A 57671-nucleotide genomic window follows, 5' to 3' on the forward strand; every position below is an offset into this window, starting at 1 on the left:
CAAAAAATTTGGTATCAACAAACTAGACACACTATTGAGTTGACAAACAACACACCACAACGACCTGGCTTGTTCTCGATAAGCTGTTTTCGCTTGGTTGCGATCCGCAAGCTTACCGTTCAGCTTTGCCGTTCGCAACTCCGGGTGAACACCCGGTGAAGCTCTGCAGCACAACCGCCATCCGCTGGCTTGCGGGGACCTACCGTAGCACACGTTTTCGCTGCTGTGCAGCGCGGGTGCTCTGGGTGGATCCCCCGGATCTTGCGGCCCTTCGTCCCGCTCTCGCGGTCGCCGGGGCAACTCGGAAGACATTACACGCGCCCCGGGGAAACGACAAACCCGCGGAGGCTCAGGGCCGTTCGCGGGTTCGTCGTCTGTTGTCTCCCACTCCAGCGGGAGACAATTGCGGTCGTCATTCCTCTCGAGCCTGGCGGCCGCCCTCGAGCGCGGCGTGGCTGACCGGCTTGAGGAAGAGCACGGCCAAAGGGGGAACGGTGAGCTCTGCCGAGGCCGGGGCACCGTTGAAAGCGCCCTCGTTGGCGGTCACCTTCCCCAGGTTTCCGACGCCCGAACCGCCGAAGACCTCGGCATCCGTGTTCAGCACCTCCTCCCACTCGCCGGCCCAGGGCAGACCGAGGCGGAAGTTCTCGTGGGTGTTCCCGGCGAAGTTCGCCACGCTCACGAGCGGGTTGCCCTGATCGTCCCACCGGGTGAACGAGAGTGTGTTGCGCATGGCGTCGTTCGCGTCGATCCACTCGAACCCCGATGGGTCGTTGTCACGCGAGTAGAGCGCGGGGGTGCTGCGGTAGACCTCGTTCAGGCTCTTCACCAGTTCCTGGACGCCGTGGTGCGGCGGAGTCTCGGAGAGCCACCAGTCCAGACCGTGCTCCTGGGACCACTCGGATTCCTGGGCGTACTCGGTCCCCATGAAGATCAGCTGCTTGCCGGGGTGTGCCCACATGTACGCGAGGTAGGCGCGCACACTGGCCAGCTGCTGCCAGCGGTCGCCCGGCATCTTGCGCAGCAGCGATCCCTTCCCGTAGACGACCTCGTCGTGCGAGATCGGCAGGATGAAGTTCTCCGAGAACGCATATACCAGTGAGAAGGTGGCCTTGTTGTGGTGGTAGTGGCGGTTGATCGGATCCTCGGCCATGTACTCGAGGCTGTCGTGCATCCATCCCATGTTCCACTTGATGCCAAAGCCCAGACCGCCCGCGCTGGTCGGCTTGGTGACACCTGGGAAGGATGTGGACTCCTCCGCAATCATCACGACGCCGGGGTTGCGGCGGTACGCCGTTGCGTTGGCCTCCTGCAGGAAGCCGATCGCCTCCAGGTTCTCGCGGCCGCCGTACTGGTTGGGCTCCCACTCGCCGTCGTTGCGGGAGTAGTCGAGGTAGAGCATGGAGGCCACAGCGTCCACGCGCAGCCCGTCCACGTGAAACTCCTCGAGCCAGTAGTTCGCGTTGGCCACGAGGAAGTTGCGCACTTCGCGACGACCGTAGTCGAAGATCAGCGTGCCCCAGTCCTTGTGCTCGCCGCGACGGGGGTCCGGGTGCTCGTAGACGGGCTGGCCGTCGAACTTGGCGAGCGCCCACTCGTCTTTGGGGAAGTGCCCCGGGACCCAGTCCACGAGCACGCCGATGCCCGCCTTGTGCAGCTGGTCCACGAGGTAACGGAACTCGTCCGGGGAGCCGAAGCGCGAGGACGGCGCGTAGTAACCGGTGACCTGGTAGCCCCAGGACCCGCCGAACGGGTGCTCGGCCACGGGCATGAACTCCACGTGCGTGAACCCCTGCCACGTGAGGTACTCCACGAGCTCCCGCGCGAGGTCGACGTAGCCGAGTCCCATGCGCCACGAGCCGATGTGCATCTCGTACACGCTCATGGGCGCGTTGTGGGGGTCCGTACTCGCGCGCCGAGCCATCCACTCGGCGTCCTGGAACTCGTACTCGGAGTCGAAGACCCGCGACGCGGTGGACGGCGGGATCTCGGTGCCGAATGCCATGGGGTCCGCCTTGTCGCGCCACGCCCCGTCCACCCCGCAGATGCGGAACTTGTAGGTGTCCCCGGACTTCATGCCGGGCACGAACAGCTCCCACACGCCGCTGGAGCCCAGCGAGCGCATCGCCTGCTCGGAGCCGTCCCAGCCGTTGAAGTCGCCGATCACGCGCACAGCCTGGGCGTTGGGCGCCCACACCGCGAAGCTGACACCCGAGACGTCGCCCAGGGGCGAGGGGTAGTGCTGCACGTGCGCGCCCAGAACCGTCCACAGCGTCTCGTGGCGGCCCTCTCCGATGAGGTGCAGGTCCAACTCGCCGAGCGTGGGGGCGAAGCGGTACGGGTCGTCGACCTCTTCCTGGTCCTTGCCCGCGTACGTCACGTCCACGCGGTAGTCGGGGATCTGGCCCTCGTCGTGCGCCGGGACCACACCGGTGAAGATGCCACCCCACTCGTGCTCGAGAGGGAACGTGCCGTTCGGCGTGCGCACCGAGACCTGCGTCGCGAAGCGCCGCAGTGTGCGGATGGTCACGGAGCCGTCCGGGTTGGGGTGCGCTCCGAGCACGGAGTGGGGATCGTGGTAACGGCCCTCGGCGACCGCCGCGAGGACGTCCTGGGCGACAGGCACCGGCCCGCCGGCGGGGCCGGAGGCCGCCGGCGCGGCATCTCCACCGGAGGGACGCGTGGCGTGACGGGCCCCGCGCGCGGGGCTGGAGGCGTCGGAGTCGGAACGGGCGGTCGTCCCCTCCGTGGCCCGGGGGTCAGCGGACGGTGAGGGCTCTGAGGACGCGGCAGGCTCGGAGGAGGGTGCGGGGCCGGTGTTCTGGGGGTGCTCGGTGGTCACGAAATCCTCGGTTCTCGACGGCGTTGACTGGCTCTCGTGGGCTTCGTGACTCACGTTACGGGAGCGTGCACGTTCAAGCGAGCGCACCACGGCCGCCGCAGGGACCTGCACCCAGTCGGGTCGGTTGCGCTGCTCGTAGACGACCTCGTAGAGGGCCTTGTCCAGCCACAGCGCCCGGTAGAGCACGGAGTCCGTGTCCAGAACGTCCCCGCGCGTGGTGCCGTAGCCCGCCAGGAACGCGTCGGAGACCGCGCGCGTCCACTCCTCGGTGTCCTGTTCCGTCTCCTTGGCGGCCATGGCTCCGGCGTAGTCGAAGGAGCGCAGCATTCCCACGACGTCGCGCAGCGCCACGTCCGGGCGCACCCGCTCCTTGATAGGACGCAGCGGCTCGCCTTCGAAGTCGAGGATGCGGAAGCCCTGGTAGTCGCTGTGCAGCACCTGCCCCAGGTGGTAGTCGCCGTGGATGCGCTGCAGGGCCGGGATGCTCCGGGTCTCGGAGAGCTCCTCGAGCAGTGCGTCGACCTGCGGCGTGAGGGACTCGAAGCGTTCCCCGCAGGACTCCCAGGCCCAGCGGATGCGCGAGGCAAGGTCCTCCAGGAAACGACGCCGGGCGGCGTCGTCGACCGTGACGGGCTCGAAGGCACCCAGGAGGTCGGCGTGCACGCGCGCCGTCGTGGCCCCGAGGTCCCACGCGAGGTCCGTGAAGTCGCTGCCCTGCGTGGCGGCGGAGACAGCCATGGCCCACGCGTCCTCGGAGTGGTCCAGGAACTGCGCGGCCACGGCGAGCTGCCCGGACGTCGTGACCAGGCCCTGGCGCCACTGAGCGTCGAGCCAGCCTGCGGTGGCCGGTACCGCGGTGGAGCCGTGCGAGGTGAGCTTCACGCCGACCTCGACGTCCGGGTTGCGGCCCTCCCCCACCACGCGGAAGAACTTGACGATCACGGCGTCCCCGCCCAGGGCGTCCGTCCGGTCCGCGGTCTGCGCGGGACGCAGGATCACGGAGGTGTTGGACTGCTCCGAGGAGATCACGTGCACCTGCTCCGGGGAGGAGATCCGGTAGTCCGTGTTCAGCGCGCCCGTGTAGCGCCCGTGCAGACCCATGCCGTGGCGCAGCACCCCTCCCTCGGTGAGCTGCGCGTCCATCATCCGCAGCACGCGGTCCAGGAAACCGGGCTCGCCCACGGCATCGTAGAGGTGCAGCGTGGCGCCGTCGTCCGCGGCCTCCGTACCACTCACACGGTCGGCAGCCTCAGTGCCCGGCCTTGCGGAACCCGACGACGCGGCGTCGTCCGCCGCCCTGCGAGCCCCACCCTGGGTCCCGTGACGCGAGCCGCGACGTCGCTCCAGCAGCGAACCGGCCTGCGAGATCGCGCGGCGCAGGAAGGACGCCGAGGCCTCTGCTCCCGCGATCAGCTGCTCGGGCAGCGGGCGGTCCGGACCGCCCACGCAGTAGGAGCCGATCGCGAACCGCTCCAGCTCCGGAATCTCCCGGATGCTGCCCACCACCGGGACGCTGAGCAGCTCCGTACGCTCGCCCACGGTGACCTGCACCAGGTAGATGGTGCGCTGCGTGCCGAGCTCGGACTCCCAGCGGTCGTCCCCGCCGACGTCCGTGCGGCCCACCACGTTCAGCCTCAGCTGGTCCGGGGTGGCCGTGAACGGGAACCACCGCTGGAGCGGCAGCCACTCACGCAGCCGGTCGAGAAGTTGCTGATCCGTCATGTGGGCTCCCCGCTTTCGTCTGGAACTGTCTGTCGCGCGCGCACGGGCGGACCCGCGCGGTCTCACTCGCTGCGTGCGGGCCTGATGATGGGCATCGCCACGGTCTCCGGATGGCTGCCGTCCGTGGCCGGGGCAGTGCGCAGCCGCAGCCAGAAGAAGTCCTGCGAACCGAGCGTGATCCGGTAGTCGCCCTCGTCGGAGAACGACCCGAAGGGCTCGCCGCCGAAGAGTTCCCGGGTGCCACGGCCCGCGTATTCGCCCAGGTGCACCGAGCAGCTCGCGGGCACGTGAGAGAGATTGAAGATGCACAGCAGGGTCTCCCCCACGCCGTCCTCCGAGTCCTCGGGGTCCAGGCGACGCAGAAATGCGAGCACGGACTCGTGGTCCGTGGCCACATTGACGTACTCGCCCATGCCGAAGGCCGGGTGGGCCTTGCGCACCATGAGCATTTGACGGATCCAGTGCAGCAGCGAGGACGAGGACGCCAGCTGGGTCTCCACGTTCGTCTGCGCGTAGTTGTAGACCAGCGACTGCACCACGGGCAGGTACAGCTTGCCCGGGTCCGCGGTGGAGAACCCCGCGTTGCGGTCCGGGGTCCACTGCATGGGCGTGCGTGAGGCGTCACGGTCGTCGAGCCAGATGTTGTCCCCCATGCCGATCTCGTCCCCGTAGTACAGGAACGGGGAGCCCGGCAGGGAGAGCAGCAGCGCGTGTGCCAGCTCCAGCTCGGCTCGCGAGTTGTCGAGCAGCGGCGCCAGACGGCGTCGGATGCCGATGTTCGCCCGCATCCGGGAGTCCGGTGCGTACCAGCCCAGCATGGCCTGGCGCTCCTCGCTCGTGACCATCTCGAGCGTGAGCTCGTCGTGGTTGCGCAGGAAGGTGCCCCACTGGGTGCCCTTGGGGATCTGCGGTGTGTTCTCCATGGTGGAGATGATCGGCTCGGCCTTCTGATCACGCAGGGAGTAGTAGATCCGCGGCATGATCGGGAAGTGGAAGCACATGTGGCACTCCGGCGCCTCCTCGGTGCCGAAGTACTCCACGACCTCGTGGGGCATCTGGTTCGCCTCCGCGACGATCACCCGCCCGGGGTACTCCCGGTCCACCATCTCGCGCAGCCGCACCAGGAAGTCGTGCGTTCCGGGGAGGTTCTCGCAGTTGGTGCCCTCCTCTTCGATGAGGTACGGAATTGCGTCCGCGCGAAAGCCGTCGATACCCATGTCCAGCCAGAACTTCACCACGTCGAAGACCGCCTCGACGACCTTCGGGTTCTCGAAGTTCAGGTCCGGCTGGTGCGAGAAGAAGCGGTGCCAGAGGAACTGCCGGCGCACCGGGTCGAAGGTCCAGTTCGAGATCTCCGTGTCCACGAAGATGATGCGCGCGTCCTCGTACTTCTCGTCCGTGTCCGACCACACGTAGAAGTCCCCGTAGGGGCCCTCCGGGTCTTCGCGGGAGGCCTGGAACCACGGGTGCTGGTCCGAGGTGTGGTTCAGCGGCAGGTCCGTGATGACGCGCAGGCCACGGGCGTGGGCCTCCGCGACGAGACGCTTGAAGTCGCTGACCGTGCCGAACTCGTCCAGCACGGAGTAGTAGTCGGAGATGTCGTATCCACCGTCGCGCAGCGGGGACTCGTAGAACGGCGGCAGCCACAGGCAGTCGATGCCGAGCCACTGCAGGTAGTCGAGCTTGTCGATCAGGCCGGTGAAGTCACCGGAGCCGTCGCCGTTGGCGTCGGAGAAGGCGCGCACGAGGACCTCGTAGAAGACGGCCTTACGGTACCACTCGGGGTCGTGGGCGATCCCGGGAGCGTTGAGGTGGAAAGGAGTGGTGCTCATGGTGTGCGGGACTGCCCTCTCGCAGAGACAAGTGTGACGAACGTGAAAGGTACGGGACTCGACGGGCCGCCGCCATGACCGCGGAGTGCCGCGGCGCGCGGCGGCCGGCGGGTCACTTGACGTCCCGGCGGATGCTCAGCACGTGTGCGGGCTCCACGTAGGGGTCCAGACGAACGTAGTTGTGACTGCCCCACTTCCAGCTCGCGCCGGAGATGAGGTCGTCCACCCAGAACGAGCCGTCCTCGTTGAAGTCCTCGTCCCGCAGGTCCAGTGAGTCGAGGTCCAGCCAGACCGTTGCCTCGCGCGTGGCGTGGGGATCGGTGTTGACGACCACGATGACCGTGTCCCGCACCTCCACGCCCCCGTGCTCGACCGTCTTGGTCTTGCTGTAGGCCACGACGGCGTCGTCCGAGGTCGCCTGCACGGTGAGGTTCTGCAGGTCCCCCAGCGCAGGGTGGTCTCTGCGGATCTGGTTCAGGCGGGTGACGTACGGCGCGAGGGACTCGCCGCGTTCCAGGGCACCATCGAAGTCGCGCGGGCGCAGCTGGAACTTCTCGTTGTCGATGTACTCCTCGGCCCCCGGGCGGGCCACATGCTCGAAGAGCTCGAAGCCTGCGTAGAGGCCCCACAGCGGGGAAGCCGTGGCCGCGAGCACGGCTCGCACCTTGAATGCCGCGGGACCGCCGAACTGGAGGTACTCGGTGAGGATGTCCGGGGTATTCACGAAGAAGTTGGGGCGGTAGAAGCCCGAGGTCTCGTGGGAGATCTCCTCGAAGTATTCCTCGATTTCCTCCTTGGTGTTGCGCCAGGTGAAGTACGAGTAGGACTGCTCGAAACCGGCCTTCGCAAGCCCGCGCATCATGGCCGGCCGGGTGAAGGCCTCCGCGAGGAAGACGGTGTCCGGGTGCTTCTCGCGCACGCGGGCGATCAGCCACTCCCAGAACCACAGGGGCTTGGTGTGGGGGTTGTCCACCCGGAAGATGTCCACCCCGTGGCCAATCCACAGCTCCACGATCCGCAGCACCTCGGCCGCGAGGCCCTGGGGGTCGTTGTCAAAGTTCAGGGGGTAGATGTCCTGGTACTTCTTGGGCGGGTTCTCGGCGTAGGCGATGCTGCCGTCCGCGCGCGTGGTGAACCACTGGGGGTGCTCCTGGACCCACGGGTGGTCCGGGGACGCCTGCAGCGCGAGGTCCAGGGCGACCTCGAGACCGAGCCCTTGGGCGTGGGCCACGAAGGCGTCGAAGTCCTCGAACGTGCCCAGGTCCGGGTGGATGGCGTCGTGACCGCCCTCCGGGCCGCCGATGGCCCACGGGGAGCCGGGGTCCTGGGGCCCCGCGGTCAGGGTGTTGTCCGGGCCCTTGCGGTGGTTGCGCCCGATGGGGTGGATCGGAGGCAGGTAGGCGACGTCGAAGCCCATGCGGGCGGCACGGTCCAGCGCCGGCGTGGCCGTGCGGAAGTTCCCGGAGGTCCAGGTTCCCGACTCGGGGTCGTACGTCGCGCCCTCCGAGCGGGGGAAGAACTCGTACCACGCGCCCCGCCCGGCGGCCTCGCGCTCGACCTCGACCGGATAGCGCGCGGACGTGGTCACGAGGTCGCGCAGCGGCCGGTCCTCGACGTAGCGCAGGATCTGCTCGGAGGTGGCGATCTGCCAACGCTCCTCGGGTGTGCGGGAGGTGTCCGTCATGGCTTCGGACGCGTCCTCGAACGCACGGACCTCCTCGGACGAGCGCTCCGACTCCTTCGACGCCGCGTCGAAGAGCAGCGCGGCCTCCTGAAACATCAGCTCCACGTCCTGGCCCACCCCGAGCTTGATCTCGGCGGCGTGGTGCCACGTGTCGTAGAGGTCGGACCAGCCCTCCACGGCAAAGCTCCAGCGGCCCTCGGACTCCGGACGCACCACGGCCTCGTAGCGGTCCGTTCCGGTGGCCACGAGCCGCATCCGACGCCGCTGGGTCTCCCGCCCCCGGGGGTCGTAGAGCACCGCGGTCACACCCAGGGAGTCGTGGCCCTCGCGGAACACGGTGGCACCCACCCGAATGTCCTCGCCGGGGATCGCGGTGGCCGGGAAGCGCCCGCCCTCGATCACTGGGCTGACGTCGGTCACGGGGATGCGTCCGTAGACCAGATCCGCGGACGGAAAGTCCATGGGGTCATCCTCGGGGTCCTGCGGCTCGGTGCCCTGGATTTCGGTGCGCCGCGGCTCCGGGGTGACCCCTGGCTCCGGGACGGTGCGCCCGTTGCCGGTCCCGTGGGACTCGCGCGCGACGACGTGGCTGTCGTCCGCCGCGGTCACGGCACTAGCGTGAGGGGCGACGTCCGCGCTCGAGACGGACGGAGCGACGTCCGGCACTCCCGTGGCGGGCACCGGCGGGGTCAGGCGCGAGCCGACGTCCGGGTGCGCGTCACCCGCGTGGGCGTCCGGTGCGGGATCGTGGGACGGGCGACGACCATGGGGCTGTGAGTTCTGCTGCGACACGTGACCAACGTTACCGACTATCCCCGGGATTCTTAAGGCCCCGGGATCCTGGCATGCGGAGGTGTGTCACACGGCGGGGCGTGCGGCACGGGCGGCGTGCCCAGCCGCTAGGCTCGCACTGTGAAGGCCATCCGCAGGTTCACCGTCCGCACCGTCCTCCCCGAGTCGATCGCCCCGCTGGGGCGCCTGGCCAGGAACCTCCGCTGGTCCTGGCACAAACCCACCGAAGACCTCTTCGCCGCGCTCAACCCGCATGCCTGGGAGGCTGTGCACGGGGACCCGGTGAAGCTCCTGGGCTCGCTCACCCGCGAGGAGATCCAGCAGATCTCCCAGGACCCGGAGTTCGTGGCGCGCGTGCGCGCTCTGGACGCGGACCTCGAGACCTATCTCACCGAGCCGCACTGGTACCAGCGCACCCAGGGCCCGGAGGCACCGCGCGCCATTGCCTACTTCTCCGCCGAGTACGGGATCACCCCCGCGCTGCCGCAGTACTCGGGCGGGCTCGGAATCCTCGCCGGGGACCACCTCAAGACCGCCTCTGACATGGGCGTCCCCGTGGTCGGCGTGGGCCTGCTCTACCAGGCGGGGTACTTCAAGCAGTCCCTGTCCCGCGACGGCTGGCAGCAGGAAACCTACCCGGTCCTGGACCCGGACGAGCTGCCACTGACCCTGCTGCGCGAAGCGGACGGCACGCCCGCTCTGATCACGTTGCCCCTGCCGGACGGGCGCAGCCTCTCCGCACAGATCTGGCGCGCGGACGTGGGCCGGGTTCCCCTGCTGCTGCTGGACTCCAACATCCGGCAGAACGACGACGCCGCCCGCAACATCACCGACCGCCTGTACGGCGGCGGCAGCGACCACCGTTTGCAGCAGGAGCTGCTGCTGGGCCTGGGCGGGATCCGCGCGCTGCGCGTTCACAGCCGCCTCACCGGCGCCGCCGCGCCGGAGGTCTACCACTGCAACGAGGGCCACGCCGGGTTCCTGGGCATCGAGCGCATCCAGGAGCTGATGAGCCCCGAGGACGGCTCGGAGCCCATGACCTGGGAGGAAGCGCTCGCGGAGGTCCGCGCCGCCACCGTGTTCACCACCCACACCCCCGTGCCCGCGGGCATCGACCGGTTCGAGCGCGACCAGGTGGGCCACTTCTTCTCCGCCGGGCTCACCCCGGCCGTGCCGCTCAAGCGGATTCTGGACCTCGGCGCCGAGACCTACCCGGACGGGAATCCTGGCAAGTTCAACATGGCCGTGATGGGCCTGCGCCTCGCACAGCGCGCCAACGGCGTGGCCAAGCTGCACGGTGCGGTCTCCCGCTCCATGTTCCACGGCCTGTGGCAGGGCTTCGACGTGGACGAGGTTCCGATCACCTCGATCACCAACGGGGTGCACGTGCCCTCGTGGATCGACCCGCTGGTGTGGGACCTCGCCGTGGAGCCGCAGGAGAACGACCTGCACCCGGCCGCGCGCTGGCGGAAGGTCTACGACGTGCCGGACGCCGAGCTGTGGGCCGTGCGCCGCGTGCTGCGCGAGCGCCTCGTGCGCGACGTCCGCGAGCGCCTGCGCGCCTCCTGGAAGAAGCGCGGTGCCGCAGACGCCGAGCTGGGCTGGACCGAGTCCGTGCTGGACCCGGACGTGCTCACGATCGGCTTCGCCCGGCGCGTGCCCACCTACAAGCGTCTGACGCTCATGCTGCGGGATCCGGCGCGGCTGAAGCGGATCCTGCTGGACCCGCAGCGCCCCGTGCAGCTGGTGGTCGCGGGCAAGTCCCACCCGGCGGACGAGATGGGCAAGCGCATGATCCAGGATCTCGTGCGGTTCACGGACGATCCCGAGGTCCGTCACCGCATCGTCTTCCTGCCGAACTACGACATCGCGATGGCACGCGTGCTCTTCCCGGGCTGCGACGTGTGGCTCAACAACCCCCTGCGCCCGCTGGAGGCGTGCGGAACATCCGGCATGAAGGCCGCGATCAACGGTGGTCTGAACCTCTCCGTCCTGGACGGCTGGTGGGACGAGATGTACGACGGCCAGAACGGGTGGGCCATCCCCACCGCGGACAACAAGGCCAGCACGGACGAGCGGGACGACGTCGAGGCGGCCGCACTCTACGAGCTCATCGAGTCCCACGTGGCGCCCCGCTTCTACGGCGACGGCACAGAGGCCGGTGCCCTCGCGCCGCGGCACGAGACGGCCCCCGCCCCGGACGCGGTCCCTCACCAGTGGCTCGCGATGGTGCGCCACACCCTCGCGACGCTCGGGCCCCGCGTCTCGGCGCGGCGCATGCTCACGGACTACGTGCAGCAGCTCTACGTCCCGGCGTGCGTCTCCGGCCGTGCCGCGGCGGCGGACGACGGCGCAGCAGCCCGGGCCACCGCGCACTGGATCGAGCGCGTGCGGGAGGCCTGGCCGCAGGTGCGGGTGGAGCACGTGGACGCCCAGGGCGTCCACCAGGAGCCGCAGATCGGCGACGAGCTGACCGTCAGCGCGTACGTGGACCTGGGCTCCCTCACCCCCGAGGACGTCACGGTGGAGGTCGGCTACGGGCGGGTGTCCGAGACCGACCACATCCACGAGCGCTCCTACGCCGTGCTGGAGCCGGACGAGCCCCTCGACGGCGGCCGCCAGCTCTTCTCCGGTCCCATCACGATCGACCGCTCGGGGCCTTTCGGGTACACGGTGCGGGTTCTGCCCCGCCACGCGGGTCTCGCCTCCCCCGCTGAGCTCTCCCTGGTGAGCAACGCGGCGGACTGAGACCCCGCACGCAGAGAAAAGAGGCCCCGGACCACTGGTCCGGGGCCTCTTGCGTGCTCAGGTGATCGCGAACATCGCCACGCCCTGCGGCGGGAGCGTGACCTCGTCTCCGGTGCGCCAGCGGTTGCCGGTCAGCTCGTCCAGGTGCGAGTCCGTGGCGAGCACCAGCCGGTAGGTGCTCGCCGCCGTTGCGTCACCCGCTCCCGCCGCGTGGGACGTGCCACGGGCGCCTGGGACACGGGCGTCGCGGTCCCCGGGGACCCGCTCGGTGCGCGCCGGGTGCTCAAAGGCCGGCAGCACCGCGGCCACCGGGGACTCCGTGCCGTTGAGGACGAAGAGTCCGGCCACTCGCCCGCCGCGGGCGGCGAGTACGACCTGCAGGGCGCGCTCCCCGTCCGTCTGCCACAGTTCCGCCGTCATGGGCTCCCCTGAGTTCGCGTACCAGTTCAGCACCACGTCCTGCGGCCGCGTGGGGAACTCGTGGGGCTGTCCCGCGAGGAACGCGCGGCGGATCCGGACGAGGCGCTGCGTGATGTGCAGCATCGAGCGGTCGAACGGGGTGAGGGCCCAGTCCACCCACGACAGCCGGTTGTCCTGGCAGTACGCGTTGTTGTTGCCGCCCTGCGAGCGCAGCAGCTCGTCCCCCGCAGTGATCATGGGCACGCCCTGGGAGAACAGCAGGGTGGCCATCATGTTCCGCGCCGTGGCCGCCCTCGCGGAGCGGACGCGGACGTCAGGGGAGAAGCCCTCGTGGTCGTGGTTCCAGGAGTGGTTGTCGTTCGTGCCGTCGGCGTTGCTCTCACGGTTGGCCTCGTTGTGCTTGCTGTCGTAGGCCGTGAGGTCGTAGAGCGTGAAGCCGTCGTGCGCAGTGATGAAGTTGACCGAGGCCAGCGTGGTGCGCCCGTTCGGTGCGAAGAGGTCCGCGGAGCCGGACATGGCCCCCGCGAGCCGCGCGGCGGTGCCGCCCCCTCCCCCGCGGCGCATCGTGCGCTGGCCGGAGAGCCAGAAGTCGCGGACCGTGTCCCGGTACTGGTCGTTCCAGTCCGCCCACCCCGCGGGGAAGCGGCCGGTCTGCCAGCCGCCGACCCCCACGTCCCACGGCTCGGAGATCATCCGGACTCCCTGCAGCACCGGATCCGCGGCCACGGCCACGAAGAACGGGTGGTTGCGGGTGAAGTGGTGGTGCTCGTCCCGGCCGAGCTCCGGCGCGAGGTCGAAGCGGAAGCCGTCCACGTGGCACTCCTCCACCCAATACCGCAGTGAGTCCAGGGTCATCCGCACCACCTGTGCGTCTGCGAAGTTCACGGAGTTCCCGCAGCCGGTGACGTCCACGTAGTTGCCGTGCTCGTCGTGCCGGTAGTACTCGCCCTCACCCAGCCCCCGCCAGCAGTAGGCCCGCTGGTCCGGACCGCCCTCGGCCGTGTGGTTGTACACGACGTCCAGGTAGACCTGCAGCCCGGCGCGGTGCAGGGCGTCCACCATGTCCTTGAACTCGTCCAGCACCGCGGTGGGCCCCGCCTGCTGGGCCGCGCGCGTGGCGTAGCAGGCGTGCGGGGCGAAGAAGCCCAGGGTGTTGTAGCCCCAGTAGTTCGTGAGTCCGTTGGCCGTGAGGTGCGCCTCGTCCAGGTGCGCGTGCACCGGCAGCAGCTCCACGGCGGTGACCCCCAGCCCACGCAGGTGCTCGAGCACCGCCGGGTGCCCGAGCCCGGCGTACGTGCCGCGCAGCTCGTGGGGGATCTCCGGGTGGAGCATGGTGAGGCCCTTGACGTGCGCCTCGTAGATCACGGTGTCCCGCCAGGGGTGGGCGGGGCGGGGTTCGTCGTGCCACTCGTGGTCCTGCGCCACGACCTCGCTGACGTACATCCCGCCGTAGGCGTCCGGACCGGGGTCCACAACGTCGCCCGGCGGGGCCACGCGGGTCAGTCCCCTTCCATAGGGGTCCAGCAGGATCGGTTCCAGCGCCGGGTCCGGGACGGGGGTGCCGTGCGCCCGGGCCGGGACGAACCCGTAGCGGGTGCCCGCCGGCATGGCAGGGGACACGTCGCGCGCGAGCTCCTGAGCGCTCATGCTCAGCGAGGCCACGCCCCGGGGCCGGGGCACTGTGGCGTAGTGGATTCCGTGGTTCATGCCGTCCAGGCGCAGCCGCTGCCAGGCCTCGCCCGGCCGGGCGAAGACCAGGTCCACCTCGTCCAGCCCGGGGGCGTAGACCGCCACGTTGGCGGTGCCGTCACCGGACGGCGAGGGGTGGACCCCCAGCGGGTGGCTACGCGCTTGCACGGCGACGCGCGATCTCGTACAGCGTGATCCCCACGGCCATGGACGCGTTGAGCGACTCCATGGCGGACTCGATGGGAATGGAGACGATTGCGTCGCAGTGCTCGGTGACGAGCCGGGAGAGGCCCTTGCCCTCGGAGCCGACGACCACCACGAGGGGCTCTGTCGCCAGTTCGAGCTGCGGCAGGGACATGTCCCCGCCGCCGTCCAGGCCCACCACGAAGTAACCCTGCTTCTTGCAGTTCTCGAGAGTGCGGGTGAGGTTCGTGGCTTTGGCCACGGGAACGCGTGCGGCGGCACCGGAGCTGGTCTTCCAGGCCGTGGCCGTGACGCCCGCCGAGCGGCGCTCGGGAAGGATCACGCCGTCTCCTGCGAACGCGGAGACGCTGCGGATGATCGCGCCGAGGTTGCGCGGGTCCGTGATGCCGTCCGCCGCCACCAGCAGAGGGGGGTGGCTCTCGTCGCGGCGTGCCATCAAGGAGCTCGCGAGCTCGTCCGCGTCCGGGTACTCGTACGGGGGAACCTGCAGCACCACGCCCTGGTGGATGGCATCCGCGGAGAGACGGTCCAGCTCCGAGCGGGAGGCCTCCAGCGTGGGCACCTGGCGTTCGGCACACAGCTGCAGGATGTCCTTGACGCGGTCGTCCACCTCGATCTTGGTCGCCACGAACAGCGTCTTCGCGGGAACGCCCGCGCGCAGGGCCTCGAGCACCGAGTTGCGCCCGGTCACGAGGTCCTCCTTGATGGGCCCGCCACCCGAGCGCTGGGACCTGCCGTGGGAGCTCTGCTGCCTGCGGGCTGCAGCCTGCTTGGCCTTGTACGCCTTGTGGTAGACGCGGTCCTCGGCCTTGGGCGTGGGGCCCTTGCCCTCGAGGCCCTTGCGGCGCTGACCGCCGCTGCCGACGACCGCGCCCTTCTTCTTCTTGCGGACGGCTCCGGCTCGGTTGTTCTGGGCCATGGGTCAGCACTCCGTGTCTGTCACGGGTCACGGCACGGGGCCGCCCCGGGGTGGTCGGCGATTTCGCTCCAGTTTAGGTCAGCGTCAGGAGCACACGGACCACTCCGCGCCCTGGGGGCCGTCCTGCACGACGACGCCTGCGCCCGCCAGCCGGTCCCGGATCGTGTCCGCCAGGGCCCAGTCCTTCGCCTCCCGCGCGGCCGCGCGCTGGACCAGGAGGTCCTGCACGAGCGAGTCGAGCGCGCGGTGCTCCGCGCCGTCGGCGTCCTGTGGGCCGTCCAGGTCCATCAGCTGCAGCAGGCCCATGACGTCGCTCATCCCCGCGACGGCCGCGACCGCGGACCGCGCCGACGCCGGCTCCGGACCGGCGAGTGCCGAGTTGGCGGCGCGCACCGACTCGTGCAGCGCGGCGAGCGCCCGGGGGACGTTGAGGTCGTCGTCCATGGCCTCCGAGAACGCCTCGGGCACGTCCTGCGGGGTCCAGTCCAGCGCGAGTCCGGCGCGGAGCGCGGCGACCAGGACCGCCTCGACGCGCTCGACGGCGGCGGTGGCCTCCTGCAGGGACGTGGGCCGGTAGTCCAGCACCGACCGGTAGTGCGCCTGTCCCAGGTAGTAGCGCACGGCGAGCGGGCGCGCCTGCTCGAGCATGGCCTCCGGCGAGACGGTGTTGCCGATGGACTTGGACATCTTCTCGCCCTGGTACGTCACGAGCCCGTTATGCAGCCAGAAGTTCGCGAACTCCCGCCCGGCCGCCGTGGACTGGGCCAGCTCGTTCTCGTGGTGCGGGAAGCGCAGGTCCAGCCCGCCGCCGTGGATGTCGAAGTGCGCGCCCAGGTACTTGTGGGCCATCGCCGAGCACTCCAGGTGCCAGCCCGGACGGCCCCTGCCCCAGGGGGAGTCCCACGACGCCGTGAGGGGTTCGCCCTCCTTGCGCCCCTTCCACAGGGCGAAGTCACGGGGATCCCGCTTGCCCCGGGGATCAGCGTCCGGGGCGTCCTGCATGTCCTCCACCCGCTGCCGGGTGAGCTCCCCGTAGCGGGGCCAGGAGCGGACGTCGAAGTAGACGTCCCCGGAATCGTCGAGGGCTGGGTACGCGTGCCCGGCGTCGACCAGCTCCTGGATCAGGGCGTGCATCTCCGGGACGTGCCCCGTGGCCCGCGGCTCGTAGGTGGGCCGGTCGATCCCCAGCGCGGCGTAGGCCCGTCCGAAGACCCCCTCGAACCGGTAGGCCAGCGCCCACCACTGCTCCAGCGGGTGCTCTCCGGTGAAGCCCTCCTGATAGGAGGCCGCCGAGTTGGCGAGGATCTTGTCGTCGATGTCCGTGACGTTGCGCACCGTGGTCACGCGGTAGCCGCGGAAGCGCAGCCACCGGGCCAGGACATCGAAGACGAGAGCGGAGCGCACGTGTCCGATGTGCGGCGCCCCCTGCACCGTGGCACCGCAGTAGTACAGCCCGGCCTCGCCGGGGTGCACGGGGACGAAGTCCCTGGTGGTCGCGGACGCAGTGTCGTAGAAGCGCAGAGTCACCGGACCAGTCTAACGGGGACGCCCGTGTGGCCCGTGACGCCGGACGCCCAGGACGTCCGGACAGGCGGACCAGCGGTACGTCCAGATGGCGGGGACGTTCAGGCGGTCGGGGCGTGCGGACCGACGGCACGTCCAGGTGCTCGGCACGTTTGGACGGGCCCGACGTTCAGGCCGGCAGCACGAGGGCCGTGGCGATCGCCGCGATACCCTCCCCGCGGCCCGTGAGGCCGAGGGCGTCCGTGGTGGTGGCGCTCAGGTGCACAGGAGCACCGGCCGCCTCCGTGAGCACGGCGGCGGCCTCCTCGCGCCGGGGTGCGAACCTGGGCCGGTTGCCGATCAGCTGCACGGACACGTTGCCCACCCGGAAACCGGCCGTGGTCACGGTGCGCACGGCCTCGGAGAGGATCGCGACGCCGGAGGCCCCCGCCATCTCCGGACGGTCCGTGCCGAAGTGGGCGCCGAGGTCCCCCACCCCGGCCGCAGAGAACAGAGCGTCCGCGGCCGCGTGCGCCACGACGTCCCCGTCCGAGTGCCCGCTCAGACCGCGCTCGCCGGGCCACAGGAGCCCTGCGATCCACAGGGGGGTCCCCTCCGGGCCGAACGCGTGGACGTCCACGCCGATGCCGGTCAGGGGAAGGAGGTACGGAAGGGGGCTCAAGGTGCTCATGCGCTCATTCTCTCCGTTCCACGCCGGAGCGGGCCGCCACCACTGCCCGTGCGAGCAGCAGGTCCAGGGGACGGGTGACCTTGAAGGACTCCTCGTGGCCTTCGACGAAGTACACCGTGTGCTCGGGGGCGTGGCGCTCCACGAGACTGGCGTCGTCCGTGATGCCCTCGGGACCCGGGGTCGAGGCCGCGTCCGCCTCGCACTCCACCGGAAGCAGGCCGGCAGCCGCGTTGACCCTCACGAGCAGGGCGCGGTCGAAGCCCTGGGGGGTCTGCACGGACCGCAGGCCCGCGCGGTCCACGGTCCCGGTGCTCGCACCGGCCTCGTCCACGCCGCGCACCGTGTCCGTGACGGGCGTGACGGGCACAACCGCCGAGGCCTCGTTGTGAAGGGCGGCGACCACGCGCGCGAAGACGACGGGCGGGGTGAGACAGCGGGCGGCGTCGTGCACCAGGACGTGCTCCGTGTTCTCCGGCAGCTGCGCGAGAGCGCGGGCCACGGACTGCGCACGGGTGGCGCCGCCCGTCACCGCTCGCGCTCCCACGGCACGGGCGAGCGAGCTTAGCTCGGTGTCCCCCTCCGGCACGGTGACGACGACGGCCGCGGCGGGCAGTGCCTCACGCACGGTGCGCAGGGCGTGGGCGAGCAGGGGTCTGCCTGCCACGGGGACGAGCGCCTTGGGCATCCCGTACCCCAGCCGCGTGCCGGAGCCGGCGGCCACCACGACGACGGCGAGCCCGTCCGCAGTGGACGGGCTCGCAACATCAGGGTGTCTCATCAGGAGAGGAGAGGGTGGCTCAGGCGGCCGACAGGATGTCGTCCAGGCGCTTCTCCGCCTCTTCCTCGTCGATCTTCTTGGCCAGGGCCAGTTCGGAGGTGAGGATCTGCCGGGCCTTGGTCAGCATGCGCTTCTCGCCAGCGGAGAGTCCCTTGCCGCGGTCGCGACGCCAGAGGTCGCGCACGACCTCCGCGACCTTCAGGACGTCCCCGGAGGCAAGCTTCTCGAGGTTGGCCTTGTAACGGCGGGACCAGTTGGAGGCCTCCTCGGCGTCCTGGGCCTGCAGCACCGCGATGACCTCTTTGAGGCCGTCCTCGTCCACGACATCCCGGACGCCCACGAGGTCCACGTTCTCCGCGGGAACCTCGATCATCAGGTCTCCCTGGGTGACCTTGAGCCGGAGGTACATCTTCTCTTCGCCCTTGATGGTGCGAGTCTTGATCTCCTCGATGGTTGCAGCACCGTGGTGCGGATAGACAACCGTTTCGCCAACCTCAAATACCATGCACAAACCCCTTTCAGCCCACCAAGTCTACCACGGTGTATGATTCGCCACCCTGTGCTGGGACGCCCCTCGAACGTCGGGCCTGCGGCCCCGCACAGCCGCCGAGCCGCGCCACGGACGAGCCCGGGATGCAGACGATCCGTGGCCAAACCGATAGACTGACCTCAAATTGCCACACGCTGTCAGAGAGCCCGAGGAGTTCGTGCCGTGAAGAACGCCGCCCACAAGAAGTTGCAGCACCTCGGACTGGGTGCGGCAGCGCTTGCCGTCCTGACCAGCGTAAGCGGCTGCGCGTACATCAGCCCGCAGGCCACCACGGACAGCTTCGCCCCGGCGGACGGCATCCAGATGGACCTCGGGGACCTCAAGCTGCGCAACGTCCTGGTGGTCGCCAAGGATGCGAACTCCGAGGGCCGCGTGCTCGGCACGGTCATCAACAACGACGATGCCGCGCAGACCCTCACCATGGACGCGAGCGGCTCCACGGTGAAGATCGACGTTCCCGCCAACAAGGAGGTCGTCCTGGAGAAGTCGGAGCCCGTGATACTCGAGCGTGCCGGCGCCAACCCGGGTCTGATGGTGGACACCACCTTCCGCGCCGGCAGCGACGACGAGACCGTCTCGGTGCCCGTTCTGGACTACACCTACCCCCGCTACGCGAGCTTCATGCCCGGCGGCGTGCCCTCCACTCCGGCGAACCCCTCCAACACACCGAACGCGGAGAAGGCCGAGGGCGGTCACTGACCGCTCCCGGCCCTCTCGCCTGACGAGAAGAGGACCGTGACCCCAAAGGTCACGGTCCTCTTCTCGTGCCCGCACCGGTTCACGGCTCGAACTTGTACCCGAGACCCCGCACGGTGACGATGTGCCGCGGTGAGGACGGATCCGGTTCCACCTTGGAGCGCAGCCGCTTGACGTGGACGTCCAAGGTCTTGGTGTCCCCCACGTAGTCGGAGCCCCACACCCGGTCAATCAGCTGCCCGCGGGTGAGCACGCGGCCGGCGTTGCGCAGCAGCATCTCGAGCAGCTCGAACTCCTTCAGCGGCATGGCCACGGTCTCGGAGCCCACGTGCACCACGTGGCGCTCCACGTCCATGCGCACGGGCCCGGCCGAGACCGTGGCGGTGAGCAGCTCCTCGGGCTCGGCCCTGCGGCGCAGCACCGCCCTGATCCTGGCCACGAGCTCCCGGGAGGAGTAGGGCTTGGTCACGTAGTCGTCCGCCCCGAGCTCCAGGCCCACAACCTTGTCGATCTCCGCGTCCTTGGCGGTGAGCATGATGATCGGAACGCTCGAGCGCTGCCGGATCTGCTTGCACACCTCGGTGCCGGACTGCCCCGGCAGCATGAGGTCCAGCAGCACGAGATCCGCGCCGGCCCTGTCGAACTCGGCGACGGCGCTGATCCCGTCCGCAACAACGCTCACGTCGAAGCCCTCCCGGCCCAGCAGGTAGGCCAGCGGATCACTCAGGGACTCCTCGTCCTCCACCATGAGAATCTGGGTCACGCGCGTTCCTCCACTCGATCGTCGCGTTGCCCGCCGCTCGCGGGCTCCGCCTGGTCCTCGGGGTCGTCCATGGGCGGCAGCAGCAGTGTGAACGTGGAGCCACGCCCCGGCTGCGACCACACGGACACCTCGCCGCCGTGCTGCGCCATGACGTGCTTGACGATGCTCAGCCCCAGCCCCGTGCCGCCGGTCTGGCGGGAGCGCGCACTGTCCACCCGATAGAAGCGCTCGAAGATCCGGTCCTGCTCCGCATCGGAGATCCCCGGGCCCTGGTCCGTGACCGTGACCTGCACCATTCCCCCGCGCTCCCGCAGCCCCACACCCACGCGGGTGTCCTCCGGCGAGTATCGCACGGCGTTGTCGATCAGGTTGCGCACCGCCGTCACCAGCATGTCCGGGTCCCCGAACACAGGGATCTGCACGTGGCCCCCCACCTTCAGGGAGATGTTCCTGCTCTCCGCGGCGAGCCTGCTGCGCTCCACGGCCTCCTGCACGGTGCGGTTGACGTCCACCGCCGTGCCCTTGGCGACAACGTCCGTGCCCTGCAGTCTGGAGAGCTCGATGATGTCCTGCACCATCGCGCTCAGCCGGGCGGACTCCCGCTGCAGGCTCGCGGCGAAGTGCCGCACGGCGTCCTGGTCCTCGGCGGCGTCCTCGATGGCTTCGGAGAGCAGGCTGACGGCGCCCACGGGGGTCTTCAGCTCGTGGGAGACGTTGGCCACGAAGTCGTTGCGGATGGACTGGGCCCGCACGATCTCGGTCTGGTCGTCCGCGAGCAGCAGGATGTACTCGTCCGCGATGGTCACCACGCGCATGTCCAGCACGATGGAGCCCCGCTGCAGCTGGCCCCGCGAGAGCTCGAGGCGCCTCTCCTCGACCACTCCGTTGCGCCGGGTGCTGCGCACCATCTCCAGCAGCTCGTCGTGAACCACGGTGTGCCCGCGCACGAGACCGTAGGCGTACGCGGCGGGAGAGGCCTTCACGACTCCGTCCACGCCGTCGACCACCACGTACGCCAGGCCCAGAGCCGCGAGGATCTCCGCGGTGCCCTCGGGCAGTGTGGGCTCCTGGACGTCCGCGAGGAAGTGGCGACGGCGCTGGCTTGCCCGCACGGCGATCAGCCCGCTGATGCCGAGCAGGAAACCGATGAACCCGGCCAGCAGGGCAATCGTCGTCTCGCTCACGGGGCCAGCTTAGACGCCCGGATCCGCGGCGGGGCCCGGGATCCCTGCCCGCAGCGCGGTGGTTCAGCCAACGTTCACCTGGGCATGGTGGCGCGTTCACTCCCGCCTGTGAACCTGGGCGGAGGTGTGCGAATCCGTCGTGCCGTCTCCCCCGGTGGCAGCCGTGCCCTCCTGGACGCGTAAGCTCTGGGACCAAGAATTGCCCTGAACGAAAGGACGCCCTGTGCGCAAGGTTTTCCAGGCTGAACTCCACCAGGTCGGCGAAGAGCTGATCCAGATCGCCACGCTCGTGCAGCAGGCCCTCGGCAGCGCCCGCACGGCCTTCCTCGACGCAGACATCCAGGTGGCGGAGGAGGTCATCTCCAACGACGCCCGGATCGACTTCCTGCAGAACGACCTGGATGAGCGCTCGATCGACATCCTCGCCCTGCAGTCCCCCGTGGCCTCGGACCTGCGCATGATCGTGGGTGCGCTGCGCATGAGCGCCTCGCTGGAGCGCATGGGCGACCTCGCCCGGCACCTCGCGCAGCTTGCCCGCCTGCGCTTCCCGGAGCCCGTGCTCCCGGAGTCCATGCGGGGTCACTTCGAGCAGATGTTCGACATCGACCTCAAGCTCATCGCCCGCGTGATCACGGCGCTGGAGGACCGCGACATCAGTGAGACGGACGAGATCTTCGCCCTGAAGTCCGAGCTCAACGTCAAGCACCAGCAGGTCTTCGAGATGCTCGCGGACCCCAGCTGGAACTCCTCGGTCCCCACCGCCGTGGACGTCACCCTCGCCTCGCGCTACCTCGAGCGGATCGGTGACCACGGCGTCTCCGTGGCCCGCAAGGTCTCCTACCTGGTCACCGGCGACTGGGCCCCCGCCACCGACTCCCGCCCCACCGGCCACGGCCACATCGGCACCGACGCCGGCGAGTGACGCGGCGGGCGACGGCGCGGCGTCCGGTGACGCGGCGACGTCGCCCCCTCCCGGCGCCCGGCACGCCCACCGGACCGCGAGCGCGGTCCGCGACGCCACCCCATCCCGGCCCATCCCGGCCACGACGACGGAATCCCCGTCACCCCACGTGGGGTGACGGGGATTCCGCGTTGTCGGGCGAAGGACTACTTCTTGCCCTGGTTCGCCACGGCCTTGATGGACTCGGCCGCGGCGTCCGGGTCCAGGTAGCGGCCACCGGCGGTCACGGGCCGGAAGTTCTCGTCGAGCTCGTAGTACAGCGGGATGCCCGTGGGGATGTTCAGCCCGGCGATGTCGTCGTCCGAGATGCCGTCCAGGTGCTTCACGAGCGCACGCAGGGAGTTGCCGTGCGCGGCCACCAGAACGGTCTTCCCGGCCTGCAGGTCCGGGACGATCTGCTCGTCCCAGTAGGGCAGGAAGCGCTCGAGGACGTCCTTGAGGCACTCGGTACGGGGCAGGTCCACGACGTCCGCGTACCGGGGGTCCCCGGCCTGGGACCACTCGGAGGAGTCGTCGATGGCGGGCGGCGGGGTGTCGTAGGAGCGGCGCCAGGTCATGAACTGCTCCTCGCCGTACTCCTCGCGGATCTCCGCCTTGTTCTTGCCCTGCAGGGCGCCGTAGTGGCGCTCGTTGAGACGCCAGGAGCGCTTGACGGGGATCCAGAGCCGGTCCGCGGCGTCGAGCGCGAGGTTGGCGGTGTTCATGGCGCGGCGCAGCAGGGACGTGTGGACCACGTCCGGCAGCAGGTCGTTCTCCGCGATCAGTTCACCGCCCCGCGTGGCCTCGGCGCGGCCCTTGTCGGTGAGCGGCACGTCCACCCAGCCGGTGAAGAGGTTCTTCTCGTTCCACTCGGACTGGCCGTGGCGCAGGAGGATGAGCTTGTGGGTCACTGAATCGTTAGCCATGCCCCCATTGTCCCACCCAGCGCGCGCAGGGGGAACGGGTGTCGCCCGGCAGCGGACCCGGTGCCAGTACAGTGTGCGTGTGCCAGCCCAGTCCCGCCCCGTGGGGTCCATCACCCGCGGCACCACCAACCCCAACCGGTTGCGCCGCGCGGACCGCTACCTCACCGGAGTGCTCGCACCGCTGCTGCGCCGCGCGCAGGATCCGCTGCTTGTGGACCTCGGCTTCGGCGCGGCCCCCGTGACCACCGTGGAGCTGCTGCAGCGCGCCCGCACGGCGCGCCCGGACGTGACGCTCGTGGGGGTGGAGATCGACCCGCAACGGGTCGACGCCGCCCGGGTCCACACCCGCCCGGGTCTCGAGTTCCGGCGCGGAGGCTTCGAGATCCCCACCGGTCCGCGCCGGCCCGTGTTCGTGCGGGCCTTCAACGTGCTGCGGCAGTACCCCGTGGAGGAGGTGCCCTGTGCCTGGGAGCTCGCGTGCTCACGGCTCGCGCCGGGCGGAGTGCTGATGGACGGGACGTGCGACGAGATCGGGCGGCTGGCCACCTGGATCTGCGTCACCGGGGAGGGGCCGCAGACGTTCACCGTGAGCATGCGCCCGGGCAGCTACGCCCTGCCGTCGGACGTGGCGGCGCGGCTGCCCAAGATCCTGATCCACCGCAACGTGCCCGGCGAGCGCGTGCACGACTTCCTGGCCGCCGCCGACGCCGCGTGGTCCGTCAACGCCGCGCTGTCCCCGTTCGGTCCGCGCCGACGCTGGATCGCCACGTGCCAGGACCTGAAGGCCGGCGGGTGGCCCGTCATGCACGGGCCGCGGCGGTGGCGGCTCGGGGAGCTCACGGTGTCCTGGGACGCCGTCGCCCCCTCCTGAGGTTCGACGCTCCGGGCCCTACCAGCGGCCGGGGTTGCGGGACTCCCCCGCCACGGCGGGTCGCACGTCCGCGAAGTACACGCCCGCGATCGTGGCGGCCACGAGCATGAGGATCAGCGAGCCCGAGCGAGGAACACCGAAGCTCACGAGCTGCAGCGTGGAGAAGACCGCGCTGAACACCGAGACCACGGCGGCACCGCCGGTGAGGGCCAGCCAGAACGTCTTGGTGCGCTTCCAGGCGCGTTCGAACTGCACCGCGGAACGGCGCACGCAGTCCAGCGCGGCAAGCAGCGCGAGCACCGCCACCACCAGGGTGATGGCGTAGTCCAGGTAGTTCGCCAGTACGAGGGCCCAGGGGTAGGAAGTCACGGGAGCAGTCTACCGATCCGCGAGCGCGTCGAGCCCGGGCAGCAGGTCCTCCCAGAGGTCCTCCACGTTCTCGATCCCCACGGACAGCCGCAGCAGGGACTCCGGGACGCTGGCGGGCTCCTCCGGATGGCGCCGCCGCCGCTCCACGAGGGACTCCACACCGCCCAGCGAGGTGGCCGGGGTCCACACGCGCAGCCCGGCGACGAGGCGCTCGGCCGCGGCGGCGTCGTCGTCGAGGACCACCGAGACCACCGACCCGAAGCCGCCGGCCATCTGGGCAGCGGCCCGCTCGTGGCCGGGATCCTGTGGAAGGCCCGGGTAGCGGACCTCCGCCACGGCCGGGTGCTCCGAGAGCCTGCGGGCGAGTTCCGCGGCGCTGGCCATGGAGCGCTCCACGCGCAGCGCCAGGGTGCGCACACCGCGCAGGGCGAGCCACGCCTCGAACGGGCCGGGAACGGCGCCCTCGAGGGTGCGCTGGGCGTGCAGCCGCTCGCGCAGCTCCGGCGTGGCGCACAGCACCGCGCCCATCAGCACGTCCGAGTGCCCCGCGATGTACTTGGTGGCCGAGTGCACCACGAGGTCCGCGCCGAGGGTCAGGGGCCGCTGCAGCAGGGGCGTGGCGAAGGTGTTGTCCACGCACGTGAGCACGCCCCGCTGCCGCGCACCGCTCAGCAGAGCGGGCAGGTCCGCGACCTCCAGCATGGGGTTGGTGGGGCTCTCGATCCACAGCATGTCGGCGCCGTCGAGGGCGTCCAGGGTGGCGCCGGTGTCCGCGACGTCCACGGTGCGCACGGAGAAGATCCCGCGCTGCTCCCACGCCCGGGCGAGCTGCATGCTTCCCTGGTAGCTGTGCCGCGGCAGCACGAGCGTGCCGCCCACGGGTACGAGCGTGAGCGCGGCGGTGATGGCCGCGAGCCCGGACGCGTAGGACAGCGCGGGGCACGGGGACTCCTCGAGCGCGGAGAGCACCTCCTCGAAGGCCTCCCACGTGGGGTTGGTCTGCCGGGCGTAGGAACGGTCCGTGTCCGCGACCTCACCCACCCCCCGGTAGGTGGAGGTCAGCACCACGGGAGGGTTCACGGGGGCGTCGTGCTCGTGTGCGGGGCGCCCGCCGGCAACCACCACGGTGTCTTTTCGCATCCCTCCACCCTAGTCCGGCCCCCGTCCGGCCCGGCGGCGGCCCACCGTGCGGTGCGCCCTGCCCACCCCGCACCGTCCGCTGTGGGTGTCCGGACCGGTGGCTACAGTGGTGCGCGTGAAGCAAACAACGCGCGGGGCGCTCATCGTGTTCGAAGGCGGTGACGGCGCCGGCAAGTCCACCCAGGTCGCGGCGCTCACCAGGGCCCTGCGCGAGTCCGGCGCCACCGTCACGTGCACGCGCGAACCCGGTGGCACCCCCCTGGCGGAGTCGGTACGCTCCCTCGTGCTCGATCCCGCCCACGCCCCCGTGGACGCGGAGACCGAGGCGCTGCTCTTCGCCTCGGCGCGCGCGGACCACGTGGCGCGTCTGATCCGCCCGGCCCTGCAGCGCGGGGAGGTGGTGGTCTGCGACCGGTTCGTGGACTCCTCCGTGGCGTACCAGGGAGCGGGCCGCGGGCTCGGCGTGGAGCGCGTGCTCCAGCTCAACGAGTGGGCGCTGCGCGGGCTCGTACCGGACCTCACCGTGGTGCTGGACGTGGACCAGGACACCGCAGAGGCCCGGCGCGGCCTGCGGGGACTGGCCGCGGACCGCATGGAGTCCGAGGCCAGGGCCTTCCACGACGCCGTGAACGCCACCTTCCGTCGGCTCGCCGAGCGGGCGCCGGAGCGCTACCTCGTGCTCGACGCCGCCCAGCCCCCGGAGCGGATCGCGGAGCTGGTGCTCGACCGCGTGCGCGGTGTGGTTCCCGTGCGTGACGAGGTGGCCGGATGAGCGTGTGGGACGAGGTGGTGGGCCAGCCGCGCGTCGTCGAGCAGCTACAACGCGCCGCGCAGGACAAGGACCCCACCCACGCCTGGCTGTTCACGGGACCTCCCGGCTCGGGCCGTTCGACCGCGGCCCGCGCCCTCGCCGCCGCCCTGCTGTGCGAGCACGGCACCGGCTGCGGCCAGTGCCACGCGTGCCGCACCGCCTTCGCCGGCACGCACGCGGACGTCACGAACTTCGTCACGGAGAACCCGCAGATCAGCATCGAGGAAGCCCGCGAACTCGTGGTCAAGGCGCAGGACCGGCCCTCGGTGGGCTCGTGGCGCATCATGATCGTGGAGGACGCGGACCGCATGACGGAGCGCACCTCCAACGTGATGCTCAAGAGCATCGAGGAGCCGCCTCCCCACACCATCTGGCTGCTGTGTGCGCCCTCCCCCATGGACGTGCTCGTGACCATCCGGTCGCGCTGCCGCGCGGTGACGCTGAAGGTCCCGTCCGCGCAGGACGTCGCCCGGCTGCTCGTGGCCCGCCACGGTGTGCCGGAGCAGCGCGCTGAGCAGTGCGCACGGCTCGCCCAGTGCCACGTGGGCGTGGCCACCCGCCTCGCCCTGTACGACGACGCCCGCACCCGCCGCCAGGAAGTGGTCTCGCTGCCCCTGTCCATGCACGGGGTCACCCAGGCCGTGCGGGCCGCGGACCGGCTGCACCGCCTGGCGGTGGACGAGTCCGCGGCGGACGCGGAGGCCCGCAACGACGAGGAGCGGGCCCAGCTGCTCGTGTCCATGGGCGCCCCGGAGACCGGCCGCGTGCCACCGGCCATCCGCGGTGCGCTGAACCGGCTGGAGGCGGACCAGAAGCGTCGCTCCCGCCGGATCCAGACGGACACCCTGGACCGGTTCCTGATCGACCTCACCACGTTCTACCGGGACGTGCTGAGCGTCCAGCTGGGCACCGGGATGCCCCTGGTCAACGAGCACCTGGGGGAACAGATCCGGGGCTACGCGACGAACTCGTCCGCGGAGCAGACGCTGGAGAAGATCGACGTGATCAGCGAGACCCGGCAGCGCATCCGCACCAACGTGAGTGCCCAACTCGCGTTCGAGGCCATGATGGTCTCCATCGTCTGACCCCCCCCCGAGAGGACCCCGTGCACAACTCCCGTCCCCGCCGCGCCGCCGTGCTGCTCGGCGCCGTCGCCCTGTTCCTCACGGCCTGCTCCGGGGGCGGTCCCCAGGAGGCCAGGGGGTCCGCGGACCCCGACGTCACGGCGAGCGCGGACCCTGCGCTGGAGTCCTACTACACGCAGTCCCTCGACTGGGCTGGCTGCGGCACCACCAGCGAGGGCCAGCAGCTGCCGGAGGACGTCCAGTGCGCGGCGGTCACGGTCCCCGTGGACTACGCGAACCCGTCCGGAGGGAACACGCAGGTGGAGATCGCCCGGCTGCAGGCCACCGGTTCCTCGCCCGAGGGCGCCCTGTTCCTCAACCCCGGTGGGCCGGGCGGCTCCGGCGTGGACATGATGGCCTCCACGGACTACTTCACGTCCAAGGAAGTGCGCAAGGAGTTCGACCTGGTGGGCTTCGACCCGCGCGGGGTCGGCCGGTCGGACGGCATCCGCTGCCTCTCGGACCGCGAGATGGACGAGTGGCGGCAGGAGCCGGCCTTCGATCCCGCCAAGGAGTCCTTGGACGAGGTGCGCACGAGCTCCCGCGAGATCGGCGAGAAGTGCCACCGCAATTCCTCCACCGTGGTCTCCCACATGGACACCCAGAGCGTGGCGAAGGACCTGGACGTCCTGCGCGCCGTGCTGCGCCAGCCCGTGACGCACTACCTGGGCTTCTCCTACGGCACGGAGATCGGCGCCACGTACGCGCACCTGTTTCCCGCGCGCACGGGACGCATGGTGCTCGACGGCGCCGTGGACCCGACCCTCGACGAGCGTGCTTCCGCGCTGGCCCAGGCGGAGGGGTTCGAGGACAACCTGCGGCGCTTCGTGGCGGACTGCCAGGAGAACACCCGGGGGTGCGCCGTGGGCGAGGACGACGTGGACGCCGGGATGACGAAGATCAGGGAGATGCTGCGAAAGGTCTCGGAGGGCCGCACCGCCGTGTCCGACGGGCGCACACTGACGGCCACCAACGCGCTGGAGGGGATCCTGGTGCCCCTCTACTCGACCGCGGGCTATCCGCAGCTCGACAGTGCCCTGCAGGAGGCGTTCGACGGGAAGTACGAGGCCCTCATGGCGTTCTCGGACTCCAACCACGGGCGGAACTCCTCCGGCAAGTACACGAGCAACGTATCCATGGCCTTCACCGCGGTGAGCTGCCTGGACACGGACTCCGCTGACATCAGCGACGCGCAGATGGCCGACGCCGCCAAGGAGTTGGCCACCAAGGCCCCCACGTTCGGCCCCTACCTCGGCTACGGTGCGGCCGCGTGCCAGGGGTGGCCGGACCGACCCGTGACCCCCCTCGTGGACTTCCACGCGGACACGGAGGCCCCCGCCCTCGTGGTGGGCACCACCCACGACCCGGCCACGCCCTACCCGTGGGCGCAGTCCCTGGTGAAGCAGCTCGGCGAGGCCCGACTGCTCACTCACGAGGGCTACGGCCACACCGCCTACACCTCGGGCAGTACGTGCGTGACCCGCGCCGTGGACGGCTACCTCCTGAACGGCGCCCTGCCCGATGAGGGGGCCGTGTGCGACGCGAGCTGAGGCCCGCTGGGGCGGGCAGCTGATTGGTGGTGCCGCGCCGCGATCTGATACTGTTTCGGCGTGCATCTGGGGTTCTCGCATCCCCGGTCACGCCGCCTTAGCTCAGTCGGTAGAGCGATTCACTCGTAATGAATAGGTCGCCGGTTCGATTCCGGCAGGCGGCTCCGCAGAGGCCCCGTCACCACCAGGTGACGGGGCCTCTCCCGTTTCGCGGCCAGGCCTCGCGGCCATCCCCCGTGCGCCGAACCGCTGCGGCGGTCTCCACAGCTTCGGTGGCCTCCACGGGACGGGACGCCCCCGCCGAACGCCGTCGTGACTGGAGCCCAAGGCCTACTCGGCCCAGGCAGCCGCCTCGAAGGCCGCGGGCTGCGTGCGCCGCAGCCACCGCGTGTGCACCCGGAAGTTGATCTCCACGAGCACGGAACCCACGAACGCGAAGGCGAGCGAGGCCCACAGCAGGGAGGCGTGGGGCACCTCGAACTGGTGGTACGTCAGGGAGAGCGGGACCACCACGACCAGCACGAGCCCCGCGTACATCGCAACCACGAGCGCCAGCCGGATCCGGGTCAGCGGGCGGGAGCCCACGCACAGGATCCACAGCCCCACGAGCACCAACACCAGGAAGCTCGACGTCTGGAACTCCCGCGTGGAGCTCGCGTGGTCCACGGTGCGCTCGTAGAGGTTCAGCCCCACCACGCACAGCGCCACGACCACGGCGCTCGGCACGGAGAAGTGCAGGGCCCGTTTGAGGTAGCCGGAGACGTAGCGGCGGCTGTTGGGGAGCATCGCCAGGATGAAGGACGGCGCGCCCAGCATCAGGAAGTCCGCCGTGGAGTACTGGCGGGGCAGGAACGGGAAGGTCCAGGCGAGCAGGCCCAGGACCACGCCCATCAGCACCGAGAACCCGGTCTTGGTGAGGAACAGGTGCGTGACGCGCTCGATGTTGGCGATGATCTTCCGTCCCTCAGCGAGTACGGACGGCAGCCGCGAGAACTGCCCGTCCAGCAGCACCAGACGGGAGACGGCCTTGGTGGCCGGCGCCGCGTTGCCCATGGCGATTCCGAGGTCCGCGTGCTTCAGCGCGAGGGCGTCGTTGATTCCGTCACCGGTCATCGCGACCACGCGCCCGCCCTCCTGCAGGCCCAGCACCATGTTCTTCTTCTGGTGCGGGGACACGCGGCCGAACACGCTGTGCTCCCGCGCGGCGCGGTGCAGCTCCTCGCCGTCGTCCGGCAACTGGGTGGCGTCGACCGCACCGTGGGAGACGTCCATCCCGGCCGTCCTGGCGGCGGCGGCCACCGTGGCGGGGTTGTCCCCGGAGAGGACCTTGAGATCGATCCCCTGCTCGGTGAAGTACGCCAGCGTCTCGCGGGCGTCCGAGCGGACCTGCTCACGGAAGGTCAGCAGCAGCTGCGGCTTCACGTCGGGCGGCAGCTCCTGAGCCGCGCGTCTGCGGCCGTCCTTGCCCGGCTCCGCCAGGACCAGGTGCTCGGCGCGGGAGAGCACCATCGTGCGCATCCCGGCGGTGGCGAGGTCCTGCGCGTGCTCCCGCGCCTCACGATGCTCTGCGTCCGCAAGCTGCACCTCCGGGGCACCCAGGATCCACGCGCCGGAGTCCGGGAACTCCACGCCGGAGAAGCGGTTCGCGGAGGAGAAGCCCAGCACCGCCACCGGTTCGTGCGGGTTGGGGTGCTCGTAGCCCTCGGCCAGTGCGGCGGCCGTGGGGTTCGCGTGCGGATCCGCGCCGAACCACGCGAGCGCGGCGGCGGCCTCCGGGGACGGTTCGACCACGTCCGCACGAGTAGCGGCGAGGTCCGCGGCGTCGTCGGGGGCGGCAGCGGGCGCCTCGTGGGCAGTGTCAGAGGGGGCCGACGGCGTGAGGCAGCGGGCGGCGTCGAAGGAGACGCCGCCCTCGGTCAGGGTCCCGGTCTTGTCGAAGCACACCGTGTCCACGCGCGCGAGCACCTCCACGGCGGGCTGCTCCTGGATCAGCACCTCCTGGCGAGCCAGCTTCACTGCGGCCACGGCGAAGGTGATCGTGGTCATCAGGGCGAGGCCCTGGGGCACCATCGAGGCCACGGAGGACACCGAGGCCACCAGGGCGTCCTGCCACGCCCCCGTGTCGAACGCGTGCTGCCAGCCCCCGGCCGCGCGCATCTGCCCGTTGAGCACCACCGCGATGATGGGGACCAGGGCAGTGGAGAGCCACCGGACCACCCGGGCGAGGGAATCGCGCAGCTCGGAGCGGATGGGGGCGAACTGTCGGGCCTCGTTGGCGAGCTTGGAGGCGTGGGACTTCCCGCCCACGGCCGTGACACGCACCGTGCCGGAACCGCTGGTGACGCTCGAGGCAGAGAGGACCTTGTCCCCGGGCTGCTTCACCACGGGGTCGTTCTCGCCGGTCAGCAGTGACTCGTCGATGTCCAAGCCGTCCGCCTCAAGCACCTCGCCGTCTGCCGGGACCTGGTCCCCGCGGGAGAGCAGCAGGACGTCGTCCAGCACGATCTCCTCGAGGGGAACCTTGGTGAGCACGCCGTCACGGCGCACGCTGGCGGGGTCCCGGCGCAGCAGCGCGATCTTGTCCAGCTGCCGCTTGGCCGAGAACTCCTGCACGAAGCCGATCACCACGTTGCTCACAGCTGCCACGAGGAACAGCAGGTCCAGCCAGCGCCCGAGTGCGATCACCACGGCACCGCACAGACCCAGCACGAGGTTGAACAGGGTGAACAGGTGGGTGCGGACGATCGCCCACAGGCTACGAGAGGTGCTGTTGGGCTGCGCGTTCGTCAGCCCGAGCTCCACCCTCTCGGCGACCTCCTGGGAGCTGAGGCCTTCCCGGGGCAGCGTCCCGTCATCGGCCCGTCCGGGGGTGCGTGCGGGGCTCGTGGTCCGGTGGGGCATGGATATCCTTGCGGGCTCGTCGTTGGTCCCCAGTCTATGAGTGGGGACTCCCCGGGTGCGTGACGCCTTGCCGGGCCCGGGGTGGGAACCCTGGCGGGAGCACAACCATTCCACGAGGCTCTGTTGCGCGAGAACAGCGCTCTATAACATGGGAGCAGGACGTTGCGGCTCTGGCTTGCCCAATGATCCGGACAGGGGACGCACGCGAACCCCGGGGGTTCCACGACCGGAAGGGCCGCGGGCCCCCGGGGGTTCCGCGGCCCCGCTCCGTGCTCAGCCAGCCCGTGACCCGCTCCCCACCCGTTCCACCCTGCCGGCCCGTGACGCGGCGCTTCGAGTACGGCGGCAGCCACGGGTCAGTACTGGCCGCGTCTGACGGAGCGGGCCGCCATGAGATCCTCGGCCGCCAGTACGTACTGCGCCACGACAGCCGCCCTGCGCTGGATGGGGGCGGGGTCGGCGAGGGGCGATCGGACGGGCGACGCATCGTCGTCCCCGGGGGCGGCGACGGCGCTCGGGGCGGTGCCGCGCGCGGAGAACCGCGCCATCGTCAGGGCCTCCGCGGTCTGTGCCATGGAGTTGCCAGCCCGGGAGAGCTGGCGGTGGACGTCCGAGACGTAGCCGTCCGTGGAGTGCGGGATGTCCTGGGTCTGCGAGGGTGCCCGGAAGTGGGCCTCCGCGCACACGGCACGCACCCGCGGAAGCAGGTCCGCGAGCTCGTTCGCCACGGGGACGGCCATGGCGCGCAGCTCGGGGTCGCGGACGGACTCGAGGATCTGGTGGTACCGGTCCAGCCCCCGCTTGAAGCGGTCGTGGGCCCGGCGCCAGACGCCCTCGCCCAGTTCCCGCTCGTCACGGCGCGTGGCCCTGTAGTCACTGAAGAAACCCACCGACATCCCTTTCCCGTCCACCATCCGCAGGCGGCGGTCCATCCTACCGTCTCAGCAGCACCGGCCCTCGGGGTGGGCGTCCTGCCAGTCCTGCCAGTCCCGCCAGAACTCCCGTTCGGTGAGCGGCTCGGACTCGCACCCGGTGGCGCGGTGGTACTGCAGGTAGCGCTCGTACCTGTCCGCGCCGAGCACTCCGTTGCCGAAACGCACCGCGCCGCGCCACCAGTCGAGGAACCCCGAGCGGCCCCGCCCCGCCTGCTCCACGGCCCCGGTCATCAGTGGTGCCCCCCACCCGTGGGGGTGCGCTGCTCCAGCGGCAGCGCCCTCCACTGCTTCTCAAGTGCCTTCTCGGAGGGCATGGCCACCAGGCCCGACGGCGCGTAGAACCGGGACTCGACCACCGGGTCCTCGTGCGTGCCGCGCCCCCGGCCCCGCAGGGCCTTGACCGTCTCCACGACACCCATGACCACCACCACGATCGTGAGCACCACGAAGAGCACCGAGAGCGTCCCCTGCACGAACGTGTTGCGGACCACGGCTTCCATGGCCTCCACGTTCTTGGCCGTGCCGAAGCTCGTCTTGCCCTGGGCCAGCGCGTCCTTGAAGGCGCCGTGGTTGGCCCAGTAACCCACCTTGGGGTCGGACGAGAAGATCTTTTGCCACGACCCCGTGACGGTCACGAGCACGTCGAAGAGCAGCGGGAGCATGATGATCCACAGGTACTTGAAGCGGTGCAGGTTCGCCGCGATGGCCAGGCACACCGCGAGCGCAATCGCGGCAAGCAGCTGGTTGGCGATGCCGAACAGGGGGTAGAACGTGTTGATCCCGCCCAGCGGGTCGGTGACGCCGAGGATCAGGATGGTGCCCCAGCCCGCGACCATGATCGCGGTGGTCAGCCACGCACCGGTGCGCCAGTTGACGTCCCGGAAGCGCGGGAAGAAGTTGCCGAGGGTGTCGGTGAGCATGAAGCGGGCCACGCGGGTGCCGGCGTCCACGGCGGTGAGGATGAACAGCGCCTCGAACATGATGGCGAAGTGGTACCAGAAGCTCATCATGGATACTCCCCCGAACCACTGCTGCATGATGTGGGAGAGGCCCACAGCCAGGGTGGGTGCGCCACCGGTGCGGGAGACGATGGTCTCCTCCCCCACGGCGTCTGCGGTGCCCTGCAGCAGCTCCGGGGTCACGTGCACGCCGGACAAGCCCAGGGAGTTCACGAACGCCGCCGCACCCTCGACGGTTCCCATCGTGGCTGCCGGAGAGGCGTTCATCGCGAAGTAGATGCCGCGGTCGATGGACACGGCCGCCACGAGCGCCATGATGGCCACGAAGGACTCCATGAGCATGCCGCCGTAGCCGATGAAGCGCGCCTGGCGCTCCTTCTCGATCATCTTGGGAGTTGTGCCGGAGGCGATCAGGGCATGGAACCCGGAGAGCGCACCGCACGCGATGGTGACGAACAGGAACGGGAACAGGGACCCGGTGAACACGGGACCGTCCGAGCGGCCGGCGAACTCGCTGACCGCGGGCACTGTGATCTCCGGGCGCACCACCACGATGGCGGCGGCGAGCAGCAGGATGGTGCCCACCTTCATGAACGTGGAGAGGTAGTCGCGCGGGGAGAGCAGCAGCCACACGGGCAGCACGGCGGCCACGAAGCCGTAGCCGATCACGCACCACGCCAGGGTCACCCGGTCCAGAGTGAACAGCTGCGAGCCGAGCTCGGTGTCCGCCACCCAGCCGCCGGCCACGATCACGAGCATCAGCAGCACGAAGCCGATGACCGAGACCTCCATGACCCTGCCCGGGCGCAGGTAGCGCAGGTAGACGCCCATGAACAGGGCGATCGGGATGGTCATGCCCACCGAGAACACGCCCCACGGGGACTCGCCCAGGGCGTTGACCACCACGAGCGCGAGGATGGCCACGATGATGATCATGATGGCCAGCGTGGCGACGATCGCCGCGTAGCCACCCACCACGCCGAGCTCCTCCCTGGCCATCTGGCCGAGGGACCGGCCGCCGCGGCGCATCGAGAAGAACAGCACCAGGTAGTCCTGGACGGCTCCCGCAAGGATCACGCCCACGATGATCCAGATGGTCCCGGGCAGGTAGCCCATCTGCGCCGCGAGCACGGGGCCCACGAGCGGACCGGCGCCTGCGATCGCGGCGAAGTGGTGCCCGTAGAGCACCCGCCGGTCGGTGGGCATGTAGTCCTTGCCGTTCGCGTGGTACTCCGCGGGGGTCGCACGCCGGTCGTCCGGGCGGGTCAGCTTCAGCTCGATGAACTTGGAGTAGAACCGGTAGGCGATGAAGTAGCTGCACACTGCCGCGAACACGAACCAGATGGCGTTCACGGACTCGCCGCGGGCGAAGGCGATCATCACCCACGCCACACCCCCGAGCAGGGCGATGCCCACCCACAGGGCGATCCGCAACGGGGTCCACCGGGTCTGCTCCCGTTCCAGGACCTCGGGGGTCACATGGTTGGGCGGGAGCTCGGCGCTGCCTCCCTGGCTCGGCTGCGGGGACTCCGCCGGGTGGCGGTGCGTTGTGCTCATGGGGGAAGGCTCCGAATCTCGTGCCGGCACCCTGGGTGCCGCGTGTGATGGCGGACACGAGTCTATGCGAGGTGCGCCACGCCCGCGGCCAGGGGGTCAGAGCGCTGGACGGTCGGGTCTGGCTCCCGGCGCGCACCATGCGCAATCCCGCCGACCGCCGCGCGGCGTCGTCGGGCCGGGCCCACGGGCGGCCCGCGCCCCGTCACAGCGTCAGCAGCACCTTGCCCACGTGGGAGCCGGAGTCGAAGTACTCGTGGGCCTGACGCGCCTGCTCCAGGGGGAACGCACGGGAGACGAGCGGGCGCACCCGCCCCGAGGCCACGAGCGGCCAGACGTGCTCGCGCACCGCGGCCATGATGCTCGCCTTCTCCGCCGCGGGCCGGGCGCGCAGCGTGGTGCCGATGACCGCCGCGCGCTTCTGCAGCAGCCGACCGACGTTCAGCTCCCCCTTGGCTCCGCCCTGCATGCCGATGATCACGATCCGCCCGTTCGTCGCGAGGGCCTCGAGGTTCGGGCCCAGGTACGCGGCGCCGACGATGTCGAGGACCACGTCCGCGCCCCGTCCCCCGGTGAGCTCGTGCACGCGCTCCACGAAATCCTCTTCCCGGTAGTTGATGGCCTCGGCACCCAGCTCGCGCACCACGCGCGCCTTCTCCTCGTTGCCCACCGTGGTCAGCACGGTCATGCCGAGCGCCCGGGCCACCTGGATCGCGTGGGTACCGATCCCCCCGGCGCCGCCGTGGACCAGCAGGGTCTCGCCCTCACGCGCGGCCGCCGCCATGAAGACGTTGGAGAACACGGTCGCGGCCACCTCGGGCAGACCCGCTGCGGCCACGGGATCCACGCCGTCGGGCAGCGGCAGCACCTGCGGCCACGGCGCAACGACGCGCTCCGCGTATCCACCCGAATCCACGAGCGCGACGACGCTGTCCCCCACCGCCAGCCCGGCGGCGTCGGGCACGTCCGCACCCAGCGCAGTGACCGTCCCCGAGACCTCGAGCCCGAAGACATCGGTGGCACCCGGCGGGACGGGGTAGTTGCCCTGGCGCTGCAGGACGTCCGCGCGGTTGATGCCCGCGGCCGTCACCTCGATCAGCACCCCGTCCGGGGTCATGCTCGGTTCTGGGGCCTCCCCCACCTCGAGCACCTCGGGGCCACCGGAACGCAGATCTCGTACGGCTCGCATGGGACGTCCTTCCACTCGCTGTCTCGGTCTCACCCCATTCTCCTGCCGCAGCCCCGGCGAGCGCCAGGCGACCCCGCGCGCCGACGTGGACGGGCGCGCCCGTCTGCCCCCCCCCGGTGGCACCCCGGGCGCGGGGCGTGGAATAATGACGACTCGTTCGCCCGGGCCAGCCCGGTGCCGAGCACAGCTGGAAGGTTGTCCGAGCGGCCTAAGGAGCTGGTCTTGAAAACCAGTGTGCGGTAACCCCGTGCCAAGGGTTCAAATCCCTTACCTTCCGCGGAACCACGAAGCCCCCGTCCTCTGAGCATTCAGGGGACGGGGGCTTCGTGGTTGGTACCGCGGGGGTCAGTGGGGCTCAGAGCCCCACGACCTCCCGCAGCTGCTCGCTGATCGCCCGCAGCCGCTCGGCGGCCTCCGCGCGCGGGACGTCCTGTCCCTCGGCAACGGGCAGCACCACTTCGAGGTAGCACTTGAGCTTGGGCTCCGTGCCGGAGGGGCGCACGATCACGCGGTCGTCCGCCTCCGTGCGGATCAGAACGCCCTCAGTGGGCAGCAGCTCGGGGCTTCCCTCGGCGAGGTCCACGAACTCCGCAACCGGGGAGCCCGCGAGTTCCGCGGGCGGGTGCTCGCGCAGCCGGGCCATGCCGCGGGCGATGAGCGAGAGGTCCGCCACCCGGAACGTCAGCGGAGCGGTCGCGTAGAGCCCGTGCTGCCGGGCGAGCCGGTCCAGCTCGTCCTGCACCGTGGTGCCCCGCTCCTTGAGCCGGGCCACGAGCGAGGCAACGCGCACCGCCGTGGAGACACCGTCCTTGTCGCGCACGGCCGTGGGATCGGTGCAGTAGCCGATGGCCTCCTCGTAGCCGAATCTCAGCCCGGGCGTGCGGGCGATCCATTTGAAGCCCGTGAGGGTCTGCCGGAAAGTGAGACCGTGCTGCGCGGCAATGCGGCCCAACAGGCGGCCGGAGACGATCGAGCACGCGAGGGTGTCCCCCGGGCGGTCCGGGTCCGAGGCGGCGTCCTCACCGAGCAGCGCTCCGAGCTCGTCACCGCTCAGTCGTCGCCAGTCCTGGAGCGGATCGCCGGTGCCCGCGCCGGCGGGGACGGCCACGGCGCAGCGGTCGGCATCCGGGTCCAGGGCGATGGCCACGTCCGATCCCTCGCGGGCCGCGAGCGCCATCAGGAGGTCCATGGCACCGGGTTCCTCGGGGTTGGGGAACGCCACGGTGGGGAAGTCCGGGTCCGGCTCGGCCTGCTCGGCCACGACCGAGACGTTGGGGAATCCCGCCTCGTCCAGCACCCGCAGGGCGGTGCCCAGGCCCACGCCGTGCATGGCGGTCAGTGCGATCGAGATGTCCTGGCCCCCGCCCTCCCCGGCCCGCAGCGAGGCGGCGCGGCGCACGTAGCCGTCGAGCACGGCGTCGTCGGCGGTGGTCACGGCCCCGGGGTCGCGGGGGACCTCATCCGCGAAGGGCGCCGCCGCGATGCGCTCGGCAATCCGGGCGTCGTCCGGCGGCACGATCTGCACGCCCTTCTCGTCGTCGCCAGCCACGGCCCGCCCACCGAGGTAGACCTTGTAGCCGTTGTCCGCGGGTGGGTTGTGGGACGCCGTGACCATCACGCCGGCGTCCGCACCGAGCTCACGCACGGCGTAGGCCACTAGGGGCGTGGGCAGCTGGGCGGGCAGGCGCACCGCGCGGCAACCGGCCGCGGCGAAGACAGCCGCGGCGTCCGCGGCGAAGTCCTCCGAGCCGTGGCGGGCGTCGCAACCGACCACCACGAGGGGCTCCGGGCCCACCCGCTCCACGAGGAACGAGGCCAGCCCGGCGCTCGCCCGGATCACCACGGCGCGGTTCATCCGGGACTCCCCCGCGCCGACCGCCGCACGCAGCCCCGCGGTGCCGAACATGAGCGGTCCTTCGAAGCGGGACTCCAGCTCCGTCAGCGCGGACTCGTCCCTACCCTGGGCCTTCTCCAGCACGGCGGACAGCTCGGCCCGGGTGCGCTCGTCGGGGTCATGGTCAAGCCACTGCTCGACGCGGTCTGCAAGCTGCTGGTTCATCAGGAATCCAGTCCTTCCAGTACCGATGCCGTGCCGGAGAGCCCCAGCCTGGTGGCCCCGGCGTCGACCATGGCAAGTGCGGCCTCCGTGGTGCGGATGCCACCCGAGGCCTTCACGCCCAGACGGCCGCCGACCGTCTCCGCCATGAGCCGCACGGCTTCCACGCTCGCACCACCGGCGGGGTGGAAGCCCGTGGAGGTCTTCACGAAGTCCGCACCGGCGGCCTCCGCGGCCCGGCACGCGGCCACAATTTGCTCGTCGCTCAGCGCCGCGGACTCGATGATGACCTTCAGCACCGTGGGCTCCGGGCACGCCGCACGCACCGACTCGATGTCCTCGCGCACCCCGTCCCAGTTGCCGTCCATGGCGAGCCCGAGGTTGATGACCATGTCCACCTCGTCCGCACCCTGGGCCACGGAGTCCGCGGCCTCCACGGCCTTGACCTCGGAGGGGTGCGCGCCGGAGGGGAAGCCGCACACGGTCGCGAGCTTCACGCCGTCGGGCAGCTCCACGTCCAGACGGGAGGGCGACACGCAGATCGAGTACGCCCCGAGCTCGGAGGCATCGCGGGCGAGGTCCGCGACCTGCTGGGCGGTGGCCTCGGGCTTGAGCAGGGTGTGGTCGACCATGGCGGCGAGCTCTGCGCGGGTGATCATGTGCTTCTCCTTAGTGGTTTTTGGTGCCGCGGCGCGGTGCGCGCCAACGGCGGTCGTGGGGCGCCCTGCCCGCACGGGTGCGCCGGGCGCGTGCTCAGGCGATCCGGTCCAGGACGACGTCCTCCCGGGCGCCGGTGCCCTCGGCCGCGTCCGGGTCGATCATGGCGCCCTCGGCAATGGCCTCGAGCGCACGGTCGAAGCGCTCGGGGGTGTCCGTGTGGAGGGTGAACAGCTTCTGTCCCTTGCGCACGCGCTCGCCCGGCACCGCGTGGATCTCCACGCCGGCCCCCGCCTGCACGGGGTCCCCCTGCCGGGCCCGGCCCGCGCCGAGCCGCCACGAGGCGACCCCCACGGACATGGCGTCCAGCTCGGTGAGCACGCCCTCGGTCTCGGCCAGCACCTCCTGCGTGTGCTTCGCCCGGGGCAGGGGTGCGTCCGGATCCCCGTCCTGTGCGGTGATCATCCGCTTCCAGGTGTCCATGGCGCGGCCATCCTGCAGCGCAGCCTCCGGGTCTGCGTCCTCCACACCGGCCGCCGAGAGCATCTCCCGTGCCAGCGCCACGGTCAGGCGGACGACGTCGCTCGGCCCGCCGCCGGCCAGCACCTCCACCGACTCGCGCACCTCCAGGGCGTTGCCCACCGTGCGCCCCAGGGGACGGGACATGTCCGTGAGCAGCGCAACGGTGTCCACCCCGTGGTCCTTGCCGAGGTCCACCATGGTGCGGGCCAGCTCACGGGCGTCCTGCTCCGACTTCATGAACGCACCGGGACCGGTCTTGACGTCCAGCACGAGAGCGCCGGTGCCCTCGGCGATCTTCTTGGACATGATCGAGGACGCGATCAGGGGAATGCACTCGACCGTGGAGGTGGTGTCCCGCAGGGCGTAGAGTTTCTTGTCCGCCGGGGCCAGGCCGCTGCCGGCTGCGCAGATCACTGCGCCCACGGTGTCCAGGATCTCCATCATCCGCTCGTTCGAGAGGTCCGCGCGCCACCCCGGGATGGCTTCGAGCTTGTCGAGCGTGCCGCCGGTGTGCCCCAGACCGCGGCCGGAGAGCTGCGGAACGGCCACCGCAAAGCTCGCCACGAGGGGGGCGAGCGGCAGGGTGATCTTGTCCCCCACACCACCGGTGGAGTGCTTGTCCGCGGTGGGCCGGGAGAGCGCCGAGAAGTTCATGCGCTCGCCGGAGTCGATCATGGCCTGGGTCCAGCGGGAGATCTCCGGACGGTCCATGCCGTTGAGGAAGATGGCCATGGCCAGCGCGGACATCTGCTCGTCCGCCACCACGCCGCGCGTGTACGCGTCCACCACCCAGTCGATGGCCTCCGGGGACAGCGTCTCGCGGTCCCTCTTCATGCGGATCACGTCCACGGCATCGAACGCCTCGACCATCGTTCTCACTCCCTCGTGTAGATACGGCGCCGCGCCCTTGCGAGTGCGGAACCCGCGACACGGTTCACCAGCAATCCTAGGCGGCGTGTCGGAAAAAATGTCAACTATAGTTTTGACAAATGTTCGCGCGGGGGCAGAGTCGCCATCGCGCCGGAGTCGAAAGCCGAGGTCGCCGTGGACCGCTTCCAGGGCCTGATCGGGATCGCACTGATCCTGGGCATCATCATCCTTCTCTCCCGCCACCGCAGCGCCATCAAGTGGCGCACGCTCGTGGTGGGCCTGGCCCTGCAGATCGGGGTGGCGCTGCTGATCCTGAAGTGGGGGCCGGGCTACGAGGCCCTGAAGTGGTTCTCCGGGCTGGTCCAGGGGCTGATCGGCTTCACCAACGAGGGCACCAAGTTCGTCTTCGGCGGGCTCATGGGCGAGAACAGCGGCTTCGTCTTCGCGCTCAACGTGCTCCCCGTGATCATCTTCCTGGGCGCACTCATCAGCGCCCTCTACTACCTGCGGATCATCCAGGTCTTCGTGCACGTGCTGGGCACCGTGCTCAACAAGATCATGGGCACCTCCAAGATTGAGTCCGTGTTCGCCTCCACCGTGATCTTCCTGGGGCAGAGCGAGGCTCCCCTGATGATCAAGCCCTACCTGAGCAAGCTCACCCGCTCCGAGCTGTTCGCGTGCATGACCGGCGGCTTCGCCGCGGCGGCCGGCTCCACCCTGGTGGGCTACTCGCTGCTGGGCGCCCCGCTGCCGTACCTGCTGGCCGCTTCGGTGATGAACGCGCCCGGCTCGCTGCTGATCGCCAAGGCGCTGATGCCCGAGACCGAGAAGTCCGAGGCCTCCGTCAACGTCCTCAAGGTGCGGGACACCGAGTCCAAGAACGTGATCGACGCGATCGGCACCGGCGCCCTGAACGGCGGACGGATCGCCGTGGTCGTCGGCTGCCTGCTCATCGCGTTCATCGCGCTGATCGCCTTCGGCTCCGCCGTGCTCGGCTGGGTCGGCTCTCTGTTCGGCTTCGAGGGCTGGTCCCTGGAGGGGCTGTTCGGCATCATCTTCTCGCCGCTCGCGTGGGCCATCGGCGTGCCGTGGCAGGACGCCGCCCAGGTGGGCAACTTCATCGGCCAGAAGACCATCCTCAACGAGTTCGTGGGCTACACCTCGTTCGGACCCGCGATCCCGGACATGGACCCGCAGTCCGTCCTCATCACCACCTTCGCCCTGGCCGGCTTCGCGAACCTCTCCTCGATCGCCATCCAGATCGGCTCCTTCGGCGGGTTGGCCCCGGACCGGCGCGGGGACGTTGCACAGATGGGCATGTTCGCCCTGCTGGCCGGGTTCCTCACCAACATGCTCAACGCCGCACTCGTCGGCGTGATCATGGGGCTGTGACGTGCCTGCACGCACGAGGCGACCGCTGACGCCCACGACGGCGACGATGTCGTCCCCGTTGGCCTCGCCGCGCACCCGGGCTCACGCCCCCACCCGGAGGAGGTGGCCGGCGGCATGGAGCTGAACCCCCGTGATGCCCAGTCTCTGGAGGTGGCCCGGCTGTACTTCCAGCGGGGGCTGTCCCAGGCAGAGGTGGCACGGCAGCTCTCGCTCTCCCGGCCCACGGTGTCCAAACTGGTCCAGCACGCCAAGGACCGCGGGTTCGTGACCATCGAGATCCACGATCCCCGGGAGGTCTCCTCGACCGTGGGCCGCAGGCTCTGCGCGACGTTCGGGCTGACCGACGCCCGCGTGGTCGCCGCTGCGGGGACCGAGGACGAGCTGCTCCACGAGCTCGGCGGCATGGGCGCCCAGGTGCTCGAGGAGAACGTTGCGGACGGAGACCTCGTGGGCATCACGTGGGGCCGCACCATGCGGGCCCTGGCAGCTGCCCTCACGCCTCAGCCGCGCAGCGGGGTGCAGCTGGTCCAGCTCAAGGGCAGCAGCGGTCTGGGGTCTCCTCTCGCGGGCCACCACGAGACCGTGCGGCTGCTGTGCGCGGCCTTCAACGCCTACCCCCACACGCTGCCGTTGCCCGTGCTCTTCGACAGCCCTGGCGTCAAGCGACTCGTGGAGCAGGACCGGCACATCGAGTACGTCCTGGATCTCGGCCGCAGCGCCCGCTCCGCCATCTTCACGGTGGGCTCCGTGACGCAGGACGCGCCGCTGCTGGGGCGTGACTACCTCACAAAGGCGGAGCGCACGGCGATCGCCCGGCACGCAGTGGGAGACCTGTGCTCGCACTTCATCGACGCCCAGGGCCGCCCCGCGGTACCGGAGCTCGACGAGCGCACCGTCTCGATCCCCCTGGCGCACCTGCGTGAGAAGGAGATCCGTATCTGCGTGGCCGGCGGGGCCGGAAAAGTCCCGGTGTTGCGCGCCGCCCTGCAGGCCGGGCACGTCTCCCACCTGGTCACGGACGAGCGCACCGCCCGCGCCCTCCTGGGCTGAGTCCCCCGCGGGGTTCGGCGACGCCGCCCGGGACCTCCGCACTGACCAGTTCGTGCCGTCCCGCGCGGGACAGCGCTGCGACGCCCGCGCGCTGGTGCCCAGCCGGGTCCCGGCGTCTGTCCTCGGCGCCCCGGTCGACGTCGTCGCCCCCTCTGCCGCGACGTCGCCACCCGTGGCGGCCTCACTCACCGCGGCAACCCGGCAGAGCGCCGCTGCACTTCGATCCCGCCGCGGCTCACGCCCCGGCGCGCACCCCCGCGAGGATGTCCCGGGCAATCTGGTCCGCGTCCGCGAGCGTGCGTGCACCGAGGCGCGCTGGCGCCTCGGCCTCCGCAGCGATGGCCACGCCCCACTGCACCGAGGACAGCTGCAAACCGAGCACATAGATGCTCTGCTCCGCGGTGTCCTTCGCGCCCACGGCGCGGTAGACGAAACCGGGAGCTGCGGCGTCGTCCTGCCCCGCCCCGCGGGCGCGCTCCGCTCGGACGTCGAGACCCGTGCTGGTCTCGGGGCTGGCACCGTCGCGGGTTTCCATGAGCCTGCCGCGCACCAGCCCGCGCTCGTGCATGTGGGTGAGCAGCGGGGAGATGTTGCGGTGGACGTCGTTGGTGGGTGACATGGCCTCGATCAGCCAGCGCGAGCGCACCGGCGCGGCCTCCACCCACGGGGACGCCGCCACGAAGCAGCCCTGGGTGCGGTCCACCACGAAGCGCGGCTCGGGGCCCAGGAACCGGACCACCCCGGCACGGGTCAGTGCGGCGAGCTGCTGGATCCGCAGCACCGGCGGCCCGGACGCGAGCCCCTCCACGAGCGGCTCGAACGCGCGGCGCAACTCGTGCACCCAGGAGGAGTCGGAGATCCCGATCTCCGCGAGCACGCACTTGAGCACCGTGCGCGCGGCGTTCAGGGAGGCGATGGCCATCTTGGTGGGGTCGTCCTCGCCGCGCAGGGAGCCGCTGACGTCCCGGTCGAGGTGGTGGACCACCGCCGCCGCGTACTCGTCGTGGCTCGCGAAGCTGACGTCCTCGAACGGCCGCGCCAGACGCGCCTGCTGCAGCTGCCTGCCGGGCACCACTGCCTCCGAGACCAGGGCGTCGATGCGGCTTGACCAGTGGGAACCGTCGGGGTCCGTGAGAATGGTGTCCAGGCGGCGCAGGAACTCGCCCGGGTCCGCGGTGAACGCCTCCGGGGTGGTGCGGGCCAGGACCGCGTAGTAGTTCCAGTTCACGTCCTTACGGATCAGCGGCCACAGCTGGCGGTCGAAGGACAGGGGCGTGCCGTCCTCCTCCGCCAAGCGGCGCACGGCGTCGAGCGTAAAGAAGCGGGTCTGCAGGGACTGCGCGTAGTAGCCCGCGAGCGCCGGCTTGGCACGGTACGGGGTGCCGCGCCGGGATCCCGCGACGATGCGCGGTTCGCGACCCGACGGGTGGTAGACCAATCGCTGCGGGTTGTCCGGGACCGAGGTGAAAGTGCCGCCGCGGCCCTCCGTGAGCTGGGCGAGCGCATCGCAGAAGTTCAACCCCATGCCCCGCACCAGCACTGTCTCCCCGCTGGGCACCTCGGACCACCACGCATCGGCCGGCACGGTGGGGGGCCAGTACGTGAGCCCGTGCTCGGCAGCGCCGTCCACGAGGTCCTTCTGGGAGGGCCGCAGGTGCGCGTCCAGGTGGCCGAGGGCGAGGACCACGGCGTCCGCGGGCAGCACGTGGCCGCCCGCGAGCTCCACCGCGTACCGGTGCCGGCCGTCCGAGCGGACCCACGCGTCCACGGCCTCACCGCGGTGCACCTCCAGCACCATGCCCGCGGGAAGGTTCTGCCGCAGGGTCTCGAACACCCACTCCAGGTAGCGCCCGTAGACGGCCCGCGGCGGGTACCCCTGGGGCGAGAGCTCGGCGAGCGCCCGCACCTGCTCCTCCGCCAACGGCGTGGTGGGCGTGATCCGGCCGTCGACGACGCCGCGGCGCCACCTCTCGAAGCTCATCCCCCGCAGCGGCTCCGGCGAGGGCACGTCCAGCACGCCCTGTCCCGCGAGGACCGTGGGGAACAGGGACGGGGTGTTCATGAGGAACAGCTCGGACTGGTCGGTGCGCCACACGTGGCCCGGCCCCGGCGGGAAGGGGTCCACGAGGTCCACGTGCACACGGGCGCCGCTGCTGGCCGAGTGCGCCGCGAGTCGTTCCACCACCGACAGACCCCGGGGGCCGGCCCCCACCACCACCACACGCTGCTCAATACCCATGCCGTCCAGGATATCGACGCCGCACACCTCCGGGAGCGGGGCGCGGGCGGGCGACCGCGGCGTCGTGCCCTCCCGTGCCCTGGCAACGGCCCGGGCGGGGTTCCCGTCAGCGGAGCGCGGCGCGGACCACCTTCCCGGTGCTCCGCGTCCAGGTGTACTGCGTGATCTCACCGGTCTTCACGGTGCGGAAGCGCTGGTAGGCACCCGCGGCGGTCTTCACCTCGGGCGAGGTGGGGTAGCCGCTGCCCGCCTCGTGGCCGTCGCGGGCCCACTGCTTGCCGATGGCCGACGTCTCCACGACGGGCTGCGCCCCGGTCGCCGCACTCCAGATGATCTTGGTGGTCTGCGTCGTCCCCGGGCGCACGAAGTTCTGGTAGGCCCCTGCGGTGCTCGTGGGCAGCTCGTCCTTGGCGGGCAGCCCGAAGGCGGCCGGACCGCCCAGCCGCGAGTAGCGGGTCCCGATGCCTTTCCAGGTCTCGACCCTGTGCGCGCCGGTCTCGTGGGACCAGTAGATGCTGGTGGCCCTGCCGTTCTTCGTGAAGGTCTGCACCACCCCACCCACTCCCGTGCTCAGCTCCCAGGTGGTCGGGGCACCCATGGCTGCGGCGCCTCCGTGCGCGTTGTAGTAGGTGGCAATGGCCCCGTGCACGGTGGGCTTCGCCCTGGCCACAGCCCGGGCCGCGGCGGCGCCGTTCACCTTCCGGTAGCCGCTGACGTTCGAACCGGTGCTGCGCAGGGTGTTGCGAATGGCCTCCACCCCCAGGTCCGGGTTGCGCTCCTTCATGATCGCGATCACCCCGGCCACGTGCGGAGCGGCCATGGAGGTTCCGCTGAGGTCCCCGTAGGCGGGTCTGCCGATCGAGTAGGTGCCCGTGTTCACCGTGGACCAGATGGGGGAACTCGCGTCTCCTCCGGGTGCCACGACGTCGAGCATGGGCCCCCAGTTCGTGTATCCCGTGAGCTGGTTACGGTAGGACGTGGCTCCCACCACGATGGCGCCACCGCAGTTGGCGGGCGAGGCCAGGTTCGCGCTCTTGGCCGCGTTGCCGGCCGCCACCACGAGGGGGACGTTGATCGCGTGCATCCGGTTGATGGCGTTCTGCATCACCGCGGGGCACGTCCCGGAGTCCCACGCCTCCGAGAGGTTGACCACCTTTGCCGGGTTCGCGTTCCTGGGCACTCCGGGGACGGGGATGCCCGCGGACCACATCACGCCGTCCGCGATGTCCGAGACGTACCCGCGGCCATCCGCCCCGAGCACGCGCGCGTGCTGGATCTTCGCGTCGGGGGCCACGCCGGCGATCCCCGCCCGGTTGTTCGTCTGGGCGGCGGCAATGCCCGCCACGTGCGAACCGTGCCACCAGGACGGCCGCCCCGGGCTCCAGTCCCCCTGGTCCTGCGGGTTCGCGTCACGTCCGTTGCCGTCCCGTGAGTGGTAGGTGTCCGAGAGGAAGTCGTAGCCGGGCACCGTCTTGGCGTTGAGGTCCGGGTGGTCGGTCTGGCCAGTGTCCGCAATGCCGATCACCACGCCCTGACCGGTGCCCTGCCACCATGCGTTCGGCACGCCGATGTTTCGCGGACCCCACTGGTAGTTCCAGTTCGTGTCGTTCGGGGTGGCGGGAGGTGTCGCGGCGAGCGCCCCCACCACGATCTGGTCGGGCTCGGCGGACTCCACGGCGGGGTTCGCCTCGATGGCGGCCACCATGTCCTTCTGCTCCGCCGGGGAGAGCATGGTGTCCGTCTCCACGACGTCCTCGCCGCTGCCCGTGGTCCGGACCGTCTTCGCGCGGGGGAGGTCGCTTGCCTGGGCGGCCTGCGCGAGCGCGGCGCTGCGGCGCTCCTGGGGCACATCCTGCTTGTACTCCACGACGAACCGGTCGGTCTCCGGGAGCACACGCCCTTGCCCCGCCGGACCCCGTCCCAGGGATGACACTCCTCCACCCACCGCCGGCTGCACCTGCGCGGCCTGCTCCCCCGACGACGTCGCTCCGCCCGGGGGTGCCGCCGCTGCGGGTCCCGCCGTGGCGATCACGGCCGCCGACAGTCCCGCAGCAATCCAACCGCGCACTCGTGCGTTGCCCATACCCGCTCCTCCTGCTCAGACCCGGGCCCGGTACGCCTCGTACCCAGGCGGGTGGGGGTGGACCTGGTGCTGCTTCCGAAGTGTATCCATCCGCGTAGATATGCGAGAGCAAACACGGAGTTCCCCGAATTGTGAAGGGGGCCCGAGTCTCCCGGGGCCGCGGACGGCGTCCAGCCCGTGAGCGGAGACGGTTCGGGACACACCGCTGCTCGCCCCTCCCTGAGGCCCGTGACTTTCTTGCCGCTGTGGCGACACACCGCTATGCTTGCGCGGCCCCCGCCGGTCTTCCGTGCGGGCGGATGCCGCCTCCTCTCACCGCTCGGAGCCCCCTCATGCCCTCTGCCGCACCGACCGAAGAACGCCCGCAGTCCACCGCCGGGACCACCGCGACCATTGCCGTGCTGCTTGTGGCCGCGTTCGTGGTGATCCTCAACGAGACCGTCCTCAACGTGGCCCTGCCGCACATCATGGCGGACATGGCCGTGAGCGCGGCGACCGTCCAGTGGGTGACCACCTCCTTCATGCTCACCATGGCCGTGGTCATCCCCACCACGGGGTTCCTGCTGCAGCGCTTCGGCACCCGCACGGTCTTTGCCCTGGCCATGGGCAGCTTCTCCCTGGGTACACTGCTCGCCGCCCTGACCCCCAGCTTCGGTGTGCTGATCCTGGCCCGCGTGGTCCAGGCCTTCGGCTCTGCGATCATGCTGCCCCTGCTGATGACCACCATCCTGATGCTCGTGCCCAGGCAGCGGCGCGGTGTGGTGATGGGCAACGTGTCCATCGTGATCTCGGTGGCGCCCGCGCTCGGCCCCACACTGTCCGGCGTGATCCTGGCGCACTTCCCGTGGCGCACTATCTTCTGGTTCGTGCTGCCCATCTCCCTGCTGGCGCTGGTGATCGGGCTCGTGCGACTCAAGGACGTCAGCGAGCGCGGCAAGCTCACTCTGGACCTGGTCTCCGTGGCGCTTTCCGTGGTGGGCTTCGGGTCCCTCGTGCAGGGGCTCTCCGCCGTGGGCGCGGCCGGCTCCGAGACCGGCGGGCACACCAGCTGGCTCTCCTCGACCGCCGGCGGAATCACCGTGCTGGTGCTCGGAGTGGTGCTCGTGGCGCTGTTCGTGTGGCGTCAGCTGGTCCTGCAGCGGCGCGACGAGGCCTTCCTGGACATGCGCACGTTCCGCCACCGGGACTTCACCGTGTCGGTCGCGGTGCTCGCGCTGGGCATGATGACGCTGTTCGGCGGCGTGATCGTGCTGCCGCTGTACCTGCAGATCGGGCGCGGTCTGGACACCCTCGAGACGGGTCTGATCCTGCTGCCCGGAGGGCTGGTCATGGGGCTGCTGGGCCCGGTGGTCGGACGCCTGTTCGACGCGTGGGGCCCCCGTCCGCTGTCCGTTCCCGGCGCCGCCCTGCTGGCGCTCGTGATGTTCGGCTTCTCCCGACTGCAGGCGGACACCCCCGTGTGGTGGATCGTGACCCTGCAGATCGCGATGTCCGTGGGCCTGGCGCTGATCTTCACCCCGGCCTTCACCGCCGGACTGAACCCACTGCCCCCGCACCTGTACTCGCACGGCTCGGCCACGCTCTCCACGCTGCAGCAGGTGGCCGGCGGCGCCGGTACGGCTCTGCTCGTGGGGGTGCTGCAGGCCGGCACTGTGGTCTCGCGGCGCGCGGACGGCAGCACCGTCACGGACTCCATCCCCGGTGTGCACGCCGCGTTCGTCACGGCCACCGTGATCGCCGTGGCCGTTACGGTGCTGACCTGCTTCATGCGCCGTGGCGAGCCCACGGAGCTCTCCCGGACGGGTGACGACACCGCAGCCTGAGGCCCCGGGGTCGCGTGATCTCCCGGGGGCGCGGCCCGCTGAAGCCCCCGGACACGACGAAAGCCGCGGGTCCACTCTCGTGGACCCGCGGCTTTCGTGGTCCGCCCCGCGAACTCGCGGGACGGACACCGGCGGAGACGGGGGGATTTGAACCCCCGGCCCGGGGTTAAACCGAGCCCTTCATTAGCAGTGAAGTCCATTCGGCCGCTCTGGCACGTCTCCTCGGCCGTCCGTGATGCACCACCCCCGAAGGATGTGGCTCATCACAAAACAACGGATGTCATCGTATCGGCCGGGTGCATGGGCGGTCAAAGCGGTAGGGGATCCAGCGCCGCCCCATGGCTCCGTGGTAGTCATGGTGCGTGAGCGTCCCGCTCAGTCCCCGCCGCCCGAAAGGTCCTCCTCCCGTGCGATCACTCGTCGTCACCGCCTGGTTCCCCGACGCGCAGACCCCCAGCCGAACCCCGTTCGTCGTGGAGCACTGCTGGGCCCTGCAGGAGGCGGGGCACGACGTCGCCGTCGTCCACATCACTATCGGCCGCGCCTCGGCGCCCACGTCCCAGGATGTCTACCAGGGCATCCCCGTGACCAGGGTCGCGCTCAACATCGCGGATCCCCTGAGCTACCTGCGGGTGGAGCGCCTGATCGCCACCGGCCTGCGCGGGGCGGACGTCCTGCACACCATGGCCTTCTCCGCCGTCCTCTTCGCAGCGGTGCCCTGGCTGACCCGACGGATCCCGTGGGTGCACACCGAGCACTGGAACGGCGTGGTCAACCCGGCCAGCGTGGGGCCCCTGTGGGAACGCACCGCGTGGCTGCGCCATGCACTGCGGCTGCCGCACGCCGTCACCGGAGTGACCGGCGAGCTGTGCCGGGAGATGGCCCGTTTCTCGCGCCCCGGCGCCACCCACGTGGTGCCATGCGTCGTCGAGAACCCCCACCCGGCGCGGGAGTTCCCTGCAGCGCCCCCGATCCGGCTCGTGGGCGTGGGCGCGCTCATCGACCGCAAGCAGCCCGTCCGCGCGCTCGAGACCGTGGCCGAGCTCGTGGGCCGCGGCGTGGACGTGCACTACACCCTCGTGGGGAACGGCCCGCTCATGCAGACCCTGCGGGATACCGCCCGCAGCCTGGGCATCGAGGACCGGGTGGAGCTCACCGGTCCGATCCCCCCGGCGGAGGTGGCAGACCGGCTCTCCGCCGCCCACATCTTCTTCCTGCCGAGCGAGCAGGAGAACTTCTTCACCGCTGTCGCGGAAGCCATTGCCGCTGGCCGCCCCGCCGCCGTGCCGCTGAGCGGTGGCTTCGACGACTACTGCACGCCCGATAACTCCGTCCTCACGGACAGCTGGGACGTGCCGGTCCTCGCCGACGCCGTCGAGACCGCCTGGGAGCGGTTCCGCCACTCCTCCCCCGCGGAGATCGCGGGCACCGTGCGGTCCCGCTTCTCCCGTGCGGAGGTCGGAACCCTGTTCTCGAGGCTCTACCGCGCGGTCTCGGGCGGGGACCCTCGCACGGCGTCGAGTCGATAAACTCCAGGGCGTGACGAAAACCCCCGCCCCCGCCACGTCCTCCGGCCGCTGGCGGGGCATCCTCTTCCCCCCGCCCAACCACGAGAACCGGGACAACCCCCTCGGGTCCTCATTCGCCCTGACCGTGATTGCGGTCTTCGTGCAGGGGCTATCCCGCTTCGGGTACAGCCTGCTGGTGGGCAACATGCTGGGCAGCGAGATCCTGGGACAGGTCAACCTGGCCATCTCCCTCGCGCTGTTCCTGGTGCTTCTATGGCCCCAGGCCTCCGGGAACGCGGCCTCGAAGTTCATCGCTATGGCGCGCGGGCAGCAGCACCGCGAGGAGCAGCTGTCGGTTGCGGTCTACACCTCCCGCACCGCGGCCCTGGCCTCTGCGGTTCTCGCAGTCGCGGCCGTGGTGATCGCCACCTGGTTCCTGCACCTTCCCCCGAGCTACGCGCTCTCCACCGGGCTGCTGGTTATCGCGCTGTCCGCGTACAACTTCGTGCGCGGCGTGCGTACCGGCAACAACCAGTTCGTCACCACCGCCATCTGGGACTGCATCAGCTCCGGCATCACCCTCACCCTGCTGCTGGTAGTGCTGCTGGGCGGCCTCACGCCGCTGCTGCTCCTGCCCCTGAGCATCGGCTACCTCTGCTACGCCGTCCCTGGCTGGCCCCGACGCTCCGGTGGCCAGCTGCCCGCGTCCCTCAAGCGGCAGATCAACTCGTTCACCGCGTGGGCCGCGGTCAACATCATCACGGCGTCAGGGTTGCTGCAGCTGTCCATGATGCTCGGCAAGCACTACGACACCCCGCTGGCCGTCGGGCAGTACTCGGCCGCGGTGAGCATCGCGACCCCCGCGAGCATGCTCTCCTCGTCCATGCTCGTGGCCCTGGCCCCCGCCGTCGCCCGCATGTACACCGCCGGGGACATGGCGGGAGTCCAGCGCCAGCTCGACTCGATCCTGCGCGTGATGGTGCTCGTGTTCCTGCCGGTGTTCGGGGTGGGGATCCTGTGGGCCAGACCTGTGATCCATCTGCTCTACAACGCCCGGGCCCACGAGTTCGAGGGCGCCGTACCCCTGCTGATGGTCCTGTTCTTCGCCGTGTCCGCCACCAGTTTCAACGCCTCCAACTCGCGCCTCAACGGCGGGGAGAGCTGGGGTGTCCGCGCGCTCGCCGGCTGCAACGCCCTGGGTCTGGTCCTCGGCATCGCCACCGTCCTGTGGTGGGGGCCGAGCCTCGGAATCATGTCAGCGGCGCTGGGCTACCTGGTCGGGTGCCTCGTGAGCTCCCTGGGGCCCCTGGTCATCGTGTGGATCCACGACCGCATGCACTGGGCGGGGCTGATGACGCGGGTGGCCCTGGGCTACCTGTTGATCCTGGCGGCCCTGTGGTTCATCCTCACCCTGCCGGGTCTGGGCACCACCGTGGTGGCGACCCTGAGTTTCCTCGTTGCCTGGTGCGCGATCTCGTGGCGCGACCTCGCCCCGCGGGTGGCCATGGTGGCCCGCAGGCTGCGGCGCTCCTGAGCCACGGCCGTACCGGCCTCAGGGACGGCGACACTTTACGAGTCCTCGCCGGTACCTCGCGATCTGCACGGCGCTGGCCACGGCCACGCGCACAGGTGCCTGCCGTGCAAGCAGCCAGCGCGGGCCCTCGGTGAGCAGTGCCGCAGGAGTCCCGAACCGTCGTCGCGCCTCGAGGGCCGCGAGCAGCTCCCCCTCCTCCGCAGTGCCCTCGAGCAGGCTGAGCACGCGCCGGTCTGCACGCGAGAGCTGGTCCGCGACGTGCGGGGCGAAGCCCAGGAGCTCCGCGGCCACTGATTTCGTGGCCTGGGCCCTCCCCTCTCCCCACTGTCCTGAACGCACCGAGCGCTCCACGGCGGGAAAGAAGTTCACGCGGACGTACTTCAGGACGAACGAGGTGCGGAACGCAGCGGACACCCCGGCAAACCAGGGCTTGAGTGCGAGGTCCAGGGCCGCGGCCACCTCGTCCCGGATGGGAAGGGGCTGCCGGGAGACCCTCGCATCCGCATCCGTGTGGACCAGATAGCCCGGCGTCCCCGGGGCAAGGTCGATCCGGCGCACCCCTGTGCAGAGCGCCACGACGAAGGACTGGTCCTCACCGGTGCGGACGTCCTCGTCGAAGTACGCGCTCAGACGGCGGGCCGTGGCCACGCGCACCAGACCGAACGCGGAACTCCGGTAGGCCAGCCGGTCCCTGACGGGATCGAGCCGGGCAGAGCGGAACGGACGGGTGATGGGGGTGATGTCCACGCGGTCGTTCTCGTGGTGCTGGAACGGCATCACGAGGTCGCTTCCCCGGTGCTCCGCGATCCCGATCCAGCGGGTCACGGCGCCCGGGTCAAGGGTGTCGTCGCTGTCCAGGAAGCTGACGTAGCGGGCGGTGGTGCGGCGCAGCGCCTCGTTGCGCGGGACTGCGGCGGTGGTTCCCCGGTCCTCGCACTCCAGCACCTGCACGGCCGCACGGTGCTCCGGGGGCAGCATCTCTCGGACCTGGTCCCCGGTGAGGTGGTGGGCCACCACGGTCACGCGGCACTGACCCGGCGCAGCCCCTCGGGCGGCCAGCCATGCTGAGGCCACGGCGCGTGCGAGCGGTCGCGAGGTGGAGTGGACGGGGATCACGATGTCCACGAGCGGATGAGCCGGGTGTTCGACCATGCCACCAGGATAATTGAGCCCCGTCCGTGGAACCGCCAGCCGATCCCCGTGGACCCCTGCGGGAGGGCGCCTCGGCACATCTGACCCCTGGCACACGGGCACACGGGCACACGGGCACACGGGCACACGGGCAGGTCTCCCCCGTGGGGCGTCTGCCCCAGGACGCCCGGGCACGTTGTTCGCCTGCCGCGTCGGCGCCTGAACATCCAAGCCTCTGTGCGCCTCGGTTCCGCGCGGGGCGTCCCGTGCCGAGGGAGCCTGGCTCGACTCAGCCCTGGGACGCGAGCACGAACGGCAGGACCGCCTCCGCTCCCGCTCTCCGCAGCTCCCGGGCCGCGACGGTGAGGCTCCACCGGCTGTCGACGAGGTCGTCCACCAGCAGGATGCTCGCCTGTGGGGCGGACCCGAGCTGCTCGGCAAGCTGCGGCGGGACCACGAAACGGTCCCACACCTCTGCCAGCCGGTAGGCGCTGTTGCCGCCGTGGCTGCCCCGGGGGATGTCCGGATTCAGATTTAGCGCACCCCAGTACGGCAGGTGCCCGGCGGAGGCGATCCCGCGGGCGAGAGAGTCCACGAGCCGCGGCCGGGACACGGACGGCATGGCCACCACAGCGGTGGGCCGCCGCTGCCAGTCCCACTGGGCGAGCACGGAGATGCTCGCCCGCCCGAGGTCCGCCGTGACCTCGGAGTCCACGGGTGCACCGTCCTCCCCCGCCCGGAAGACCTCCCGCAGCCGCTGGCCCCAGCCGAGATCCGTGAGCCGTGCCAGCGCCCTGCCACGCTCGGCCCGCTCCGTCTCCGGGATCTTCCCCTTCAGCGGCAGCCCAAGCCTGTCCATGCCCGTGGGCCACTGGGCACGCGGCTCGACCGGCAGGCCTGCCCGGTGCAGAGCGGCGTCCGCGGCGTCCGAGGCCTGGGCGTCGACACCCGTGGCGTACCAGGGCCCCGCGCACACATCGCACCGCCCGCAGGGCTGCGCCGTGGGATCGTCCAGCTGCCGGGTGAGGAACCGCATGCGGCACTCGGTGGTGGCCTGGTAGTCCAGCATGGCCTGCTGCTCGGCTTCCCGAGCCCGCCGCACGCGCTCGTAGCGCGGGGCGTCGTAGCTCCACGGCCTGCCCGTACTCTGCCAGCCGCCGGCCACGCGCTCCACGGCGCCGTCCACCGCGAGCACCTTCAGCAGCAGCTCCAGGGGCGAGCGCTTGATGTTGACCCGGGGCTCCAGCGCGGCCACCGACAGCGGCCCGCCGTGCTCCGCGAGCGCCGTGAGCACCGCCATGGCCTTCTCCTGCGTGGGCATGGAGGCTGTGGCGAAGTACTCCCAGATCTCCCGGTCCTCGGCTCCGGGCAGCAGCAGGACGTCCGCACTGTCCGTGGCACGCCCGGCTCGTCCCACCTGCTGGTAGTAGGCGACCGGTGAGGACGGCGCACCCAGGTGCACCACAAAGCCGAGATCCGGCTTGTCGAAGCCCATGCCCAGCGCGGACGTGGCCACGAGGGCCTTGACCTGATTCTTCTTGAGTGCGGCCTCGAGCTCCTCGCGCTCCGCGGCGTCCGTGCGGCCGGTGTAGGAGGCGACGGCGTGCCCGGCGTCCGACAGCGCCCGCGCGGTGTCCTCCGCCGCACCGATGGTCAGGGCGTAGATGATCCCGCTGCCCGGCAGCTCCTCGAGGTGCTGGAGCAGCCACGCGAGCCGGATGGCGGCGGAGGGCAGCTTCAGCACGCCGAGCCGCAGGGACGCCCGGGAGAGGGGACCGCGCAGCATGAAGACCTCCTGCTGGTATCCGGAGCCCACGCCGAGCTGCTCGCGGACGTCCTCGATCACGCGCTCGTTCGCGGTGGCCGTGGTGGCCAGCACTGCCACGGACTCCGGCAGGTCCGCGAGCATGTCCTTGATCCGGCGGTAGTCCGGGCGGAAGTCGTGTCCCCAGTCCGAGATGCAGTGTGCCTCGTCCACCACGAGCAGGCCGAGCCGGGAGACGAGCTGCGGGAGCTGCTCGTCTCGGAAGCGCGGGTTGTTGAGACGTTCCGGGGAGACGAGCAGGACATCCAGCTCCCCGCGGTCCAGTGCCGCGCTGATCTCGGACCACTCCGTGGGGTTGGCGGAGGAGATGGCCGCGGCGCGCACACCCGCGCGCTGCGCGGCGGAGACCTGGTCCCGCATCAGCGCCAGCAGCGGAGAGATGATGAGGGTTGGCCCGAAGCCCTGGGCGCGCATCAGCAGCGCCGAAAGGAAGTAGACGGCGGACTTCCCCCACCCTGTGCGCTGGACCACGAGCGCCCGGCGGTGGTCCTGGACGAGCGCCGAGATGGCCTCGAACTGCCCCGGGTGGAAGTCCGCCGCGGGGCTGCCCGTGAGGTCCCGCAGGTGGCGCTGCGCGCGCTCGCGCAGCGAAGTGGTGCCGTGTTCCGCCGTCTCGGTCATGGGCGAAGTCTCGCAGGTGCCTCGGACACGAATAAGCGGCCTGCGGTGCCGGCGCGGGGCTGCCCGTTAACGTGATACGTCCGCTGCACCCGGACCCTTCCCCCGAAGCGGTCCTCTCGGTGCAGCGGACGCACACGCCGGTAACCGGCGCGGATCAGATCCGCTCGGAGCACACGCCCCCCGGCGTGGACCCCGTTGCAACGCTCCACAAGACGTCCCGGTCCTGTCACGCCCCCAGCGTGTCAGGGGACCGGATCACGACGATCTGCGCGGCCCGTATTCCCCCCGGTCATGACCGCGCGTCGCTCGTTCTCCCGTGGTGCGATGACTTCATGCTGACACGTCACTCCCGGGATTTCCACCGCTGCGGAAGCACCTGCAGACCCATCACAATTCTGTGGACAAGCCACTTACAAAGCATATTCACGCATGTCAGAAGCCGTTTATAGGCGGTCGAACCCCGCCACCGCGGCGGCCCGACCCGGCGCACGTACCGCAAAATGGGGACAGACCGAACGACCGGTGGGCCCGCTGCAGGACGCCGGAGGCCACACATGAAGAAGCCCCGCGCCGGTCGGAACCGGGACGGGGCTGGAGGGTGCGCCCTGTGGGGCTCGAACCCACGACCCATGGATTAAAAGTCCACTGCTCTACCAACTGAGCTAAAGGCGCGTGCCCGATCTCGCGGTGCGGCGATCGGGCACCGCCACTCTACCGCAGGCACGCCGCGGATTCGCTCCGCCCGTCCGCGCGGCGTCGTCGCTCCTCGTGCCTCCGGCTGCGACGGGCCTTAAAGTGGGGGTGCGCGGCAGTGGGAAGTACCAGGCAGTGCGGATCCCGGCGGCGGGGAACCCGCGGTGGGACCCGCACGGTGTGGGATCCTTGGGGCAACATCCGAACCCGCCGTGCAGGCCCCGCCACCGGGGTCCTGCCAGCCCCGGCCCGCCGCGCCACCGCCGTACCCGGGCCGACCCCCAATCCCCAGGAGTGATCCGTGAGCACCGTTCCCATGACCAAGCTGGGCCCCTCGCCCGTCACGGAGTACCTGCGCCGCGTCGTGGCGGACCTGCGCGAGGTGGAGGGCGGCGCCGTCAACACCTCGATCCCGGAGCTTGCGAACGCGGACCCCTCGACCGTGGGCATCGCCGTGGCCACCGTGGACGGCGCGCTGTACCAGGCCGGTGACACCAAGCAGGAGTTCAGCATCCAGTCCATCTCCAAGGCCTTCACGTATGCGCAGGCGCTGACGGACCGCGGTGTGGAGGGTGTCTTCGAGAAGATCGACGTGGAGCCCAGCGGGGACGCCTTCAACGAGATATCCCTGCAGCCGGACACCGGACGTCCCTCCAACCCCATGATCAACGCCGGGGCCATCGCGTCCACCTCGCTGGTGCGCAACACGTCCCACGGCTCGCGCATGGAGCGCATCCTGCGGCTGTACTCGCGCTGCGCCGGCCGGCAGCTGCGGATCAACAAGACCGTGCAGGCACAGGAGCGCCGGGCCGGGGACCGCAACCGCGCCCTGGGCTGGCTGCTGACCTCCCGCGGGATCATCGAGGGCGATCCCACACGCGCCCTGGAAGACTACTTCAGCCAGTGCGCGGTGATGCTCAACTGCGTGGACCTGGCCCGGATGGGTGCCACGCTCGCCGCGGGCGGCAGGAACCCGGTGACCGGGGAGCGTGTGCTGGAGCCCCCGGTGGTCTCGGACGTCCTGTCCGTGATGAGCACGTGCGGCATGTACGACGACGCCGGGCGCTGGGCGCTGCGCGTGGGTCTGCCCGCGAAGTCGGGTGTGAGCGGCGGCGTCGTCGCTGTGCTGCCCGGCCAGCTCGCGGTGGCGGTGTTCTCCCCGCCGCTGGACCGGCACGGAAACTCGGTGCGCGGCGTGGCGGCGTGCGAGCGGCTCACCAAGGACCTGGACCTGCACTTCGCGCGCACCGAGCGCAACGGACACTCCACCGTGCGCGCCGAGTACACCCTCGCGGAGGCGCCGTCCCTCGTGCGTCGCAACGAGGCCGCCACGGAGGTCCTCGAGGAGCACGGTGAGGACGCACGGATCATCGAGCTGCAG

General features: G+C 70.6%; 39 protein-coding genes and 4 tRNA genes (1 of these 43 running past the window's edge). 15 read left to right on the top strand and 28 right to left on the bottom strand.

Annotation, left to right across the window (positions count from 1 at the left end; translation table 11 throughout):
- Positions 1-412 precede the first annotated feature (412 nt).
- From glgB to FS770_RS09900, 3 genes are all read right to left on the bottom strand, one after another.
- On the bottom strand, positions 413-4564 hold the full coding sequence (gene glgB / locus FS770_RS09890) for a 1,4-alpha-glucan branching protein GlgB (protein ID WP_145011513.1): 4152 nt from the start codon (positions 4562-4564) through the stop codon (positions 413-415).
- A 62-nt stretch (positions 4565-4626) separates the two neighbouring features.
- Positions 4627-6396 (bottom strand): maltose alpha-D-glucosyltransferase, encoded by a 1770-nt coding sequence (gene treS / locus FS770_RS09895; protein ID WP_145011516.1) that lies wholly within the window; start codon positions 6394-6396, stop codon positions 4627-4629.
- Positions 6397-6508: 112 nt separating this feature from the next.
- On the bottom strand, positions 6509-8542 hold the full coding sequence (locus tag FS770_RS09900) for an alpha-1,4-glucan--maltose-1-phosphate maltosyltransferase (RefSeq protein ID WP_145011625.1): 2034 nt from the start codon (positions 8540-8542) through the stop codon (positions 6509-6511).
- 450 nt (positions 8543-8992) lie between these two features.
- On the opposite strand from FS770_RS09900, the gene glgP reads away from it, so the two are divergent.
- Complete coding sequence (gene glgP, locus FS770_RS09905; RefSeq protein ID WP_094393528.1) at positions 8993-11620, top strand: alpha-glucan family phosphorylase; 2628 nt, start codon at positions 8993-8995, stop codon at positions 11618-11620.
- 57 nt (positions 11621-11677) lie between these two features.
- On the opposite strand, the gene glgX is transcribed toward glgP, so the two are convergent.
- The 6 genes from glgX to FS770_RS09935 form a co-directional block, all read right to left on the bottom strand.
- A complete protein-coding gene (gene glgX, locus FS770_RS09910) occupies positions 11678-13897 on the bottom strand; it encodes a glycogen debranching protein GlgX (protein WP_145011519.1) in 2220 nt (739 codons plus the stop codon).
- Complete coding sequence (gene rlmB / locus FS770_RS09915) at positions 13884-14852, bottom strand: 23S rRNA (guanosine(2251)-2'-O)-methyltransferase RlmB (RefSeq protein ID WP_055084092.1); 969 nt, start codon at positions 14850-14852, stop codon at positions 13884-13886. Before rlmB ends, glgX begins: the two co-directional genes overlap by 14 nt.
- A gap of 84 nt (positions 14853-14936) precedes the next feature.
- The gene (cysS, locus tag FS770_RS09920; RefSeq protein WP_145011522.1) at positions 14937-16379 is read right to left on the bottom strand and encodes a cysteine--tRNA ligase; all 1443 of its coding nucleotides are present in this window, start codon (positions 16377-16379) and stop codon (positions 14937-14939) included.
- A gap of 166 nt (positions 16380-16545) precedes the next feature.
- Complete coding sequence (ispF, locus tag FS770_RS09925; RefSeq protein ID WP_145011525.1) at positions 16546-17046, bottom strand: 2-C-methyl-D-erythritol 2,4-cyclodiphosphate synthase; 501 nt, start codon at positions 17044-17046, stop codon at positions 16546-16548.
- 4 nt (positions 17047-17050) lie between these two features.
- A complete protein-coding gene (gene ispD / locus FS770_RS09930; protein WP_055084098.1) occupies positions 17051-17824 on the bottom strand; it encodes a 2-C-methyl-D-erythritol 4-phosphate cytidylyltransferase in 774 nt (257 codons plus the stop codon).
- A gap of 19 nt (positions 17825-17843) precedes the next feature.
- Complete coding sequence (locus FS770_RS09935; protein ID WP_035960700.1) at positions 17844-18329, bottom strand: CarD family transcriptional regulator; 486 nt, start codon at positions 18327-18329, stop codon at positions 17844-17846.
- Positions 18330-18536: 207 nt separating this feature from the next.
- Between FS770_RS09935 and FS770_RS09940 the strand changes: the two genes are divergently transcribed.
- Entirely contained in the window at positions 18537-19073 is a 537-nt protein-coding gene (locus FS770_RS09940) for a hypothetical protein (protein WP_145011528.1), read from the top strand.
- Between the two features lie 79 nt (positions 19074-19152).
- On the opposite strand, the gene FS770_RS09945 is transcribed toward FS770_RS09940, so the two are convergent.
- Together FS770_RS09945 and FS770_RS09950 are read right to left on the bottom strand one after the other, a co-directional pair.
- Positions 19153-19833 (bottom strand): response regulator transcription factor, encoded by a 681-nt coding sequence (locus FS770_RS09945; protein WP_094393525.1) that lies wholly within the window; start codon positions 19831-19833, stop codon positions 19153-19155.
- Positions 19830-21017, bottom strand: coding sequence for a sensor histidine kinase (locus tag FS770_RS09950; protein WP_055084107.1), 1188 nt, complete (start codon positions 21015-21017; stop codon positions 19830-19832). The genes FS770_RS09945 and FS770_RS09950 overlap by 4 nt, the downstream gene beginning before the upstream one ends.
- 223 nt (positions 21018-21240) lie before the next feature.
- Between FS770_RS09950 and phoU the strand changes: the two genes are divergently transcribed.
- Entirely contained in the window at positions 21241-21939 is a 699-nt protein-coding gene (gene phoU / locus FS770_RS09955) for a phosphate signaling complex protein PhoU (protein WP_055084109.1), read from the top strand.
- A gap of 185 nt (positions 21940-22124) precedes the next feature.
- On the opposite strand, the gene FS770_RS09960 is transcribed toward phoU, so the two are convergent.
- Positions 22125-22883, bottom strand: a complete 759-nt coding sequence (locus FS770_RS09960) for a phosphoglyceromutase (protein ID WP_179229848.1) — start codon at positions 22881-22883, stop codon at positions 22125-22127.
- A 79-nt stretch (positions 22884-22962) separates the two neighbouring features.
- Here FS770_RS09960 and FS770_RS09965 point away from each other — a divergent pair, with 79 nt between their 5' ends.
- Positions 22963-23754 (top strand): class I SAM-dependent methyltransferase, encoded by a 792-nt coding sequence (locus tag FS770_RS09965; protein WP_144943123.1) that lies wholly within the window; start codon positions 22963-22965, stop codon positions 23752-23754.
- An 18-nt stretch (positions 23755-23772) separates the two neighbouring features.
- On the opposite strand, the gene FS770_RS09970 is transcribed toward FS770_RS09965, so the two are convergent.
- Positions 23773-24123, bottom strand: a complete 351-nt coding sequence (locus tag FS770_RS09970) for a DUF2516 family protein (protein ID WP_055084115.1) — start codon at positions 24121-24123, stop codon at positions 23773-23775.
- Positions 24124-24132: 9 nt separating this feature from the next.
- A complete protein-coding gene (locus tag FS770_RS09975; protein ID WP_145011531.1) occupies positions 24133-25263 on the bottom strand; it encodes a trans-sulfuration enzyme family protein in 1131 nt (376 codons plus the stop codon).
- 115 nt (positions 25264-25378) lie between these two features.
- Between FS770_RS09975 and tmk the strand changes: the two genes are divergently transcribed.
- The 4 genes from tmk to FS770_RS09995 all read left to right on the top strand — a co-directional run bounded on the left by tmk (position 25379) and on the right by FS770_RS09995 (position 28912).
- Positions 25379-26035, top strand: coding sequence for a dTMP kinase (tmk, locus tag FS770_RS09980; RefSeq protein ID WP_144943122.1), 657 nt, complete (start codon positions 25379-25381; stop codon positions 26033-26035).
- On the top strand, positions 26032-27159 hold the full coding sequence (locus FS770_RS09985; RefSeq protein ID WP_144943121.1) for a DNA polymerase III subunit delta': 1128 nt from the start codon (positions 26032-26034) through the stop codon (positions 27157-27159). Before tmk ends, FS770_RS09985 begins: the two co-directional genes overlap by 4 nt.
- A 20-nt stretch (positions 27160-27179) precedes the next feature.
- Positions 27180-28748: an alpha/beta hydrolase gene (locus FS770_RS09990; protein WP_145011534.1), complete on the top strand. Its 1569-nt coding sequence runs from the start codon at positions 27180-27182 to the stop codon at positions 28746-28748.
- A gap of 91 nt (positions 28749-28839) precedes the next feature.
- Positions 28840-28912 (top strand) — tRNA-Thr (locus tag FS770_RS09995).
- A 166-nt stretch (positions 28913-29078) separates the two neighbouring features.
- On the opposite strand, the gene FS770_RS10000 is transcribed toward FS770_RS09995, so the two are convergent.
- From FS770_RS10000 to FS770_RS10020, 5 genes are all read right to left on the bottom strand, one after another.
- Positions 29079-31649, bottom strand: coding sequence for an HAD-IC family P-type ATPase (locus tag FS770_RS10000; protein ID WP_145011536.1), 2571 nt, complete (start codon positions 31647-31649; stop codon positions 29079-29081).
- A gap of 356 nt (positions 31650-32005) precedes the next feature.
- Positions 32006-32539, bottom strand: coding sequence for a hypothetical protein (locus FS770_RS10005; RefSeq protein WP_244944867.1), 534 nt, complete (start codon positions 32537-32539; stop codon positions 32006-32008).
- A 51-nt stretch (positions 32540-32590) separates the two neighbouring features.
- Positions 32591-32815 (bottom strand): YbdD/YjiX family protein, encoded by a 225-nt coding sequence (locus FS770_RS10010; RefSeq protein ID WP_144943117.1) that lies wholly within the window; start codon positions 32813-32815, stop codon positions 32591-32593.
- Positions 32815-35100 carry a carbon starvation CstA family protein gene (locus FS770_RS10015; RefSeq protein WP_145011542.1) on the bottom strand — a complete coding sequence of 762 codons (2286 nt, stop codon included), beginning with the start codon at positions 35098-35100 and terminating at the stop codon, positions 32815-32817. The genes FS770_RS10010 and FS770_RS10015 overlap by 1 nt, the downstream gene beginning before the upstream one ends.
- A 202-nt stretch (positions 35101-35302) precedes the next feature.
- Entirely contained in the window at positions 35303-36286 is a 984-nt protein-coding gene (locus FS770_RS10020) for an NAD(P)H-quinone oxidoreductase (protein WP_145011545.1), read from the bottom strand.
- Between the two features lie 189 nt (positions 36287-36475).
- Here FS770_RS10020 and FS770_RS10025 point away from each other — a divergent pair.
- A tRNA-Ser gene (locus FS770_RS10025) sits at positions 36476-36563 on the top strand.
- A gap of 78 nt (positions 36564-36641) precedes the next feature.
- Here FS770_RS10025 and FS770_RS10030 read toward each other — a convergent pair.
- From FS770_RS10030 to FS770_RS10040, 3 genes are all read right to left on the bottom strand, one after another.
- The gene (locus FS770_RS10030) at positions 36642-38345 is read right to left on the bottom strand and encodes a phospho-sugar mutase (protein ID WP_186366752.1); all 1704 of its coding nucleotides are present in this window, start codon (positions 38343-38345) and stop codon (positions 36642-36644) included.
- The gene (deoC, locus tag FS770_RS10035) at positions 38345-39001 is read right to left on the bottom strand and encodes a deoxyribose-phosphate aldolase (protein WP_144943114.1); all 657 of its coding nucleotides are present in this window, start codon (positions 38999-39001) and stop codon (positions 38345-38347) included. The genes FS770_RS10030 and deoC overlap by 1 nt, the downstream gene beginning before the upstream one ends.
- A 94-nt stretch (positions 39002-39095) precedes the next feature.
- Positions 39096-40391 (bottom strand): thymidine phosphorylase, encoded by a 1296-nt coding sequence (locus tag FS770_RS10040; protein WP_145011547.1) that lies wholly within the window; start codon positions 40389-40391, stop codon positions 39096-39098.
- Between the two features lie 174 nt (positions 40392-40565).
- Here FS770_RS10040 and FS770_RS10045 point away from each other — a divergent pair, with 174 nt between their 5' ends.
- Complete coding sequence (locus FS770_RS10045; RefSeq protein WP_145011549.1) at positions 40566-41783, top strand: NupC/NupG family nucleoside CNT transporter; 1218 nt, start codon at positions 40566-40568, stop codon at positions 41781-41783.
- Positions 41784-41897: 114 nt separating this feature from the next.
- Positions 41898-42833 (top strand): sugar-binding transcriptional regulator, encoded by a 936-nt coding sequence (locus FS770_RS10050; protein ID WP_145011552.1) that lies wholly within the window; start codon positions 41898-41900, stop codon positions 42831-42833.
- 235 nt (positions 42834-43068) lie between these two features.
- Here the strand turns inward: FS770_RS10050 and FS770_RS10055 are convergent, their stop codons facing one another.
- A complete protein-coding gene (locus FS770_RS10055) occupies positions 43069-45072 on the bottom strand; it encodes an FAD/NAD(P)-binding protein (RefSeq protein ID WP_145011555.1) in 2004 nt (667 codons plus the stop codon).
- Positions 45073-45178: 106 nt separating this feature from the next.
- On the bottom strand, positions 45179-47155 hold the full coding sequence (locus tag FS770_RS10060) for a S8 family serine peptidase (RefSeq protein ID WP_145011558.1): 1977 nt from the start codon (positions 47153-47155) through the stop codon (positions 45179-45181).
- Positions 47156-47487: 332 nt separating this feature from the next.
- On the opposite strand from FS770_RS10060, the gene FS770_RS10065 reads away from it, so the two are divergent.
- Positions 47488-48978 carry an MDR family MFS transporter gene (locus FS770_RS10065; protein WP_244944868.1) on the top strand — a complete coding sequence of 497 codons (1491 nt, stop codon included), beginning with the start codon at positions 47488-47490 and terminating at the stop codon, positions 48976-48978.
- A gap of 132 nt (positions 48979-49110) precedes the next feature.
- Here FS770_RS10065 and FS770_RS10070 read toward each other — a convergent pair.
- Positions 49111-49200, bottom strand: a tRNA-Ser gene (locus tag FS770_RS10070).
- A 185-nt stretch (positions 49201-49385) separates the two neighbouring features.
- On the opposite strand from FS770_RS10070, the gene FS770_RS10075 reads away from it, so the two are divergent.
- Positions 49386-50507, top strand: a complete 1122-nt coding sequence (locus FS770_RS10075; RefSeq protein ID WP_145011564.1) for a glycosyltransferase — start codon at positions 49386-49388, stop codon at positions 50505-50507.
- Between the two features lie 10 nt (positions 50508-50517).
- Positions 50518-52020 (top strand): lipopolysaccharide biosynthesis protein, encoded by a 1503-nt coding sequence (locus tag FS770_RS10080; RefSeq protein ID WP_244944869.1) that lies wholly within the window; start codon positions 50518-50520, stop codon positions 52018-52020.
- 18 nt (positions 52021-52038) lie between these two features.
- Here the strand turns inward: FS770_RS10080 and FS770_RS10085 are convergent, their stop codons facing one another.
- From FS770_RS10085 to FS770_RS10095, 3 genes are all read right to left on the bottom strand, one after another.
- Complete coding sequence (locus FS770_RS10085; protein WP_145011567.1) at positions 52039-53172, bottom strand: glycosyltransferase family 2 protein; 1134 nt, start codon at positions 53170-53172, stop codon at positions 52039-52041.
- A gap of 268 nt (positions 53173-53440) precedes the next feature.
- Positions 53441-55597 carry a RecQ family ATP-dependent DNA helicase gene (locus FS770_RS10090; protein ID WP_145011571.1) on the bottom strand — a complete coding sequence of 719 codons (2157 nt, stop codon included), beginning with the start codon at positions 55595-55597 and terminating at the stop codon, positions 53441-53443.
- Positions 55598-56196: 599 nt separating this feature from the next.
- Positions 56197-56269: transfer RNA gene (locus FS770_RS10095), tRNA-Lys, on the bottom strand.
- Between the two features lie 322 nt (positions 56270-56591).
- Here FS770_RS10095 and glsA point away from each other — a divergent pair.
- A protein-coding gene (gene glsA / locus FS770_RS10100) for a glutaminase A (protein WP_145011574.1) crosses the window boundary here: on the top strand, positions 56592-57671 show its 5' portion. 762 nt of this gene lie beyond the right edge of the window; the window shows 1080 of its 1842 coding nt (coding positions 1-1080); it begins with the start codon at positions 56592-56594; its stop codon lies off the right edge, out of view.

It is taken from the genome of Kocuria salsicia (genome assembly GCF_007681555.1).
Taxonomy (GTDB): domain Bacteria; phylum Actinomycetota; class Actinomycetes; order Actinomycetales; family Micrococcaceae; genus Kocuria; species Kocuria salsicia.

Bases quoted from the DNA above. Each gene is read 5' to 3' on its own strand.
- FS770_RS10085 (WP_145011567.1), bottom strand. From the start codon at position 53,172: ATGGTCGAACACCCGGCTCATCCGCTCGTGGACATCGTGATCCCCGTC.
- FS770_RS10040 (WP_145011547.1), bottom strand. From the start codon at position 40,391: ATGGTCGAGGCGTTCGATGCCGTGGACGTGATCCGCATGAAGAGGGAC.
- rlmB (WP_055084092.1), bottom strand. From the start codon at position 14,852: ATGGCCCAGAACAACCGAGCCGGAGCCGTCCGCAAGAAGAAGAAGGGC.
- FS770_RS10000 (WP_145011536.1), bottom strand. From the start codon at position 31,649: ATGCCCCACCGGACCACGAGCCCCGCACGCACCCCCGGACGGGCCGAT.
- FS770_RS09960 (WP_179229848.1), bottom strand. From the start codon at position 22,883: ATGGCTAACGATTCAGTGACCCACAAGCTCATCCTCCTGCGCCACGGC.
- FS770_RS10060 (WP_145011558.1), bottom strand. From the start codon at position 47,155: ATGGGCAACGCACGAGTGCGCGGTTGGATTGCTGCGGGACTGTCGGCG.
- FS770_RS10030 (WP_186366752.1), bottom strand. From the start codon at position 38,345: ATGAACCAGCAGCTTGCAGACCGCGTCGAGCAGTGGCTTGACCATGAC.
- FS770_RS10010 (WP_144943117.1), bottom strand. From the start codon at position 32,815: ATGACCGGGGCCGTGGAGCAGGCGGGGCGGGGCCGCTCGGGGTTCCTC.
- FS770_RS10050 (WP_145011552.1), top strand. From the start codon at position 41,898: ATGGAGCTGAACCCCCGTGATGCCCAGTCTCTGGAGGTGGCCCGGCTG.
- FS770_RS09975 (WP_145011531.1), bottom strand. From the start codon at position 25,263: ATGCGAAAAGACACCGTGGTGGTTGCCGGCGGGCGCCCCGCACACGAG.
- FS770_RS10020 (WP_145011545.1), bottom strand. From the start codon at position 36,286: ATGCGAGCCGTACGAGATCTGCGTTCCGGTGGCCCCGAGGTGCTCGAG.
- ispF (WP_145011525.1), bottom strand. From the start codon at position 17,046: ATGAGCACCTTGAGCCCCCTTCCGTACCTCCTTCCCCTGACCGGCATC.
- ispD (WP_055084098.1), bottom strand. From the start codon at position 17,824: ATGAGACACCCTGATGTTGCGAGCCCGTCCACTGCGGACGGGCTCGCC.
- FS770_RS10055 (WP_145011555.1), bottom strand. From the start codon at position 45,072: ATGGGTATTGAGCAGCGTGTGGTGGTGGTGGGGGCCGGCCCCCGGGGT.
- glgB (WP_145011513.1), bottom strand. From the start codon at position 4,564: ATGACGGATCAGCAACTTCTCGACCGGCTGCGTGAGTGGCTGCCGCTC.
- FS770_RS09935 (WP_035960700.1), bottom strand. From the start codon at position 18,329: ATGGTATTTGAGGTTGGCGAAACGGTTGTCTATCCGCACCACGGTGCT.
- FS770_RS10015 (WP_145011542.1), bottom strand. From the start codon at position 35,100: ATGAGCACAACGCACCGCCACCCGGCGGAGTCCCCGCAGCCGAGCCAG.
- FS770_RS10090 (WP_145011571.1), bottom strand. From the start codon at position 55,597: ATGACCGAGACGGCGGAACACGGCACCACTTCGCTGCGCGAGCGCGCG.
- deoC (WP_144943114.1), bottom strand. From the start codon at position 39,001: ATGATCACCCGCGCAGAGCTCGCCGCCATGGTCGACCACACCCTGCTC.
- treS (WP_145011516.1), bottom strand. From the start codon at position 6,396: ATGAGCACCACTCCTTTCCACCTCAACGCTCCCGGGATCGCCCACGAC.
- FS770_RS09985 (WP_144943121.1), top strand. From the start codon at position 26,032: ATGAGCGTGTGGGACGAGGTGGTGGGCCAGCCGCGCGTCGTCGAGCAG.
- FS770_RS10065 (WP_244944868.1), top strand. From the start codon at position 47,488: ATGCCCTCTGCCGCACCGACCGAAGAACGCCCGCAGTCCACCGCCGGG.
- FS770_RS09900 (WP_145011625.1), bottom strand. From the start codon at position 8,542: ATGGACTTTCCGTCCGCGGATCTGGTCTACGGACGCATCCCCGTGACC.